Origin of the sequence: Alcanivorax sp. S6407, from assembly GCF_023016115.1 — a bacterium.
Taxonomy (GTDB): domain Bacteria; phylum Pseudomonadota; class Gammaproteobacteria; order Pseudomonadales; family Alcanivoracaceae; genus Alcanivorax.
Genome location: NZ_JALKBH010000001.1, coordinates 517,790 through 575,460, shown reverse-complemented (window position 1 = coordinate 575,460; position 57,671 = coordinate 517,790). Strand labels below are relative to the sequence as shown.

The window sequence follows — 57,671 nt, the reverse complement described above, 5'->3', positions numbered from 1 at the left end:
TACAAGTACGATACCGAGAAAGATGTCTCCCAGGCAGCGCTGGGGGATGTGTCCTTTGGTTTGCGTTTTCAGCCGTTCCCGGTGAAGCCAGGGGCCATGAATACCACTCTCTACACCACCCTGAGCACCCCCACCGGTGACAGCCCCTATGAGCTGAACGTGCGTGAAGAAGTGTCCAGTGGTTCCGGGTATTACTCTCTGGGCGCCGGTCTGAGCGTGAGCAAGGTGATCGACCCGGTGGTGCTGTTCGGTTCCATGGGGTACACCATGGCGTTTGATGTGACTGGCCTGAACCAGGTCCGTGGCGGCCAGATTCTTGAAGAAGTCCATCCCGGTGACAGCCTGAATTTCTCCATGGGGCTGGCGTACTCCCTGTCTTATGAAGTCTCACTGAGTGCCAGCTACCAGCAGTCCTATAACTTCGCCACCGACTTCTTCTTTGAGGATTATGTGGCGTCTTCCGAGGACTCCACATCCAGCGTGGTCAACACCTCGCTGGGCTTGCGTACTGCGAGCAACCGTATCGTTAACCTCAGCTTCGGTTTTGGTCTGACCGAAGATTCTCCTGACGTGCTGCTTGGCATTTCCATGCCGATCGACTTCTCCGGCCTGAAGCCCGGTGCCTGAGCCGCGAATGCAGTTGGATGGGGTGAGCCATGAAGAACAATAATAAACAGCTCGGGCTGCGGTCACTTGCTGCTGCGTTGGGTATGATGGCCGGCGTTGCCAGTGCCCAGCTTGCCAACAACATCGCCATCGATGTGAAGGCCATGAGTATGGGGCATGCGGTGGTAGCAGATCCTCCCGGGATCTCAGCGATCCACTTTAACCCGGCGGGTCTGGCCAAGCTGGATGGCCGACGTATGGACCTGCAGTTCCTTGGCGCTGACTTTGCGCTGGAGTCCGAATTCAGTGCGCCTCCAGGCTATAACGTTTTCGGCTTTTCCGACGATCCCGTAGTCTGTAATGACGCCCCGAACGATGGCGTGGATTACTGCCGGGATTTCAAGACTGCCACCAGTACCGTAGAGGGCATCTCCCTCTATCTGCCTTTTGTGAATGACACCGTGGATCTGCCGCCAGGTCCGTTGATTGCCGGCCCGTTACCTGCGTTTTCCATTCGCCCGGCGGGCTCCAAATTCACCTTTGCCACAGCGACTTACTTGCCCCTGGCGGCGGGTTTTTACCGTGACGAAGATGATGTCGGTAACTACATGGGTGAGAGGGTAGCGCTGGAGCGTATCACCTACCTGTCTCCGTCCATTGGCTATCGGGTGAATGACGAATTGTTTATCGGTGCGTCCATTGGCATGAGCTACCAGGCCATCGCCCTGGAGCAGGATTTCCGCGCGCCCAACGAGTTGCTCGGCTTTGCCCGGGTGATCGATGAAAGCATCTGTGCGCCTTTTGAGGGCGAGTCCAACATCGCGCTCGATCTGATCCTGTTCGGTATCTGTCGCCCGGAAGAAGGGCTGGGACCGTTCAAGAACATGGCCTCCCTAGATGTGTCCATGGAGCAACGTTTCAGCCCGTCCTACAACCTGGGGATTCTCTGGGAACCCAATGAGCGTTTTGCCTGGGGGGCTACCTGGCGCTCAGCGGCTAAAACCCACATGAAAGGTGACTATAAGATCACCTATTCCAACGCAGCGCGTGAAACCATCAACGGTATTGGTGGCTCGGCTACTGGTGCGCTGGCATTGGCGGTACTGGGCATTCCGTCCTACGTGGGTGAAGAGGAAGTAGGGCGGGTGAGCATGGATTTGACCATGCCCGCCACCTTCCAGACCGGTATCAAGATCAAGCCCACCGAGCGTCTTCAGTTCAATGTGGATGCGGTCTGGGCGGACTACAAGGAATGGGATGCGTTCAATATCGTATTTGACCGCAGCTCAGCGGTGTTGAGCCTGGCGCGCTTGTTCTCCCCGGGTTCCACACCTACGCGGCTCAGCTACCCGCTGAATTTCCAGTCCACCTGGAACCTGGCGTTTGGTGCAGCCTATGACCTGACTGGCCGTATCCAGTTGCGTGCAGGTTATGAGCCCCGCGCCTCTGCCATCCCGGAAGATCGTCGCAGCCCTATGGTGCCGATCAATGAGGCGCGCTATTACAGCCTGGGTCTGGGCTACAAATGGGACAAGGATACCGATATCGATCTTGGCTTCGGCATGCTGCACAGCAAGGATGAGATTCCCGCCAATACCAGTTGTGCAGCAAACTGCACCGGTATCGATAATGTGGTCTACAACCCGTATGCTGGCCTCGATATCAAGACAGAAGCCAAGATCACACTGATTGGTCTGGCCTTCAGAACCAAATTTTAATGCGACATTTTCTCGTTTTGTCTCTGCTCGCTCTGGCTGGCTGCCAGAGCGCTGTCCCTGCCGGCGATGCCTCCAGTGGTCTGTACGTCTATACCGACGCCCAGGGAAACCTGGTGACCATGGAGCGGCCGGCAGAGCGCAAATCGGCTCCACCGGCCAAACTGCCTGAATCTACCTCCAGTCCGGAAGCGGATGCCTCCAGCCCTCAAGCCATGGACAATATTGAGGATTACCGGCCCAGCGGCGAGGTGGATCAGGAGCTGGAAGATCGTGAAAACCAGCGCTTTGTTACCTATGTCGATGAAACCGGGCAATTGGTGAGCCGGCCCATTGATATGGGGGCGGAGAGGGCGGCTGCAGCTTCCGCGCCACCAGCCTATGAAGCCGTACCCAGTGGCGGTTTCATGGAAACCTACCGAGCCTTACGGGCGGATTGCTGCCTGCATATGCTGGAATCTGCGCAACAACTGGAGCCGGGCAGCGAAAAGCTGGTGACATTTGATGAAGACAGCCTGCAAATGGCGGGCGAAAACGGGTATCGTGCCAGCGTCTTCAGGCTGGATCAGGGGCTGTCATCGGTCACCCTGAATGCCTTCCTGAAAAAGGCGGGCTACCTGGCGGTGGAATTGCTTTGGCTGGATGCCGAGGGCTCACCGGTCATGCTGGTAGATCAGCCTTTCAGCCGCAAGTACCCGGAAACCTGGTACCGATACGGCTATCTGCAGGGAACCCTCGAGCGGGAAGCAGGTCAACAGTATCTGGTTGTTTTTCTTCCTTATTCTGAAGAGCAGCCTGGTACCGACGGATTACTAAAAGTGACGCAGGGTGAGCTTGTCCTGATGGGCAAGTGATAAGGCCTGCAGATTCACAGGAACTGAATATGCGTGTTTTGTTTGCTTTGATCGCTTTGCCTCTGGCCCTGGTGGGCTGTAATGGGGGAGAGGACTTCTCTGATGCGACTGTGCCTGGCTGTCCGGCAGGGGCGCCTTGTGATACCTCCGTTCGCGGTGAAGTCTTTGTCGAGTTGACTGGCCCGAAGATAAGCAATGTTGGCTACAAGTGTTCCGGTAGTGAAGTGGTGTTCTTTACCTCTGATCAGGAGCGCACCACTACGGATACAGATGGTGAGGTAGTCGTTATCCCGCCTTATACGGCGTTATGTCCAGCCGCCAGCCAGGAAATTGAATTCTTCCTGGGCAATGGTCTTTTTGAGGGGAACAAGATTACGCTGGGCTCATTTCTGTTTCCCCAGCAGATTCGCAAAGATAGCTTCCAGGTGACCGTTGCTGATTTGATCCTGCCGCCAAGCCGAAGCTCTCTGGATAATTCCGTGCTGTTCCGCTCGGCCTTGCTGCAGGCGTTGGATAATGACGGCGATCCAGATAATGAAGTCAGTATTCAAGGTCGCACCCCAAATGAGGAAGAGTTGGGAACAGGTGTTGATATTAATGAGGTGATTGATAACAACGCAGGATTGATCCCCAGTCAGCCGTTTGATGGTTACCCGGATTTTGCTGCATTCAAGTTGGCTTGGGAGGACTTGCTGGCTGCTGTTGATACAGCCCTGATAGGCGCATCAAAGCCTGTTGTTGAGAATTTCGATCCTGACACTTCGGCTTACGAGGTCCGCATTTTGCAGGCCGCAGATCGAAGCCGGGCGGGTCTTTATATTTTAGAAAGCGCTGGTGAATGTCTGGTGGCGGAAGAGTGTGATTTCACTGCGCAAGATGGTTCCCGCTTTACCATGGCCATGAGAGGTCTGGTTCTGCCTTCAGGCAAAGTGCTTGCAGGCGGTCAGCTGTTTCGTTCAATTGATTCCACTACGGAAGAGCTGGATTTTGTCGGTTTACAAAGCACGGCCTCTGTTTCAGACACGCTATTTCTGGTGAACAGTGATTTCATGTCCGAGAGCGTTCAGCTGACAGGGGCGGGAATCGGTGAGGCCACGCCAAGTGTCACAGATGCGCAGCTGCAAGGCCGGATACTGGGGCAGACATTTTATACCGGTGTCACCATTGGTGCCGGTAGTGACTTCGATCTCGATTATCCGACCACCAACTACACCATTAAGTCTAATGAGAAAGGGGAGCTTGCGGGAACCTTGCTGGGTAGAGCTGTGCCGCGCCCAGACGACGATGATCCTGAAACCATAGAAAGTCCCATGCCGGTTCGCGGCACCAAGACAGGCGAGGTGGAGGTCTCCCTTGATCTGACATTGCTGGCTGCGGCCGAGGGTGATTATCGCATTTCACTTATGCGCGCCTGTGTGGGAGAGGGCGATGATGGTAATGGCGAGTGTAGTGCAATCCCCAACCCGACTCTGGAGGTAGGAGAGAACTACCCTGACTCCATCACTCGTGGGGACACTACTGTTGAAATAGAGACCGAGCGTGTCAGGGAAGATGAGCATGACACTCCGATTCGTGATTTTTGCTTGTCTATCGATGGCGCTGGATTGATCACCACAGGGGATAATGGTGCCTGTGGTACAGCTCATCAAGTCGGGATGGTGACGCGGACATTGCCTGACTCCAACAGCGTGAACGTATTCTTGCGTCTGGCTCCAGGGCTGGACGTTCGAGGAGTTGCTCCGCACTATAATGTCGAAATCCAGGGTCGCATCGATTTTGATGATGCCTGTGCTCCCATGTATCGCCTTGGTGATGCCAATTTCGATGACAAAATCCGGGCAGGTTGGGTAGATCTGCAGTTCTTGCCTGCGATTCAGCGGTCCAACTGGTCCAGCCAGGACAACCCAACAGATCTTGAGCGTCTGGTATTTGCTTCGCTGCAGTCCGGTGCGGTGCAGTTTGCTCAGGATGGTTGTCCGCCCTGATTAGCTGCATTCGCTTGCAGGCAAGCTCCTACGGTTAACGCCGTACAGCTTGCCTGTTAGCACAGCGAGGGCTGGGATATCCTGCGCAACCACCCCAATTGCCCCTATCGGTCATTCCTTAGTATCCATTGTCAACAATCGCTCTTGAAACATTCTGTTTAGGGGCGTAAAGTCCAGCCCGGTTGTTCAGATTGTCAACAATCGGGCTGTTTTATGTCTGTTGCCTCACCTGAAAGTGCGCGAACCCTTGCTGACCGAGTATTTGCCCGGTTACAGGATGATATTGTGCGTGGTGAGATCCCCCCCGGTTCCAAGGTCAGCGAAACCGAGCTGGCCGCCCGCTACGGTGTCAGCCGTGGTCCTCTCCGTGAAGCTATCCGTCGTCTTGAATCCCGCAAGCTACTGCAGCGCGAAGTGCACGTGGGTACCCGCGTGGCCTCGCTCAGCTTTGATGATCTGATCGAGATCTATCACGTGCGTGAAGCGCTGGAAGGCATGGCGGCCCGGCTGGCGGCGGAGTGCATGACCCCGGCTGAGGTGCGTGGCCTCTACGATGTGCTCGATCAGCACGAGCAACAACAGGACCTGCGCGAAGATACCGCCTATTTCCAACGCGAAGGGGACCTGGACTTTCACTACCGCATTATTCAGGGCAGCCACAACGCCACCCTCAGCCAGATGCTGATTGGCGAGCTCTATCACCTGGTGCGCATGTACCGTTACCAGTTCAGCTCCGTGGCCAATCGCCCGCAAAAAGCCCTTAACGAACATCGTCGTATTCTCGAGGCCATCGAGTCCCGGGATGGCGAAATGGCGGAGCTGCTAATGCGCCGCCATATCAGCAGTGCCCGCAAGAATATCGAAACCCAATATGCCGCCCACAAGGCGGAAAACCTGAAAATGGAACAATAGGAGAACGCCATGTCAGCAAACCTGACCGCCGGCGGCCGCTTCCGTAAAGCTCTCGCGGAAGAAAAGCCCCTTCAAATCATGGGTACCATCAATGCCTACGCGGCAATGATGGCCGAGCAGACCGGCTACCGTGCTATCTACCTGTCCGGTGGCGGTGTGGCCAACGCCAGCTACGGCATGCCTGACCTGGGTATGACCAGCATGAATGATGTGCTGGAAGACGTGCGTCGTATCTCCAGCGCTGTGGAAACTCCGCTGCTGGTGGACATCGATACCGGCTGGGGTGGGGCGTTCAACATCTCCCGCACCGTGAAGGAAATGATTAAGGCTGGCGCTGGCGCCGTGCACCTGGAAGACCAGGTTGCCCAGAAGCGTTGTGGCCACCGTCCCAACAAGGAAATCGTTTCCCAGGGTGAAATGGTTGACCGTGTGAAGGCAGCTGTTGATGGCAAGACCGACGACGACTTCTTCATCATCGCCCGTACCGATGCGTTCCAGATGGAAGGTCTGGAGTCTGCGGTAGATCGCGCCAAGGCGTGTATCGAAGCCGGTGCTGACGGCATCTTCGCTGAAGCCGTACACACCCTGGAAGACTACAAGGCGTTCAAGGAAGGTCTGGGCGACGTACCGCTGCTGGCCAACATCACCGAGTTCGGCGCTACTCCGCTGTTCACCCGTGAAGAGCTGGCTGAAGCTGGTGCGGACATGATCCTGTACCCGCTGAGCGCCTTCCGCGCCATGAACAAGGCTGCCCTGGCCGTGTACCAGAGCATCCGTGAAAACGGGCACCAGAAAGACGTGGTGGACATCATGCAGACACGTATGGAGCTGTACGATTTCCTTAACTACCACGACTACGAGCAGAAACTGGACGCGCTGTTCGCCCAGAACAAGGGCTAAGAAGCTCAAGGTCTAACCGTAGGAGCCTGCCTGCAGGCGATTTTCTTGAAAGATCGCCTGCAGGCAGGCTCCTACGGCGGACAAACAGATTCAACATCGTAGGGCGGAAATGGGCGTAAGCCCATCTCCGCCAGAAACACAGCGGCAGAATTTCCGCCCTACGGTGATCGGACATTGTTGTAAACAGATTAACCAGGAGATGAACAATGGCAGAAGGCAAGAAACTCTCAGGCGCTGGTCTGCGTGGCCAGGTGGCAGGTAAAACCGCTCTTTCTACTGTAGGTGTTTCCGGCTCTGGCCTGACCTACCGCGGTTACGACGTCAAAGACCTGGCAGAAAACTGTGAATTCGAAGAAGTGGCACACCTGATCCTGAAGGGCGCTCTGCCCACTCAGGCAGAACTGGATGCCTACAAGACCAAGCTGAAAGGTCTGCGTGGTCTGCCCCAGGCGCTGAAGGAAGTGCTGGAGCGCATCCCGGCTGACGCTCACCCCATGGACGTGATCCGTACCGGTTGTTCCATGCTGGGTAACCTGGAGCAGGAAGACACCACCGTCATGGGCGTATTCCCGACCCAGGAAGAAGCCATTGATCGCATGCTGGCCTGCTTCCCGTCCATCATCTGCTACTGGTACCGTTTCAGCCACGATGGCGTGCGTGTTGACGAAAACACCGACGACGACTCCATCGGCGCCCACTTCCTGCACATGCTGCGTGGCGAAAAGCCCAACGAGCTGCATGAGCGCGTAATGAACGTGTCCCTGATCCTGTACGCAGAGCACGAGTTCAACGCCTCTACCTTCACCGCTCGCGTGTGTGCTTCCACGCTGTCCGACATCCACAGCTGCATCACCGGTGCCATCGGCACCCTGCGTGGTCCGCTGCACGGTGGCGCCAACGAAGCTGCCATGGACATGATCGAGAAGTTCACTTCTGCCGATCACGCCGAGCAGGAAATGATGGGCATGTTGGAGCGCAAGGAAAAGATCATGGGCTTCGGTCACGCGATCTACAGCGAATCCGATCCGCGTAACGCCATCATCAAGGAATGGTCCGAGAAGCTGGCCGCCGACGTGGGCGACACCGTGCTGTACCCGGTATCCGTACGTTGTGAAGAAGTAATGTGGCGCGAGAAGAAGCTGTTCTGTAACGCTGACTTCTTCCACGCTTCTGCGTACCACTTCATGGGTATCCCGACCAAGCTGTTCACCCCGATCTTCGTGATGAGCCGTCTGACCGGTTGGGCTGGCCACGTGATGGAGCAGCGTGCGGACAACCGCATCATCCGTCCGAGCGCCGAGTACACCGGTGAAGATCTGCGCAAGGTAAACCCGATCGCAGAGCGAGGCTAATTAAGCCAGATGCCTGACGCCGGATGCCTGACGCTGTGTTACACGGCCTCAGGCGTTTGGCGTCCAGCGTCAAGCGTATCATTACATCCCAGGCTCATCCTGAAAGCACACTCACAAAGAGTCCCAGGCTATGAACACTGAATATCGCAAGCAGCTTCCCGGCACCCAGCTGGACTATTTCGACACCCGTGCGGCTGTCGACGCCATCCAGCCTGGGGCCTATGACAAACTCCCGTTCACCTCGCGCATCCTGGCTGAGCAGCTGGTGCGTCGCTGCAACCCGGCGGATCTCACCGATTCCCTGAAGCAGCTGATCGACCGTCAGCGCACCATGGATTTTCCGTGGTACCCGGCGCGGGTGGTGTGTCACGACATTCTGGGCCAGACCGCACTGGTCGATCTGGCCGGTCTGCGTGACGCCATCGCCGAGAAGGGCGGTGACCCCTCCAAAGTGAACCCGGTGGTACCGACCCAGCTGATCGTGGATCACTCCCTGGCGGTAGAACACCCGGGTTTTGAAAAAGACGCGTTCCAGAAAAACCGTGACGTGGAAGAGCGCCGCAACGCGGACCGTTTCCACTTCATCAACTGGACCAAGACCGCGTTCGACAACGTGGACGTAATCCCGCCGGGTAACGGTATCATGCACCAGATCAACCTGGAGAAGATGTCTCCGGTAGTGCAGGTACGTGACGGCGTCGCCTTCCCGGACACCTGTGTGGGCACCGACAGCCACACTCCCATGGTCGATGCGCTGGGCGTGATCTCCGTGGGTGTAGGTGGTCTGGAAGCCGAGAACGTGATGCTGGGCAACCCGTCCATGATGCGTCTGCCCGACATCGTCGGTGTGGAAATGACCGGCAAGCTGAAGCCGGGCATCACCGGTACCGACCTGGTGCTGGCCCTGACCGAGTTCCTGCGTAAGGAGCGTGTGGTTGGCGCCTACCTTGAATTCTACGGTGAAGGCGCAGACAGCCTGTCCGTGGGTGACCGTGCCACCATCGCCAACATGACTCCGGAATACGGCGCTACCGCAGGCATGTTCTTCATCGATGGCCAGACCATCGACTACCTGAAGCTCACCGGCCGTGAAGACGAGCAGGTCGCCCTGGTAGAGAAGTTCGCCAAGGAAACCGGTCTGTGGGCAGACAGCCTGAAGACTGCTGAGTATGAGCGCGTACTGCACTTCGATCTGTCCAAGGTAGAGCGTAACCTGGCTGGCCCGTCCAACCCGCACGCACTGCTGCCGGTCTCCGAACTCCATAACCGTGGCATCGCCAAGGAATGGAAAGAGGAAGAAGGTCTGATGCCGGATGGCGCGGTGATCATCGCGGCCATTACCAGCTGTACCAACACCTCCAACCCGCGCAACATCATCGGCGCCGGTCTGCTGGCCCGTAATGCCAACAAGCTGGGTCTGGTGCGCAAGCCGTGGGTGAAGAGCTCCCTGGCACCGGGTTCCAAGACCGTAAAGATGTACCTGGAAGAATCCGGTCTGCTGCCTGAGCTGCAGCAACTGGGCTTCGACGTGGTGGCCTTCGCCTGTACTACCTGTAACGGTATGTCCGGCGCCCTGGATCCCAAGATCCAGAAAGAAGTGATCGACCGTGACCTGTACGCTACGGCGGTACTGTCCGGTAACCGTAACTTCGACGGCCGTATCCACCCCTACGCCAAGCAGGCGTTCCTGGCGTCTCCGCCGCTGGTCGTGGCCTACGCCATCGCCGGCACCATGCGCTTCGATATTGAAAAAGATGCGCTGGGCAAGGACCAGGACGGCAACCCGATCTACCTGAAGGACATCTGGCCTTCCGATGAAGAGATCGATGCCATCGTGAAGTCTGCGGTGAAGCCGGAACAGTTCCGCAAGACCTACATCCCGATGTTCGAGAAGAAGGGTGACGGTGAGCGCGCAGCCAGCCCGCTGTACGACTGGCGTCCGCAGTCCACCTACATCCGTCGTCCTCCTTACTGGGAAGGCAACATGGCCGGTCAGCGTGAAATGAAAGGTATGCGCCCGCTGGCGATCCTGCCTGACAACATCACCACCGACCACCTGTCTCCGTCCAACGCCATCCTGCTGGACAGCGCGGCCGGTGCCTACCTGGACAAGATGGGCCTGCCGCAGGAAGACTTCAATTCCTACGCGACCCACCGTGGTGACCACCTGACGGCCCAGCGTGCCACTCTCGCGAACCCGAAACTGTTCAACGAGATGTGCCGTGACGAGAACGGTGAAGTGATCCAGGGTTCCCTGGCGCGAGTTGAGCCGGAAGGCCAGCAGATGCGTATGTGGGAAGCCATCGAGACCTACATGGAGCGCAAGCAGCCGCTGATCATCGTGGCAGGTGCCGACTATGGTCAGGGTTCTTCCCGTGACTGGGCTGCCAAGGGCGTTGCCCTTGCCGGCGTGGAAGTGATTGCCGCTGAAGGTTTCGAGCGCATTCACCGTACCAACCTGATCGGCATGGGGGTAATGCCCCTGCAGTTCGAAGAAGGCACCACCCGCAAGACCCTCAAGCTGGATGGTACCGAGATCTACGACGTGGAAGGTGAACTGGCGCCGCGTGGCACCATGACCCTGGTGATCACTCGCCAGAACGGCGACGTGGAGCGCGTACCGATGATCTGTCGTCTGGATACCGCGGAAGAAGTGTCCGTGTACACCAACGGCGGCATCCTGCAGAAATTCGCCAAAGAGTTCATGGCGGAAGCGGGCTAAGGGGAAGTCCTTGTGGGACTGGCTTAAAACACCGGTCCTTGTGGGAGTTTGCTTGCAAACGAATATTCGCGTGCAAGCACGCTCCCACAAACGACGGCCTCTCCCTGCAATGACTTCCGTAGGAGCCTGCCTGCAGGCGAAAAGATCGTCTGCAGGCAGACTCCTACAGCTAGATTTCTGTAGGAGCGTGCTTGCACGCGAAAATCCAACCCCGCCGGTACCACCGCCGGGGTTTTTTTAAAGGAGCAATACCATGGCTCATGCACCACAGATTAAAATCGCCGCCACCTACATGCGTGGCGGCACGAGCAAGGGCGTATTCTTCAGCCTGAAAGACCTGCCCGAAGTGGCCCAGGTCCCAGGCGCAGCCCGTGACAAGATCCTGCTGCGCGTCATCGGCAGCCCGGATCCGTACGGCAAGCAAACCGACGGCATGGGCGGCGCAACGTCAAGCACCAGCAAGACCGTGATCCTGGCCAAGAGCGAAAAGGCTGACCACGACGTGGATTACCTGTTCGGCCAGGTCTCCATCGACAAGCCGTTCGTGGACTGGAGTGGCAACTGCGGCAACCTGACCGCGGCCGTCGGCTCCTTCGCCATCAGCAACGGCCTGGTCGCCGCTGATCGCATCCCGGAAAACGGCATCGCCGTAGTCCGTATCTGGCAGGTCAACATCGAAAAAACCATCGTTGCCCATGTCCCCATCACCAATGGTGAAGTACAGGAAACCGGCGACTTCGAGTTGGACGGCGTGACCTTCCCGGCGGCAGAAGTGCAGGTGGACTTCATGGATCCGGCAGACGGGGAGGGCGCCATGTTCCCCACCGGCAATGTGGTGGATGAGCTGGAAGTCCCCGGCGTGGGCACCTTCCCGGCCACCATGATCAATGCCGGCATTCCTACCGTTTTCGTCAACGCAGAAGATATCGGTTACACCGGTACCGAGCTGCAGGGCGACATCAACGAAAACAAGGAAGCCCTGGCCATGTTCGAGACCATCCGGGCCTACGGCGCCAAGCGCATGGGCCTGATCGAGAACATCGAAGAAGCGGAAGCCCGCCAGCACACCCCGAAAGTGGCGTTCGTCTCCAAGCCGAAAGCCTACGCGGCCTCCAGCGGCAAGCAGATCGACGAGGGTGATATCGACCTGCTGGTGCGCGCTCTGTCCATGGGCAAGCTGCACCACGCCATGATGGGCACCGCGGCCGTAGCCATCGCCAGCGCCTCAGCGGTTCCGGGCACCCTGGTGAATCTGGCAGCCGGCGGCGGCGAGCGTGACAGCGTCACCTTCGGCCACCCCTCCGGCACCCTGCGCGTCGGCGCCGGCGCCAAGGAAGAGAACGGTCAGTGGACAGCCACCAAGGCCAGCATGAGCCGCAGCGCTCGTGTCCTGATGGAAGGCAACGTCCGCATCCCCGGCGACTGTTTCTAAGTAGCGTCAAAAGAACGGGTAGGGCGGAAATCGGCGCCAGCCGATTTCCGCCATTCCTGCCAAATCCCCGGTTTGCAGGAGCGGTGGTTCCACCGCGAAAAAACCCACTCAACCCCTTCGCTTGCAAGCAGCCTCCCACAAGTAACCAGAATCACGACGAAAGTGAACAGCATTAGCCGCTCGTGGTCCTTCTCCTCATGGATACACAAGATTTGCTGCTAGCGAACCGCTGCTGATAAAATGACCACATCAAACGCATCTCAGGGGCTGCCATATGGCTGGCACGATGATCGACAGAAAGCACTATCCTGAGCTTGATCTCATCATGTGGGATCATGCCGGTCGCTTTATTGCCCCGGAGAAAGCGTTTGCCCTCTACGAGACCCGCTGGCGGTTTGTAGACCAGACGCGGCTCGACACGGCTGAAAAGCAGCTGATTGCCCAGCTCAAGCATAAGCATGGCCATGGAGTAATGCTGGCCGCATGCTGACGCCAACCCGGCCCCATCATCAGGTCATCTGGGAGATCCTGAAAGGGTTTGATTCGGGTTTTCTGGCCCAGAACAATATTCTGTTTGGTGGTGGCACCCGAATCGCTCTGGAGTTGGGAGAATACCGGGAATCCGTCGACATCGATTTGTTCTGTGTGGGAAAAGACGCTTACCGGGCCGCCCGTTCCTCCATAACCCAGAACAGCTTCGGGGCATTATTCCGTCCCGATTGTGAGCCGGCCTTGTTCAAAGGGCGTGAGATACGTGCAGACAGAGATGCCATACGCAGCATCCTGGACGGTGCGGGACGGCCCATAAAGCTGGAAATCATTCATTTCGACAGTGACGACATCACTGGAGACGCCGATAATTCGCTGTTCCCTCTGTCTGTCGTCTCCCGGGAGAGTTGCTTTACCACAAAGCTGCTAGCCAATGCGGATCGTTACCGTGACGGCCTGAAAGACATTGTCGATCTCTTGATGATGAGGGAGTGTTGGGGCGACGTTGGCGAGCAAGCTTGGCAATCTGCGTATCAACAGTACGGTGAGCAGGTGGTTTTGCAAAGCCTCGCCAGCGCCTTACAAAAGCTAATGGAAGATCCTCCCGCCACCCAGGCTCGGATGGCAGAAGAAATGAAAATTCAGCAACCGTTAGCGAAAAGGCTAACCACGAATATGCCTCGATCCTGGCTTGATTCACGGCGACTTGCTCCCTGACAGTAAGGTCTCAATTGCGCTCCCGACGTCACTGGTAATGCAAATTAATGCCCTTATCAGGTGTAGATTGTGACAGCCACCAAGTCCAGGATGAGCCGCAGCGCTCGTGTCCTGATGGAAGGCAATGTCCGCATCCCCGGCGACTGTTTCTAGGTAACGCCAAAAGAACGGGTAGGGCGGAAATCGGCGCCAGCCGATCTCCGCCATTCCTGCCCTCAAAAGGCCCACCCTGTGGGAGCGTGCTTGCACGCGAAAATACAGCCTGCTCAACCAGGAGGGATTCAAAACTGGCACCATGGCTCTAACCCAGGGTGTTCTGGCCCTCTGGCACCCTCGGAACCTCAAATAAGCTTCATCCATCCCCCCCAGAAGCCCGCCCAGCCCCTGATTCTGCAACAGGCCTGCTTTCTATAGGAAAATTAGGCTAAAGGTTGGTGGTGACTAATCCCTGTGGCCAATAAACGCTCAATGAGCTTGAATTTCGCCCCTTCCAGACTTCTGGATAGACGCTAAATCGACAAATGTGCACTTTGGTAACGGAAGTATTGCCTTGCTATTGAGCACAAATGTGCACTTTTCGTTGGTGGGAGGGTGTCCCTGTGCTAACGCACTGAAATTCTTGAAATTATCATCCTGCCATTCTGTATTGTTTCTGTTAACAAGTGTTGCGATAGGTGGTTGCCGTGTGTAGTCTTGCGATTAAAGATGACCAAAACTGCCAGGCAGGGAATGTTTGCTGCCAGCAAATAACAAAAAACACCGAGGTCAACGTGCGTCGCAACTTCCTACCTTCCAACTTGTTGTTGGCAGCGACCCTTACACTTGGGGCTATCCAGTCTCAGGCGCTCACGCCAATGACGGACGACTCTATGTCTGAAGTGTCGGGGCGTGATGGACTCACTGTGATCATTCAAACCCCCAACGATGGTTGGTCTGCTGATAGTATCAATTGGAAAAATGATGTCAGGGTTCAGGGTTATGATGCGCAGCTGGATCCTGTACTCACTACCGTTGAAGATTACGATCCGCTAGTGAATGCACCTTATGAAGCACACCTCCAGTTCGATACCGTAAAAGCCCGTAGCGTTAACCAAACCGGCTCCACCGTTGGTGGCAGTCCTGTAACTCTGACCCAAACACTGAATGTTGGTAAAGAGCTGATAAGCTCAGACCCGAATGTGTACGGTCCTCCGATAATGCAGTATTACATTGGAGTTGATCGTGTTCGTCTGGAGGCTGCTGCATTAGGCATTCCCACATCTCAATCCGCTACCGCTCAATCCCGCTCTTTTGGTGCTTTTGCGCTGGATGCAGCAATGGAAATGACCATCCGTAACCGTGGTTTGTTTGATGCAGAATATGGCAAGGCTTATTTGAAAGGTGAGGTGGGCCTTAATGGTCAATATGCCAACCTTTTCTATAACCAGATCTCCGGCGGCCCAGAAATGGTCATGCACGATTTGCATGCCATGTGGGAGATGAGCGAAGGCACCTTGGGTATTGATGAGAAAGGGGTGATCTGGCGTACGGGCTACGGTGGCGCTTGGGATACAATTCCTGAGACTGGTCGCACCCTCACAGAAGCCGATATCATTAAGTTGGCTCTGGACTTCGAATATCTCTACAAAGATCCAGGTCCAGGTGCTCATGATGAATCAGAGGATTTTGTCATCACGGATAATAGCCGTGGTGTCATGCATTTCGGCTGGCTTGGCAGCGCGAAAGATGTCGAGCTATATTGGCGCCCAGGTGGTACTTGGTATGGCACAGAAACGCTCGCGTCCGACTATGGGGAACATATTATTTACGACGTTGCCAACAAGTCCGGTGGCTTGCATTTTGGCGGGGGTTGGGAATTTGTAGACCGTGCCGAAGCCGCGCAAATAGGTGATGCAGATCTGGAATTCCGCTGGCGTTTGGGGGAGGCCTCTGATGTTTGCCCAGGCGGTGTTTGTGCATCTGGCAAAGACAAATCACGCATCAACTTCGAGCTTGGTAACTGGACTTTCTGGGGTGAGCGCACCTACGGTAATGAGGCGGATTACCCCTATGCCAACAACCTGCATATCAAACCCTCCTCATTCCATTTCCCGTTAATCGCGCTAGACGCTATCAATGGCGATCAAGGGCCAGGGGGCTTTTGCTGGGGCTTTGCCTATAACGGCCCGGCTGCGACCTGTACAGGCAATAGCAGTCAGTTTATCAATCTGACGCCAGGCCATATTGGCAATGCTTATGCTGCAAATTTGCGACATAGTGGCACAGATTCAACGGGCGGCCTGGCCATCTACATGCGCGATGCGCAGCTGCAGGCATTTTCCCGTAATGTACGCCTTCTGGTTCGAGATGGTGCCGGCGACCTGATTCCCGCAAAAGAACGCAACGTAGATTGGGGCTTGATCTACGCCCTCGCTAACGTAGATGCCAATATTTACCTCTATCCCGGCGGCAATACCGCTAACGAGAATAACGGTATCATCGCTGATCTCATGGTCATGTCTCAGACCTTTGATGAAACTGACTTCCTGCACCAAGGTTCTAATTGGGACCACGGCACCCACCTGATGATTGCGGACACCAATATCGACGGTGACGGAAACTATGGCGAAACCCGCGATGCCATGGGAATTGGCTTTCTCAATAGCAGCTTCCTATTGGCAGCCAACGACACCCGAATCCTGTTGAAAGAGCAGGATGGCACTGGTGATATGGATTACTACAGTGGCGGAATAGACATGACCTCGCCCGCGACTCGCTTTCACTACAAGGCAACCTTTGGCGGCGGGATACTGCCGGATAATAACGGTGGTTATGGCACTGGCCCAAGAATTGTTCAGGGTGCCCTGATCAATTTCAATCTGGAAGGGGCGGCCAATGTGCGTTTCTCGCCCTCCAACCCCAACGACACCTGGGACACCGCAGTGGCAAGTCAGTATGAAGGCCCCTGGAACGATGCCAAAAACTACCTCGGCTATAGCGCAGCCTTGCGCCTGGGAGGGCTGAATAGCACTCCCAATGGCAATCAAGGAACAGATGGCATCGGTAACACCAATGGCTATGGTGCCTACCTTAGTCTTGGCGAACCAGGGCGGCCTGACGTGGTATGGCGCTTTGCCAATGTGGAAGGCGATATCGCCTTTGATAACGGCATGATTGATATCCGTGGCGACGAGGAAGATGACGATGACAAGCCTAAACTGGTTATTGCGAATAATATGCTCATAGGACGAGCCGCATCAGCCAGGGTTACTGAAGGATTCGCAGGAGTGAATGTAACAGACTACAACCACAACGGTACCTACACAGGCCAGGAACTCAGGGCCAATATGATGTTGGGTGATCAAACACTGGGAACTGCGGTGATTCCGTCTGCGACTGTTTATTCCTCCATTACCCTGACAACGCAAACTCCGTGTTCAGGCTTGGCCGTGTGCCCATAGGAGCGAAGCCATATGAAATTCAAAATGACAAAACCCATGGCGTACACCAAACAGCTGCCGAGTTCTGAAAGCTCTCACACATTCTCTATAGCTGCTTCGTCGCTCTTCTGTCTGCTGATCGCCCCATTAGCCAATGCGATGGTAGAACTCGAAGAGGAGCAAATGGCCGGTGTGACCGGTGCCGGCCTGGCGTTTGTACTTGATGACTTCAGCTTCCGAATGGCCCCCACAAGCTATGCCGAGTTGACCGGCTCGGCTCCTTCGGCGGCGGCGGCGGCGGCTGGCTGGACGCGTGGGGATGCCCGCTATTATGGTATTTCCATGACAAGTGGTTATGGTCCATTGGGGGCGAGTAATGGTCCCCAAGGCGTTGCAGGGCGTGGCACTACCTGGTGGAACAGTAGTGCAACTGGCGGTGGGTGTGGGACCTTTGCCGATGCTGTTGGGGGGCAGCCTAACTTGCAGTGCCCTCTGGGTATTGGTGATGGTGATTTTGGTGTTCCCGGTTTTGCTACGCCGTATGACCCTTACATGCTCCGTGTGTTTGAATATGAGGGCTTTGACTACCAAGGCGTATGGCGTGGTGATAGTGCCCCCATAGGTTATTCCGGGCCGGTTGAATCCATGCCAACGATGCTGGAATTTCGTGGCCCTATCCACACTGATCCTTGGCGCTGGGCATTTTGGGGCGAATTTGAGATTGATCGCGGCACTTGGAATGGAACGACAGTAACGGGCAATGATCCCCGCATTGGTGCCTGCAATAATTCTGACCCAGCCTGCAGCGGCGGAGCAGACTTCCTGCAAAGCCAGACCATTATTTTTGGTAACCCCTACGCAATAGGTCATGTTTGGAATGGGACATCTGATGATGATGATAACCCCAATACGGCCCGTACAGATCAGGGGTACACCAAATCTCCGGGCCCCTTGCGCACTGTTCAGCGCTGGGCGAAAACATTGAACGATAATGATCCAACCTTTGGCGTTAGTTATACAAGTGCACTCTCTGGCGATTTCCGGTTCTCAGTCCGCCAAATCGGTAACGTAAATGACCCAGAATTGGATAGCGATGATCAGCTTCATCATGTGCCACGTTTCCACCGGACCGAAGGCATGTACTTCCGTAATGTGGACGCCTACATCCCTGGTACCTGGCATTACCAGGCTATTACGTTTAGTGGTACCTCCGATTACAGCATCGCCGCGGATGGCTCCATCAACAAACTGGCCACTCCCATCCAAAACGGTAATTTCACAATTGAAATGACCCGGATCCCGAATAACGCCAATGTGTATTCTTACCAATACTGCGGCAGCACTAGTGGTAGTTGCGAGCTTAATGATAACGGTGATGGTTTCCTGAAACAGATTAACCGCAATACCCACGGTTATGTTCGATGGGGTAATTGGTGTGCCGATGCCGATTGCACCGCCACTATTGATCCTTATGACTCGGCTTATCTTGGAACGGGTGAGTATGATTTGCCCACAAGCACGATCAGCACCGATTGGTCTCCCTCTAATCCAGGAAACACCGGCAACGGCATCTACTTTATTGGTTCCAACCCTGTCGGAGGGCAAAACAATAATGCCGTTGTCAATCTGGGGATTTCTCGCCTGGAAGGCATGCAGATCCAGCACATGAAAATCACCTCACTGGGGGCGGGCTCATGAACAAAGGCATCATGATCGTGCTGGGCAGTATCGTCGCTCTACAGACCCACGCCCTGCAGCCCCTGGCAGATGAAGAAATGGGGAACGTGGCGGGCCAGGAAGGCGTCATGGTCTCTCTTGAGTACTACTACAACTCGGTTAGGACAACTAACGCTGCAACCACGGGTGCGGGGCTAGCTAGTTGCTCAAATGATCCCAATGGCGCGCTTGCGGATATGGATTGCCGCCTTTCCTGGCAGCTTGCGAACCGTGGCAATGCCTCCATCGATTCCAATGTTCCCGGCACCTGGACAGATGCGGACGGCAACAACTTCGCAGGTGAGTGGCTGGTGTGGAAAGCCGGTTGGGCCTCACTGGCAGTGAATGATCTGTCTCTTGATGGTGCCTTTCTGGGCACCGGGAACCGCGCAGCATCATCCTCTACAGGGACCGCGATCATGATTGATGGTTCCGGGGCTGCTCTCTCAACGCCAGTGGAGGGCCTGACCGAATCAAGCTACGAAAGCTGGTTTGCTGACAATATTATCTTCCCCTCTGAGCCAGGCAAGGACAAAGGTAGCTTCCTGGATTCTTCCGGAAACTGTTTGCTGGGCAACGGCGGTTCTGATTGCACAGCTGCGTATCTCAGGCAAATGCCAGCGTTGCGCACCTTCTATCCAAATACTGGCGGCTCCTATGATGACACATCCAAATCCAGCGTTGGCTATAACGATGCCCGCTTCGGGTTACACGTCACAGGACTATCTGCTGAATATGACGACGCGCTTCAAGGTGTGGGCTGGAAATTGAATAATCACGATTCGTTCACCAGCCTCACCATTGCCGATAATAATGGCCACCAGGCGGGCATTGCGTTTGGCGGCAACTTTTACCTGTATGGGTTTTAAGTTATGAAGAAGAATAATCGTAGCCCGAGAACACCTTTACCCAACCTGTTCAGAAGAGGGTTGCTGGTGTCTCTTGCTGGCTTGGTCCTTTTTGTTTCGGGCATCTGTCACGCCATGGTCGAGCTGAAAGATGATCAGCTCTCCAATGTGACTGGTCAGGCATTAATGCAGATGAACAAGATTGTGGGGGATGTCGCCAATGGCAATGACGGCTTTACTTTTTACACGGCTGGTCTTGATGTCATGCTCGACCTTAACCTGAACATTGAAAAGTTGCAGCTGGGCTGTGGCGGTGTGAATGGTGTAGGTTGCGATCTGGATATTGATCACTTTTCGTTGGGGTGTATTGCCAATGCTGCGGGGAATTGTATTAGCCTCAATCCCCAAGCGGGGAGTAATCAAATATCTGGCGCTGTGGCTGACAATATTGCCAACCAGAACCAGATGAAAGACTTTTCTATCCAGCGTCCTTTCTTTCAGTTCGCCATCAAGAACGATCAAAGCAAGACCCTGCGTGAAGTGGTTGGCATCCGTATGGGTGGTGAAAAGGTCAGTGGTCCTTTGAGCTTCGGTTCCTTGAACTCTTTTAGCGGCCGTATGAGCGGGCAATTAAATCTTGCGATGCGCGGTGCAAACAATGTTGCGGTGACCTGCGCCTATGGAGACCGGCCCTGTATTGCGCCTGGTGCGGATCCAAGTGGCATGATCCACCAAGGAGCAAGCAGTTGGGGGTCGCCTGGATATCCTAGTGGATGTGGTGCTTGGTATGATCCCTGTGATCGTGGAGGAATGGGGACACCCTCGGGCGGTTATCTGAATCTGGGTGATGATATGATCCTTGATATAGGCATTGCTGATATTCGTTTTCAGGAAGCATTGGTCAATTATCAGGATGTGATTCGCAACGGCAACGCCGTTGAACTTTCCGGCAACCGGGAAAGTCAGGCACAGGTTAGCGGCGTTAACTTAGCAGGTGTAATTAACTCGATTGTTTATGGAAATAATGATGGAACAACGGCAGTAGGTAGTAATCCGTTGACATTGGCGGATACTGATGCAGGCGCTCTGGTAAGCGTATTCGGTCCAACATTGCTGCCTTTACTCCGCGGTGGTATTGCCGATCAGATCAAACGCCAACTTGCTCAGGGCTTGCGTATTTACAATGCTGATGCGGCCACTAATCAGTCCTTAATCAATAGCAAAGAACCTGAGGAAATTCACACTGACCTGAATAACTACCAATTGCCATACAATGTGACAAATGTGCATCAGGTTGATGTAACTTCAGACGATTTCGGCTTATCTTTCCAGAAGGAAGCAGTGCGTTATCCTGGTTATACAACAGCCATGTTAACTGGTTGGAGCATGTACTCCCCGGATGCTTTTACACTAAATATCGACCAAGCTACGACCACGTTGATGGCCAACATCCTTGGTAGTTCTGCTGCGAGAGACGGCAATATTATAGGTCTTGAGCCAGCATACCGTAATTGCTGGGGCTCGGCACGGTTCTGTTGATAGTGGTGCCCCACAAGCCCTCAGATCTCCCATTTTGCTATGGGAGATTACTTCCGGGGCCAGATAGCCCCTCGGGACCAGGCTCCCATTTCCCATTTTCGAGTGGAGGGGGCTGGCCTGCCACCGGGTTTGTGTGGGCGATGGTCGCACTGTGAAAAACCCAGTCAAAGCCCTTCGCCTGCAAGCAGCCTCCCACTGAAATTTCCATTCTCTGTAGTACAGAGCACGAGGCACGGGGCTCCCATTTTTCCAATGGTGTTGATCTGCTGTGGGAGGTTGCTTGCAAGCGAAGCTTTTCCCAGCCTCGCCAAAAAACTTCGCGTGCAAGCACGCTCCCACAAAAAATCACCCATTCTTCTCATCCTGAGCGTTGGTTCCACTACAAATACCCAAGGGAAGTGTCTGGATCCGCCATTCCACGGAGATCTAAACGGCCGGAGCTATCGAAATACCCCCATACGCAACCCAAACGGCTTTAATAACTTCTCGGCTGTGGCGAGGGTCGGGTTGGCCTGCTGGTTTTCGATGCTATGGATCACCCGCACGGATACGCCGGTCAGTCTGCTCATTTCTTCCAGTGTGAGCAGCAGCTCTTTTCTGATTCGGGCTATAACTTCTGCCAGAGGCAGGCCGGGGTGTTCGGTAATGGATTGGTAGAGAGACTCTCTGCGAGCCATTTGCTCTTGGGGGGAGAGCTCTGTGTGGCGTTTATCCATGATTTATAGCTCTTTGAATGTATTCAGGACGCCTTGCGTCAGCCGGTCGGTGCGAGCGATCAGGTCGGTCGGCAGGCCTGAATTGTGCATTTCTTCAACCAGTGTGGTGAGCGGTAGCGCCATTTCCTTGATGCTTTGTGCAAGGCTGGAAGCGGGGAGGCCGCTGGCCTGGGCTGCCTGAGCGATGACGCTGCCCCATTCTGGTTGGCCATTGTCATCCCGCTCCCAGCGGGTAGTGCGGGCTATTCCCTCTGGGTGAAGGTACATGGGCGCGAAGTCGAACAATGGTGTGAGGGCAATGCGGTTTTCCGCTGTGCGGGTGATCGCCGTGTTTCGAGCGTGGTTGTCCTTGTTGCCAAGGATAATATTGGCGATGTCTCGCTTGAGATATTCAGCAATTTCCTTTTCTGGCTCGGTGCAGACGGCTGCCAGTGCCTTGCAGACTTCGTTGTGTGTCATACGTAGCCCAAAGCCGGCCTTCTGGCAGAGTGATGCCACGCTTTCCTGGGCCTGGCGGATAACCTTGCCACCGCTGCAGAGACGATCAAAGCGTGGGATGAACAGTGCTCCATTGTGCGTTTCCAACTGACCATGAACGCGCAGGCCAAGATGTTTTGCCAGCGTCATGTAGTGGTTCTCACATTCCAGAATCAGTTTCAGGTCGCTTTGGTTGTGACGCTGGAATTTGACTAGCCAGTGTTTACGAGCGCGCTCATCCGGCAGGGTGTGGTCCAGATACAGCAAGCCATCATCCGCTTCCGTCAGCAGGACCTTGGGCCATTCCCCCTGAACACCGGAGGAGCCGGCGACGAACAGGCCGTGTCCGGCCAGGTATTCAATAAAGTCTTCGTGGCGATTGGCCACATCTTGATAACGAAAGCCGGTTGCTGGCGTGTTGATGTTGTCCAGGTATTCCGCCGCTTCCTTGATTCTGAGGTTGCCGATGGGGTTGCCGGCTCCGGCTAACAGTAGTGGCCAGTCTGCAGAAAAGGTGGCAGTTTCTGGCAAGCCCAGTTGGCGGAGCAATTCCTGCCTTCCGAAACCCTGAGGCAGCAGGTCCAGCAAGAACGGCGGCCAGCTATCGTGCATGAGGAGGTCCATGCTGACCGGCCAGCGGACTGTGCAGGCGTGAGCGTCCTGACGCCCTTGAAAACCAAGGACATGGTCGAGTGTATAACCCGAGTGGGTGGCAGCCTTCCAGCCCAGCTGTTCATCGTCGGTCAGTGTGACTGTCGCGGCGTCGTGCCATTGATTGGCGATGAATAGCTGAATGGTACAATAATTGCTCATTTATGCACCATAATACAAAAGTGGTGCCCCTGGTAGCTATTATTTTTGCTTTATAGGTAAAAAGTGCGCTGTTGGTGTGGACGAAAAGCAAATTTGACGATGATGCGCCAGCCACATGATTTGCCGTGCAAGTTTGCTTGTGAACGAATGGGCCGCAAGGGAGGGGCGGTGATGTTCGATTACGCCGTGGTAATTTTTTTGTGGGAGCGTGCTTGCACGCGAAGCCTTTGTACCGATGTGCTTCATTCGCGTGCAAGCACGCTCCCACAGAGATCTTGGGCTGAAGTATGGATGCCCTCGGGGCCAGGTCTCCCATTTCCCATTTGAAGATGGAGCGAGCAGGCCTGACACCCGGTTTGCAGGGGCGATGATTGCAATGCGAAAAGGGGTATGCCCTATGCAATCCCTGTGAACCATCGCTTCGCAGAAGCCGGTTTATTGAAGTCGTCTTTGCAACCCCTTCATCGCCAACACCCGCGTACTGATCTCCTCAATCGACAGCTCCGTCGCATCTAGGTACGGAATATTGTGCTTGTTGTACATGGCTTCCAGTGCCCGTAGTTCCATATCGCACTGACGCAATGAGGCGTACTTGCTGTTGGCTTTGCGTTCGCTGCGGATGGCGCTGAGGCGTTCGGCGTTGATGGTGAGGCCGAACAGCTTGCTCTTGTGCTCCTGCAGGGCTTTGGGCAGGCGCAGGTCGTCGAAGTCGTCTTCGGTGAGCGGATAGTTGGCGGTGAACAGGCCGAACTGGAGTGCAAGGTAGAGGCTGGTGGGGGTTTTGCCGGAGCGGGACACGCCGATGAGGATGATGTCCGCCTGATCGTAGTGGCGGGTACGGGCGCCGTCGTCGTTGTCCAGGGCGAAGTGCACGGCGTTGATGCGGATCCGGTAGGAGTCTGCATCACGGATGGCGTGGCTCTGGTTGATCTTGTGGCTCGAGCGCATCCCCAGCTCTGCTTCCAGCGGGTTGAGGAAGGCGCCAAACAGGTCCAGCACCATTCCCTTGCAGCCATGCAGGATCTCCCGGTGTTCACTGTTGACCAGGGTCGAGAACACGATCGGCTTGGCGCCATCCTGGTCGAAGGCCTTGTTGATCTTTTCTACGGCTTCCCGGGTTTGCTCGTCCGATTGTACGAAGGGCAGGGTGACTTGCATGAACTGGATGTCACCAAACTGGCTGAGCATGCTGTGGCCCAGGGTTTCTGCGGTGATACCTGTACCGTCGGAGAGGTAGAAGGCTGTTCGGGTCATGATGGGTTCGCCGTGGTCTGTCTTTTTTGGCGACTCGGCCCGGGGGTGGCGTGACATTGACTCACGAGTTTGTGCCTGTATTCAGGCGAATCGCTTGCAGGCTAGCTCCCTCAGGAGCATTTGTCAGGCCAGGTGCGAGGCTAAGTCGTTGTTTTGTCATGGCAGTCTAGTGTCTCAGCACGGTGCTTGCCACCGAAATGATGGTCATTTTGAGGAAAATGGCCGTTGTCGTAGCGGGATGTTGCCTTTACACTCCGCGACCTTCCGTAACGCGACCATTAACCCTGCAATTTCAAGGGGATACGGCGCCTGGCTCGTTGCCCCCTTCTTTACAGGCCCCGGATGGCCGAAAGTCGGGTGCATTTTCGCGTGAAGGGCAGGCAAAGCGTGACGGTTTTGAGTAGAATGTCGGCTCGATTTGATCCGGCAACGCCGGGGAGCACCGTGCAGCAAGCTCGTTATGGGGGTCCAGGGCCCTTGGGCAGTGCGGATTCGGGCGCTTCCACATCACCAGGATTTACCCGGTATAAACGTATTTAAGGAGACGACCTTGGCGGAATATGTAGTCTGGTTTCAGGATCTGGGGAAGGACGACGTAGAGCACGTTGGCGGCAAGAATGCCTCCCTGGGCGAAATGATCAGCAATCTGTCGGCAGCGGGTGTCTCCGTTCCCGGCGGCTTCGCGACCACTGCTGAAGCCTTCCGTGAGTTCCTCGAGCACAACAACCTGACCCAGCGCATCAACGATGCGTTGAGCGCGCTGGATGTGGAAGACGTGAATGCGCTGGCCAAGACCGGCCAGGAAATCCGTCAGTGGGTGATCGATGCGCCGTTCCAGCCTGCACTGGAAGACGCCATTCGTGACGCCTACGAGCAAATCGGTGAAGGTAATGCCGATCTGCCGGTGGCGGTGCGTTCTTCTGCTACCGCTGAAGATCTGCCGGATGCCTCCTTTGCCGGTCAGCAGGAAACCTTCCTGAATATCCGCGGCATCGACAGCGTCATGGTGGCCGTGAAGGAAGTGTTCGCCTCCCTGTTTAATGACCGCGCCATCAGCTACCGCGTCCACCAGGGCTTTGATCACAAGCTGGTCGCCCTTTCCGCGGGCATCCAGCGCATGGTGCGCTCTGAAACCGGCGCCGCCGGTGTGATGTTCTCCATGGACACCGAGTCTGGCTTCAAGGATGTGGTCTTCATTACCGCGTCTTTCGGCCTGGGTGAAATGGTAGTGCAGGGCGCAGTTAACCCTGACGAATTCTACGTTCACAAGAACACCTTGCTGAACAACAAGCCTGCCGTGCTGCGTCGCAACCTGGGCAGCAAGATGCAGAAGATGATCTACGGCGCCGAAGCCTCTGCCGGCAAATCCGTACAGATCGTCGATGTGGATCGCGAAGAGCGCATGGGCTTCTGTCTGACCGATGAGCAGGTCGAGAACCTGGCCCATCAGGCCATCGAGATCGAGAAGCACTACGGCATGCCCATGGACATCGAATGGGCGCTGGATGGTGACGACGGCAAGCTGTATATCGTGCAGGCCCGTCCGGAAACCGTGAAGAGCCGTTCCGATGCCAACGTGATGGAGCGTTACCTGCTCAAGCAGACCGGCAAGGTACTGGTAGAAGGCCGTTCCATTGGCCAGCGTATTGGTGCTGGTGTGGTTCGTGTGGTGCACAGCATCAAGGAAATGGACAAGGTCCAGCCCGGTGATGTCCTTGTCACCGACATGACCGACCCGGATTGGGAGCCGGTGATGAAGCGTGCCGCTGCCATCGTGACCAACCGTGGTGGTCGTACCTGTCACGCGGCCATTATTGCCCGTGAGCTGGGTGTACCGGCTATCGTGGGTTGTGGCGACGCCACCGACATCCTCAAGGATGGCATGGAAGTGACTGCCTCCTGTGCGGAAGGCGACACCGGTAACATCTACGAAGGCAAGCTGGAGTTCGATATTCAGCGCAACTCCATCGATTCCATGCCCAAGCTGCCGTTCAAGATCATGATGAACGTGGGCAACCCGGATCGTGCGTTCGATTTCGCCGGCCTGCCGAACCAGGGTGTGGGTCTTGCGCGTCTCGAGTTCATCATCAACCGCATGATCGGTGTGCACCCGAAGGCATTGTTGAACTACGACACCATGCCCCAGGACATCAAGCAGAACATCGACAAGCGTGTCGCCGGTTACGGTGACCCGGTGGACTTCTACGTGGAGAAGCTGGTTGAGGGTGTGTCCACCCTGGCTGCTGCTTTCTACCCGGAGAAGGTCATTGTTCGTCTGTCTGACTTCAAGTCCAACGAATATGCCAACCTGATCGGCGGCAAGCACTTCGAACCGGAAGAAGAAAACCCGATGCTGGGCTTCCGTGGTGCCAGCCGTTACATCAGCGAGAACTTCCGCGATTGCTTCGAGCTGGAATGCCGCGCCATGAAGAAGGTGCGCGACGTGATGGGCTTCACCAACGTGGAACTGATGGTGCCCTTCGTGCGTACCGTGGGTGAAGCAGAGCAGGTGATTGATCTGTTGGGCAAGAACGGCCTGAAGCGTGGCGAGAACGAGCTGCGTGTGATCATGATGTGCGAGCTGCCCACCAATGCGTTGCTGGCTGAAGAGTTCCTGGCGAACTTTGATGGCTTCTCTATCGGCTCCAACGACCTGACCCAGCTGACCCTGGGCCTGGACCGTGACTCCGGTATCGTTAGCCACCTGTTCGATGAGCGTGACCCGGCGGTGAAGAAGCTGCTGAAGATGGCTATCGACGCCTGTAACGCCCAGGGCAAGTACATCGGTATCTGTGGTCAGGGCCCGTCTGATCATCCTGACCTGGCCAAGTGGCTCATGGAGCAGGGGATTTCTTCTGTGTCCCTGAACCCGGATTCAGTACTGGATACCTGGTTCTACCTGGCGGAAAAGCACGGCGAATAAGTCTTGCTTGACCCGTCTCGTGCTTAACCGCACAGTAAAAAGCCCGCTTATGCGGGCTTTTTACGTTATGGCCTCTACTGTAGGAGCTCTCTGTGACCTTCAGGTTATGCCTGCAAGCGATCTTTCAGGGCAATGGGATAGTGGCGAGTCACGAGAAGCGAGTTTCGAAATGCAAGCTCTTGAAGACCATCAGGGTTTAGCCTTTGATTTTCGAAACTCGACACCTGCGGATCTTGAATGTACCGGCTCTGACTTTCTACCTACGGTCGCCTCGCTTCGCGAGGTTCGCCCCCTGGAAGGGAGCTTGTATGTTTGAATGCCTCTCCTGCAACGATGCAGGACTTGCCGGGGTGGAGGGACCAAAGGTGCATCTGACCTAAGGGTACAGACGGTAGGAGATTTGGCCCCACCCCGCACCTATTCATACGCCGATAAAGAATCCATCGGCTGAGTCGCACCTCAGACCGACGATACTAGCAAGCCAGCGTTCAGGTGCGCCCCGACAAGCATGTGTAACCTAGCTCAAGGGGCAGTTCAGTGGCAATGCAAGTAGCAAGATCCATCGTCGGCATCGACGTCGCCAAGGCCGAGTTGGTCATCCATTTCCAGGGCCAGACGCTCACCATTGAGAACACCCCCAAAGCCATTAAGCACTGGCTCAAGAGCCTGCCATGCCCCTGTGAGATCGCCATTGAGGCCACAGGGACTTACCACATGGCAGTCATCGAGTTGGCCCATGCCAAAGGGCACCACATTTACGTCATTGATGCTTCACGGCTCAGCAGCTACCGCAAGGGAACAGGGGGTCGAGCCAAAACGGACGCCTCTGACGCCCAGCTGCTCGCCCGCCATTTGCAGAGAGAAAAAGAGGATCTACGCCGCTGGAGCCCGCCACCCAAGGCGTATCGAACACTGCAGACACTGCTGCGCCGTCGCGCCGCGCTCATCAAGGCACGCACCATGATCCAGCAGAGCCTGGGTGGCGAAAAGGTCCTTAAGGCGAGTCTGAAAAGGCTGATCTCACAGATCAACAGTCTGGATACACTAATCCAGAAGCATCTTCGCAACACCGTAAGAGAGGCCGGGCTCTGCGATCAGGTACAACGCTGCAAATCTCTGGAAGGGGTGGGCGATCTGACGGCTTACGCCTTGGTCATGACCTTCCTGCGAGGAGACTTCCGCAACAGCGACGCCTTCGTCGCCTTCCTGGGGATGGATGTCCACGTAAAGGACTCCGGCACCAGAACGGGAAAACGAAAGCTGACCAAGAAAGGCGACTCAGAGACCCGTAGACTGCTTTACTGTGCAGCTATGGCTGCCCGCAAAAGCGCCCGCTGGGCGGGTGTCTACCAAGGGTATCTCGACCGTGGCCTGGCGAAAACACAGGCCCTGGTCATCCTCGCACGTAAGCTGGTCCGTATCGCCTTCGCGTTGATGAAGAACCGTACCGACTACATGCCTTCACCCGCCGCATAAAAGGGGTGGACAACATAGAATCTCCTACAGGTGGTGGGTCAGCCTTTGAGGTTGTTGTATCTTTGAAGCGTAGGGCGGAAATCGGCGTGAGCCGATCTCCGCCTTTGGGTTGGTGCTGATGGCGGAGATTGGCCTTCGCCAATTTCCGCCCTACGAATCAGGTTGGTTCAAGACAGCAGGCAGTAGGATCTTTCTGTACTCTTCAGGGTATACCAGCAAGTCAATGGTGCTGGTTGGCGTGTGGCAGTGATGGTGGCGATCGGCTCTCGCAGCTATTTCCATTCTACGGGAGGGTGTGCATGTTTCATCGTCTGGTAAGAACCATGGACCTTTATGACGGCCTGCGCATGCCGGTGCGGGTAGGGCGTGAGGAGCTGTTGCTGATTCACGAACACGGTCAGACCTGGCTGGTCCAACGCCGCTGCCCCCATGCAGACTTTCCCCTTGATCGCTGTACGGTCTCAGGCAACCAGCTGCGTTGTCCTGGCCACGGGATGGAATTCTCCCTGCGCACCGGGCAATGCCTCACAGCGAATTACCGGCTTGAGCAGTATCGGATTGATTTCGATGGGCCGTGGTTGGGGGTGGAGGCCTAGGGACGAGTTAAAAGTTGAAAGTTCAAAGTTTAAACGCGATGAAAGGCTTATAGTGTTTCATGTTTCGGTGTCTCGCGATTGAAAGCCAAAAATCGCGGGCACGGCACAATAGAGCACGAATAGTTTGGCCGCGCTTTTCAACTTTGAACTTTCAACTTTAAACTGGATTCACCGCGCCGCGACGACTTCCTCTTCGCCCATGCCTTTCGAGAAGTGGCCGGCGTAGCGTTGTTTGAGCTGCTTCACCTTGCGCACATAGGCCTGGGTTTCCTTGAACGGCGGGATGCCGCCGTAGCGACGGACATTGCCTTCGCCGGCGTTGTAGGCAGCCAGTATGTCGTCGAGGCTACTGAACTTGCCTTTCAGGTAGGCCAGGAACTGGGTGCCACCGAAAATGTTCTGGCGTGCATCGAAGGGGTTGGAGACCTTGAGGTAGGTGGCGGTCTCGGGCATCAGCTGCATCAGGCCCTGGGCGCCGACCCGGGAAATGGCTTTGGGGTCAAACAGGGATTCTGCATGGATCACTGCCTTGACCAGTGCCGGTTCCACATCGAATCGGGAGGCAGCAAGGGAAATCATGCTGTCGTAGCGGTCACGTTCGGTGGCTGTCAGGGCTCGCGGGGTGTAACTCCAGCCCTTGCGCACGGAAAGCAGGGTATGGTCCCGGCCAACCCGTTCCTGGGGCTGATCGGTGAACAGGATGGTGCCGTCCGCCGCACGATATTTGTAGATATCGCTTGCGCAGACCGTGCCTGTCACGCCGAGAGTGCCGCTGACCATCAGCGCCAGCAGAGTGCGCTTGTTCATCTTGCCTGTACCCGATTATTGGTGGCCGAAGCCTTTGATTATTTTGCGCCCGTAGAAAAAGGCGTTATCCCCGATTCTGGTCTTTGCCCCATTGATGGCCCAGTTTTGCCCGATAGAATGGCAATATGGCAGTGCCAACGTTCACAAAGACGGTCTACCATCATACAACCTGAGCCCTTAGGGCCCAATACCGGTGGTCATTTTTTCGCCGTTCGTATTCTCACAAGGAGCGTGTATGTTTCCGGAACAACTGCAACCCTGGCTTACCGGGATCATTGCCTGGCTGGCGCTGGGGTTTCTGGTGCTGGTGCTGTTACTGACGCTGGTGGCTCTGGGCTTATGGGTACAGGACCGGTTTTTCCAGAAAAAGCACGCCATCCGGCGAAACTTTCCTCTGGTGGGCCGGTTTCGTTATTTCTTCGAACATATGGGCGAATTCTTCCGCCAGTACTTCTTTGCCATGGATCGCGAAGAGTTGCCTTTCAACCGCGCCCAGCGCAGCTGGGTCTACCGTGCCGCCAAGAACCTCAGTAACACCTCGGCGTTTGGTTCCACCAAGCAGATCGGGGCAGGGCGGGTCATTTTCATGAATTGCCCCTATCCCACTCTGGAGCGCAACGCTGCCGAGACCCTGCCGATCATGGTTGGCCCGCACTGTGAGCAGCCCTATGTGGCGCGCAGTATTTTCAATATATCCGGCATGAGTTTCGGAGCGCTCTCCAGGCCGGCGGTAAAGGCGCTATCCCGCGGTGCCGCCGCGGCCAATTGTTGGATGAATACCGGTGAGGGTGGGCTGTCACCGTACCACCTGGAGGGTGGTTGTGACATCGTGATGCAGATCGGGACCGCCCGCTACGGGGTACGGGACAACGACGGCAACCTGGATGATGAAAAGCTCCGTGCGATTGCAGCCCATCAGCAGGTGAAGATGTTCGAAATCAAGCTGAGCCAGGGCGCGAAGCCGGGCAAGGGCGGTATCTTGCCTGCGGACAAGGTCACGGAAGAAATCGCCGCCATTCGTGGCATTACCGCCGGGGAAGCCTCCATCAGCCCAAATGGCCAGCCGGATGTCCATGATGCGGAATCGCTACTGGATCTGATAGATCGTGTCCGCCGTGTCACCGGTAAACCCACCGGGATCAAGTTTGTACTGGGCGCTTCTGACTGGCTGGAAGAGTTGTTTCTGGCGGTGCATCAGCGCGGCCCGGAGTCCGCTCCCGATTTCATCACCATTGATAGCGGCGATGGCGGTACCGGCGCGGCGCCCATGTCACTGATGGATGACGTGGGTTTGTATCTGGCGGAATCGCTGCCACAGGTGGTCGATCTTCGCGATGGTTATGGGCTCTCCGACCGCATTCGTATCATTGCCTCCGGGAAACTGATCAATCCCAGCATGGTGGCCTGGGCCATCGCCGTGGGGGCAGATTTCTGTGTGTCTGCTCGGGGGTATATGTTTGCACTGGGCTGTATTCAGGCGCTGCAATGCAACAAGAATACCTGCCCAACCGGTGTCACTACCCATAATCCCCGGTTACAGCGTGGGCTGATACCGGAAGACAAGGCAGAGCGGGTGGCGCATTTTCATGACAATCTGGTCAAGGAAGTGGAAACCATCGCTCATTCATGCGGCGTGACAGAGCCTCGCCAACTTAAACGGCATCATGCGCGTATGCTGAGCAGCAATGGTGAATCCATTCCGCTGGATTATCTGTGGCCGGGAGTGACGCCGGGCTACCATCTGGAGCATGGCCGGCCCAGCGAGCAGCCGGTCACCGTGCGCTGGCAGGCAGGAATCCGTAACGTTTCTGCTACTACTGCATCCAATGGCAATCATCCGGGGCAGTGACAGGCTGTCCCAACGAATTCATTGCAAGTTTCAGGAGTCGCGTGTGACAAGCGAATTTGATCTGGTCGTCATCGGAGCAGGATCTGGTGGTGTGAGAGCGGCACGTATGGCAGCCGGACATGGCGCCAGAGTGGCCATTGTAGAAGAGCGATTCTTTGGCGGCACCTGTGTGAATGTAGGCTGTGTTCCGAAAAAGCTGTTCTCCTACGGCTCCCACTTTCCGGATGAATTTGCCCTGGCTGAGGATTATGGCTATTCCGTCTCGGGCTGGGATTTTGACTGGGCAACCCTGCGTGATAACAAGAGCCGTGAAATCGAACGTCTCAACGGCATTTATCGACGCATTCTTGATCAGGCCGGGGTGACCATTATCGAAGGTCATGGCCGTGTGGAAGGCCCCGGAAAGGTATCGGTAGGCGAGCGTATCGTTACCACAGACAAGATTCTGGTAGCGGTGGGTGGCAAACCCTTTGTGCCGGAGTTTCCCGGCAATGACCTGATCAGGATTTCTGACGATCTGTTCTATCTGGAAAAGTTGCCGAAACGGGTCGCCGTCGTCGGTGGTGGCTATATTGCTACTGAATTCGCGGGCATCCTCAAAGGGCTAGGCTGTGAGGTGACCCAGTTTTATCGCCGTGAACTGTTCCTTCGAGGTTTTGATCGGGACATCCGGGAATTTGTCGCCGAACAGATGGCCGAGCATGGCACCACATTGCGGTTCAATACCGATGTGATCCGTATCGAGCAAGGCGAGGGCGGCAAGCAGCTGTTTACTGATACCTGGGATCAGTTTGAATTCGATGAGGTGTTCTACGCCACCGGCAGGGTGCCGCTACTGGATAACCTGTTTGCGGAAGATGCTATGCCTGCGCTGAACGATGGTGGTGCCATTGTCGTCGACGAACACTACGAAACCAGTATCAAGGGCTTGTTTGCCCTGGGGGATGTCATTGATCGTCTACAGCTGACGCCGGTGGCCCTGGCGGAAGGCATGTGGCTGGCAGCCTATCTGTATGGCAAGGACAAGCCTCTGGCGCCGCTGGATTATCGCAATGTTGCTACCGCGGTGTTCAGCCATCCGAACATTGGTACCGTGGGTATGACCCAGGAAGAAGCTCTGGCCCATTGCGGCACCATCCGGGTGTACAAGAGCAGCTTCCGTCCCATGCGCTATACGCTGGGCAACCGGCAGGTGCGCTCCATGATCAAGCTGATTGTGGACGATGCCAGTGACAGGGTGGTTGGCCTGCATATAGCCGGTGAAGATGCCGCAGAAATCACCCAGGGCTTTGCCGTGGCCATCAAGATGGGCGCCACCAAGGCAGATTTCGACGCCACCGTCGGTATTCATCCCACAGCAGCAGAAGAACTGGTGACCCTGCGTCAGGGGGAATTGGTTACCGCCTGATCAGAGGCGATTTCACTACAGAGGTCACGGTGAGCACAGAGGGTAAACCGTCCACACTAATGATGTAATGTGTTGTTGTGGGAGCTTGCCTGCAAGCGAAAGGTTGTTGATTCGCTTGCAGGCAAGCTCCCACAGCGTTAAGGGTCGTCATGGGTAGGAGCGGTGGTTCCGGCGCGAAGGGCTTTCGTGGTCGCACCCGGAGGCATAGCAAACCACCACTCCTACAGGGCATTGGAGGTAAAGTCTAAGGTAGTTGTGCCTTCCAAACGTAGGGCGGAAATCGGCGTGGCCGATCTCCGCCTTTTTCGTGGGTGCTGATGGCGGAGATTGGCCTTCGCCAATTTCCGCCCTACGAGTCAGGTTTATGAACGGGCCGGCCAAGACCGCAAGTGATCTTTAGGTGTAAGGGAGTAGTGACGAGTTGCAAGCTGCAAGTTTAGAAAGCAAACCCTTGAAGTCCATCAGGGTTTGGCCTTTGATCTTTTCAACTTTCAACTCGTAGCTCGTACTGCTCTCAGAGCTTTTCCAGTTTCACCGGCAGCCCATCCCCGGGCACCGGCAGACTGGTCAGATCCACAGGCATCTCATATCCAGCTGGAACGCTCCATCGGTATTTGAGCAGCACCTGATGGAGAATAGCCTTGACCTGCATTTCGGCAAAGTGGAGCCCGATGCATTTGTGTGCGCCACCACCGAAGGGTACCCAGGCGTAGGGATGAACCTTGTCTTCGCGGCGCTCTTCGCTGAAACGTCCCGGGTCGAACTTGTTCGGTTCCGGCCAGTATTCTTCCATGAAGTGAGTGAAGTAGGGGCTAATGGTGATAAAGCTCCCCTTCGGAATCAGGTAGCCATTGAACTCCACATCTTTCACCGTTCGCCTGGGCATCGACGGAACCGGTGCGCAGAGTCGCAGAGCCTCCTTCATGGCCATGCCGATACCTTCAAGCCTGGCCAGATCTTCATATTCAATACAGGTCTTGTTCCGCGCCTGACTTTCCTTTCGCAGGCGTTCCTGCCATTCCGGGTTTTTGGCCAGGTAATAGAACAGGGTGGAAAGCGTAATGGTGGAGGTGTCGTGTGCTGCCATCATCAGGAAGATCATGTGGTTGACCACATCATTGTCGGAAAACTGATGGCCATCTTCTGTGCTGGCATGGCACAGCACACTGAACAGATCGGAATCCTTGCTGGCGCGCTTGGCCGGAAGTTCCTTGCGGAAGAATTTCTCCAGTACCTTGCGGCCCTTCAGGCCTTTGGCCCAACGGCCACCGGGCACATTGGCCCTCACCAATGCGGTGCCGGCACGGACGGTATCAATAAATGCGGTGTTGATGGAATCCGCTTCCGGGCCCAGTTCATAGCCCATGAACACATCCGTCGCCAGGTCCAGGGTGAGCTGTTTCACCGCATTCAGCACATGAAAGTCCGGCACCTTGTGCCAATCCTCGATACCCGTTTCGATGTGCGGCCCCATGCGATGCAGATAGCCTTTCAACACATCCCGGTTGAACGCCTGCTGCATGATCTTGCGATGCCATTTATGTTCATCGAAATCCAGCAACATGATGCCGCGGTGGAAGAACTTGCCGATGAAATAGTCCCAGCCATCATGATTGGAAAACAGATCGCCACGGTTGAGCATGACAAACTGGTTGGCTTCCGCGCCCATCATGTAGACCATCCGCAGCCCGAAAGCACTTGTCCAGGAGATTGGGCCATAGCGCTCGTAGCGTTTACGCATGATGTTAACCGGGTCTTTCATCAGCGCCAGTGTCATACCAACCACGGGCAGCCCACGATTGCCGGGAATGGCCTTCAGGTGGCTGTTGGCAGGAACGGTGCTGTAGGGCTGTGCCATTGTTATTCTCCGGGTTAACACTGCGTTTACTTTTAGCGCTGTATTCCTGGTTCAGGCAATAGTATTGAGATGAAATTTGCTGCCGTGTTTACTTCTGATGCCAAAACGGCCTGATATGATTCTCGTGAACGGGGGGTGACCAAAAAATCGGCAGCAGTGGAACGATTTTTGAACAGTTTTGCCCGGCGTCAGTCCTTACCGGCCTTTGGCGACTCTTCAATAGGTTATCAAGCGGGTTATCCACAGGTTCTGTGAGTAACTGAGGTAATCGCGGGCACTGTGAGTTGGCTGGGGAGCTGTGTATGATTCAGCATCTATTTGCTGTCCGGGGGACAGCATGTGCCTGCGGTCTGTTGCGGCCGGATCCAGGCCATCATCCGAGCTGTTTAAGGAGAACAAGGAATGCGTCGTGTGGTGTTTAACCAGAAAGGGGGCGTGGGCAAATCCAGTATCACCGTCAATCTGGCGGCCATCAGCGCAGCTGAAGGCAACCGGACCCTGGTGGTGGACCTGGATCCGCAGTGCAACGCCAGTCAGTACCTGTTGGGAATGGATGCCTATAGTCATGGTGAAGGGCCCAAGCCCAATATCGGCACTTTCTTTGCGCAGACCTTGTCATTCCGGCTCAAGGAAAAGGAGCCGCGCGAATACGTCCACGCGACGCCCTTCGAAAACCTTTATGTGCTGCCCTCCGATGGCGAGCTGGGTGAAATCGAGCACATGCTCGAGTCCAAGCACAAGATCTACAAGCTGCGTGGACTGTTGAAAACCCTGGCCCGTGATTTCGATACCATCTTTGTGGATACGCCGCCGGCTTATAACTTCTACACCCTGTCTGCGCTGATTGCAGTGGACCGGGTGCTGATCCCGTTTGATTGCGATGCATTTTCCCGCAAGGCGTTATACACGCTACTGGAGAACATCCAGGAAGCCCGGGAAGATCACAATGATGAGCTGAAAGTGGAAGGCATTATCGTCAACCAGTTCCAGCCTCGTGCCCGTCTTCCCCAGGAGCTTGTTGCCTCCCTTCAGGAAGAAGGCCTGCCGATTCTCGAAAGCAAGCTCTCCTCCAGTGTGGTGATGCGCGAGTCCCACGAGCGAGCCACCCCGCTGGTGAACCTGCAGCCCAAGCACAAGCTCACCGACGAATATCGGGCTCTGTTTCAGGAGCTGACAGATTAATCCTTTCCGGCGCCAGTCACTCAACAGGGCAGGGCGGATCCTCAAATCCGCGTCTGCTACCCGCTGGTTGGCGAATCTTGCTGGCCAGCGAAGTGACAAACTCTCTGCACGGCTGGGTGAGGGGGGCAAGCAGTTCAAACTGCTTGCCCGCATGCTTTATGACTGGGCCACTGGCCGTTACCCGGATCTGCCTCGCTCAACATTGCTGTCCATAGCCGGCGCTCTGGTCTATTTCATGATGCCCCTCGATGCCATACCGGATCCAATCCTGGCGCTGGGCCTGCTCGATGATCTCGGCGTACTGGCTACTGTCTGGCAACAATGCCGCAGGGATATCAGCCAGTACGAAGACTGGTTGGCGAACAGGGAGGCGGCTGCTGATGAATAGTGAGCTCTACGAGCCGCCTTTGAGGCCCGGGTATCAGGGCAAAGGCACCATTGTTTATGAGCCGCTTTCCGCCCTGAGCCTTACGCAACGGCTGGGGCGGCTGCGGTTTGCCTGTTATCAGCTGTGTGCCTCGCTGATAGCCGGGCTGTTGGTTGCCCTTACCATGCTGTTCTCACAGCAGATGATCCCCGGCATTGTGGGGCAGGGAATCAGCCTGATATTCATTATTATGCTTGCCATTTATCTGACTGGATTAATGGTTCGTCGGCTGCATGATGTCGGCAACAGTGGCTGGTGGGCGCTACTCGGCCTGCTGCCGGTGGCCAACCTGGGGCTGATGCTTTACCTGTTTATCGCCGCGGGGAGCAATACCGTTAACCGTTATGGCACCCCCAATCCGCCTCCCGGGCCACTGGTCATGCTGGCTGGCGGCCTTTATTGGCTGTTGAATGTGCTGGGGCTGGTGCTGAGCGGCACGATGCTGATCATGGCCTGGCAAGCGCCAGAACAGCTGGCCGAGTATCTGAAGGTAATTCAGGTTCAGCCGGCTGCAACCCCTTGGAATTAGGCATCAAATTCATTGCTGTGCCGTATTCCTCATTTCGGCATTTTTTGTGATAGTGTTTACTGATAAACACCGCCGGTGGAAAGTACGGCAACCACTAACAATAAATGAAAGAACAATACTACGGAAAAGGGAGAAGCTGATGGCAATGCGTCTGCTGGGGTGCCTCGTTGCACTAGCCATCTTGCCACTGAACGGCATGGCTGCCATTACCAATGCCGATCTGGAAGAGTTTGAGCTGGGACTGTGGCGGGTCCGTTCTGATTTTCACATGTTGACCATCATGACCGGCGGTGAGCGGTACGCCGCAGATCTGGATCGTTCCATCAGCAAGGCACGCAGTGCGCTATCCAAGCTGGATTCCAACGCTGAAGGCAATGAAGAGCGCCAGCTTGTTTCTGCACTCAACAACGAGTGGAAGCGATTCCAGGATGCGGCCAGTTCCAACACCGTTGCCGAGCAAGGCTATACCGACACCTACACTACCCAGGACGTCAATTTGCTTCCTGTCGTGATGCTGGAAAAGATAGAGGCCTTCAAGGGTGGCGTTGACGGTAAGTATGATGATGTTCTCGAGCTGTCTGCCTACTTGCAGCGCATGACCTCGGAGTATTTGAACCTGTCCGCGGATCCCAGTGGCGGGATGGCCGCCGGGACAGATGAGGGGCGCATCGAGTTCAAGGACGCTGTTCCGCGATTTGAAACCATGCTGGATAAAGCAAAAAAGAACCATGCCGGTGATGAGGCCATGAGTCGCGCGCTTAACCAGGTGGGCCTCAAGTGGACCTTTATTCGTGAGTCCATGGTGAAGTTTTATGAAAATGCGGTGCCGTTCCTGGTGTACCGCTACACCAAGCAGATGGTGGATACCCTGGATCAGTCCATCAATCTAGCCTCCACTGAAGTGGAAATGCCCACCTTCGGACCAGTGGAATAACCTTTACTTAACAAGCCAATGTCGATGCCCCCGCCAAGGCGGGGGTTTTTTATTAGCGATACAAAACAGGGGAATCGGGTGAAAAAGACGTTATGGATGACGGCGGGTCTGGGAATGCTGATGTTGGTATCCAGTGCGCATGCCGCAATCAAGGCCACGGATCTGGCGGTAGTGGAAGCGAATGCCTGGCGAGCCAGGATGGGTTTCCATCTGTTGGCCATTCGTGGAGACAACCCGGAAGACCGGGAAGCGCTACGCGTGCTGCTGGAAGAAGGCAAGCAGGATACTGAAACACTCAAGCTCGATGCCGAGCCAGCCAGAGAACAGGCCGCCGCGGCCCTGGCCGATGCCTGGAAAACCCTTTCGGTGAGAGCCCTGGATAACCCCCTGGCATCACTTGGCTACGCTGATTATGCCGCCATGAGCGAGATGAACACGACTACTCTGGCTGTTGTCGAGCAGGCGGAAAAAGCCCAGAACGGTGATTCTGATTACCTGAATATTGCCGACCTTTCTGTCGCCATGCAGCGGGTAGCCAGTGAATACGTTGCGCTTGCGGCGTTCCCGTCAGCGGGCCTGCCCACTGGAACCGGGCTGGAGCCGATGGATTTCGCCATCGAAGCTAAACAGATTGATGACGCACTGGCTTCCCTCAAGCAGCAATACCAAAGTGATCCGCAAGCCAGCGATGCGCTCAACTTTATCAGCCAGCGCTGGGCTTTTGTCCGTGGTTCGGTACCAAAGATGAGTGATGCGGAAAGCAACAAGGTGCCATACCTGTTTTATCGTTATGCGACCCAGGTGGCCGAGCGGGTAGAGCAGCTGGTTACAGGCCAGTAGAGGTTCCTGCAGGAGCGGAGATGCCACCGCGTAGGGCACTTCGTGGTAGCACCCGGAGGGCATAGCAACCGACCATTCCTACAGACGGCAAGCCTCAACACCGTAGGGCGGAAATCGGCGCGAGCCGATCTCCGCCTTTTTTGTTGGTGCCGATGACGGAGATTGGCCATCGCCAATTTCCGCTCTACGAGTTGGGGTGAGGCAAGGCGCTGTTTTGAACACAGCGATCATCTGACTGGCTTGAGATACGTTAATCCGACCGCGTCGACAGCCAGTCTGCACTGATTCGCCAGGCATGCTCGGGGGCTTTGGAACCCGAGAACACGCCGGCATGGCCGCCGGGCACTTCTTCGAAGCGTTTGTTCTGGCTGCCAACCAGTGTCATGATGTCCCGTGCTGCACGCAGGCTGACGATGTTGTCAGTGGTGCCGGCAAAGGCAAGCAGGTCTTGCTTGATGGAAGAGAAGTCCACCTCGCGTCCACCAATTCGAATTCTCCCGCGCGCCAGGCTGTTGGCGAAGATCATCTTCTCAATCACTTCACGAACCACAGCACCGGGGTAGTCGACCATATCGTTAAACCATTGTCCCATGGTCATATAGCCGGTCACGTATTCCCGGTCGGCCAGATTACGGATCAGATCCATATAGGCCTGCACCACTCCTGGCGGGTTAGTCATTTTGAAGCCAAGGGTGAGCAGATTGGCGGGTATGTGGAACAGCTTGTCATCAAGCGGGGTGAGGCGCACCTTGAACCAGTCATGAACTTTCATGGCTGGAATGGACGCCAGGCCGGCGACTTTGCCAAAGGGGCCACTCTTGTGGAAATTCACCGGACTGGCAATGGTGATCAGATTGCCCACCGGGGCATCAGGGTGTCCGCCCAGATACATCAGACACAACAGTCCGCCCATGCAGTACCCCATCAGGTTGACCTGCTCGGATCCTGCGTGCTCCCTGACGGCCTCCACAGCTTCTGGTAGCCAACGATTCACATAGGTGTCCAATCCCAGGCTGCGATCGGCCTGGGAGGGTTTACCCCAGTCCACCAGGTAAACATCGTAACCGCGGGCCATGAGGTACAGGGCCATGGAGCGGTTGGGCATCAGGTCATAGGTCCAGCAGTGAATTCCCAATGCGGGAATTAGTAGCAGAGGTGTGCGATGTTTTTCCCGCGAGACGGGCATGGTCTCGTCATTCAGTGGGATGGTGTCACCAGGTGGCAGGCTGTAACGGCGTACGGCCATGATGCCGTCGCGATAAATTTCGTCCCAGGGGGCCTTGTCCACCTGGATAAAGCGCTGCGGGTGACGGCGACGCTCTACAATATGCCCTACAGCCCGAAGGCCGGTCTGCAATCTGGATTGGGTTGCCAACTCGTTTCTCCCGGTTGCCTGTGTGGCCAGAGTAGGCCATGACCAGCGAGTTTCCACGGTAAAAAAGTAACGGTCAGCCGGCCAATGTCACTTCGATGCCGGTATAATTACGCATCGTGAAGCGCGGCACGGTAACTGTAGCCTGTGGGCATCGGCTGACCTTCACCATCAAATTTAGCGTGTTTACCCTAAAGGAGGCATTGGCCGCCGTGACAGACAGCTCCCCCCCGTTTACCCGTCTGGATATCTGCAACCGCTTTCTGGATTCCGTGCGCCATTCCAAGGTGTTGGGCATGCAGGTGCTCAGTGCAGAAGAGTTCTCTGTTCGCACGGTGTTGCCCTGGCGCGAAGATCTGGTCGGCAACCCGGAAAACGGCATGATGCATGGTGGCGCGATCTTCGCCATGATGGACCAGGCTGGCGGTATGGCCGTGACCTGCCGCACCTTTCCCAACTTTGAAATCACGCCAACCATCGACTTTCGCCTCGATCATCTGCGCGGTCCGGCAAAGGGCGCCTCGGTGATTTGTGAAGCCAGCTGTTACCGGCTGACTAACCATGTGGCGTTCGTGAAACTGACCAGCTGGGAAGAGGGCAATGAGGAGGAGCCGATTGCCACAGGTCTGGCGACGTATACGCGATTGAAGATTGATAAAGCCGGCAAGGTGGTGGGCCAATGAAAGCGCTGAAAACCCTGATCGAAGAATGCCGAAGTGGCGAGACCGACTACCAGGAGCTGGTGGATCGGGTACCCTATGCCCGTTTTCTTGGCATCAAGGTAGTGGCGCAGGGCGATGAATTGACCTTTGTGCTGCCCAAGAATGACAACGTGATTGGTAACCCGACCCTGCCAGCCCTGCATGGCGGCGCCGTTGCCGGTTTCATGGAGCAGGCGGCAATTATCTTCATCCTGCTACAGATGGGCGAGCCGAGGGTGCCGAAGACCATCGATTTCACCATCGATTATCTGCGTGCCGGTCACTTCCGCGAGACCTACGCGGAATGCAGCGTCACCCGCCTTGGGCGCCGTATCGCCAATGTCCATATCAGCGCCTGGCAAAAGAACCGCCAGGAACCCATCACCATCGCCCGTGCCCATTTCCTGCTTTCAGAAGATAACGCCTGATGCACGGCGCCTGACGCCTGACGCCATCGTTTCATGGTGCTGTTTCGGCGTCAGGCGTCCAGCCTCGAGCATCCGGCGTCCCATTGTGCTTTCGCGCCATCAATCCGACCGAATGTCACCCAAACCCATTCCCCAGATCCTGTGTCAGCGTTAGCGTGGAGAGATACCCATAACAACGCGAGCAGGTGTCTGCATGAAAATCACCAGACTGAACACCCCGCCTACCCACATCAGTGTCTACGAGAACTGGGATGGCCCTGGCGCCGAAGACATTGAGGACAAGCTTTCGCTGCAACATGTCGAGGATGTGGTGGAGATTTTTCAGACACCGCTTACCGGGCATTACAACTGGGACTATGCCTCCGCGGACGGCCGGATCCGCAAGTTGTATCGCCTGGGCAAGGAACTCAACTGGAACGCGGACCTGGATCTTGACTGGAGCCAGAGCTTCCCGCGCAGTGAAAGTCCTATGGATGAGTCTTTCAATCCCTTTAACGGATGGGAGCCATTCGAATCTCTGAGTGATGATGAAAAGCTACGTTTCGGCTGGCACAACCTGGCCTGGATGCTCGCCCAGTTCATGCACGGCGAGCAGGGTGCCTTGCTGGTGGCATCGCAGCTAGCCAGTTGTGCGCCTACCTATGATGCAAAACTGTATGCTGCCAGCCAGACGTTTGATGAGGCCCGCCATGTGGAGGCCTTTACCCGTTACTTGCAAGAAAAAGTGGGGATCGTTTATCCGGTCAACCCGAACCTGAAATCCCTGCTCGACAAGATCCTTTCGGACCCGCGCTGGGATCTTAAATTCATCGGCATGCAGATCATCATCGAGGGGCTGGCACTGGCAGCCTTCAACACCCTGAAAATGACAGCAAAAGATCCCTTGCTTAAGCAACTGGTGCATCTCGTGATACGTGATGAGGCAAGGCACGTGACCTTTGGCGTGAATTACCTGGAAGACTTCGTGAAATCACTCTCACAAGACGAGCTGGAGGAGAGAGCCCATTTTGCCTACGAGGCTTGCGTGGTAATGCGCGAGCGTCTTATCAGCACCGAGGTGTTCGAGCATTTTGGCTGGGATGTGGATGCGGCACGGGAGCAGGTGTTGTCCTCCGCCATCATGGGACAGTTCCGTAACCTGCTGTTCACCCGGATCATGCCAAACCTGAAGCGTATTGGTTTGCTTACCGAATCTGTCCGGCCCCGTTTCGAGGAATTGGGTCTGCTTCAGTTCGAGAATCTGGTGGACGACGGTGAAGTAGACTGGGCAGAGTTGTCACGGCCGCTCTATGAGTAAGTCGATGAAACGCCCGACGCCCGACGCCCGACGCCTGACGCTTGACGCTTGAAAGTACGCACGCTGCAAGGCAAATCCTGGCCTGAAAGACTTCAGTGGTGAACGAATCAAAGGTCAAGCCTGACGAAGACTGAAACGATGGCGGAAACACAAGCGCCATGCGTAGTCGATTTATCCTCAAGCGTCAGGCGCCTGGCATCCAGCACCCAACATGTCATTGGCAAACACATGCACTCGGCCCAGAGTAACGGGTTGGTGTAGTGCCTGTAAGGTGGCGCGATAGGCATGTTCAAGCGCCACATAGCCTTGATCCAGCTTGTTGGGACCACTTCGGGGAAGTCCGTCGAGCGTCAGGGTGACCAGATTGGGGCGCAATGGCGGGATCAATGCTGCACTTTGGCGTGATCGCCACGGGGAGCGGGACTGCAAGTGATGGTAGAGTACCCGCTCGCCAGGCCAACAGCTGGCCAGACCGTGGCGGTCTGCGATGCCTCCATCCCAATACTTCTGCCCGTCGATGCTGGCCGGTTGAAACAGGCCGGGAACGGCGCAAGAGGCATAGATCGCTTCAACGGCATTGCCACTTTGCAGCACCCGGGTGCGGCGGCTGCGTCCATGCCAGGCGGACACGGCGACAGGAACCGGGGTATCAGCAAGTCCTTCTACGGGCAGGAGATCTGACAGCAGGCTACGAAACTGACGGCCCTGAAGCAGACCCAGACCAGGGGCCGGATCCCAGAAATCACTTTTACTGAGTGACAGCAGGCGTTGTTCCAGCGTATCGAGGGGACAGCCGGCGGCGACACAGGCACCCACCAGAGCACCGGCACTGGAGCCGGTGTAACGGTCTGGGCTGATACCACTTTCACGCAGGGCTTTGACCACACCAAAATGGGCAAAGAAACCAAAAAAACCGGAAGACATCCCCAGAGTGAATGGGTGGCTGGAAAGCCAGTCAGCCAGCGAAGGGGCGGGCAGTGACACAGGATAGCTCCTCAATGATGAATGGCGGCAAGCCTAACGCGACAGCCCTGCAACACTCAATCCTGCTGATGGCCGTAGCAGCAACCGCATTGGGGCAGACCCTGGTCTTTACCTTGCTGCCGTCACTGGGCCGGGCTACCGGCATGGCGGAGATGGAGGTCGGGCTGATCATCAGCTGTTCAGCGCTGGTCTTTGCTCTGGCCAGTCCAGTGTGGGGGACGGTGAGTGAATCGCTGGGTCGCAAGACGGTACTGGTCATAGGCCTGACTGGCTACTCCCTTGGCACCCTGATGTTTGCTCTGGTTTTTCATGCCGGCCTGAAGGGCTGGCTGACCGGAGTGTTGCTGGTCGCAGGGTTGGTGCTCAGCCGTATGTTGCAGGCAGCCATCATGGCGGCCACGCCCGCCGCGGCAGCGGCCTATACAGCGGATATTACCACCCCGGAGCAAAGGACCCAGGGCATGGGCAGGATCGGGGCGGCAAACAATCTCGGAACGGTCATCGGCCCGGTTTCAGGCGGCATCCTTGCTGCCGTTACGCTGGTGTTTCCGCTTTATGTCGTCTCAGTAATAACCGGGTTGATGGCCATCGGCACGGCCATTTTCCTGCCCCAGTCACCACAGGTGCGGACCAAAAACACACTCAGCCTGGTGCAGACACTCAAGAAGGGGCTGGGCGCCTACGGCGACCCTCGACTCCGGGATCTGCTAATGACGGGAGTCATGCTGTTCATGAGCTTTGCGTTGATTCAGCAGACCCTCGGCTTTCTGTTTCAGGATCACTTTCACATGTCCCCCCAGGCCGCGGCACGCACCCTGGGCATGACCATGATGGCGGCGGCGATCACCTCTCTTTCAGGCCAGATCATTGTGGTGCAATGGCTACGCGCCCCGGCCACATTGTTGATCGGCATGGCTGTGCCCGCGATTGGAGGCGGAGCCTTGTTGCTGTGGATGGCCCAGTCACAGCTGCTGATGAGTAGTGCGGTGTTGCTGGTCGGCCTGGGACTGGGCTTTGGCATGCCGGCTATCATGGCGCTGGCCAGCCTGAGGGTCAGCCATGAGGAACAGGGCAGGGTGGCCGGACTTGCCAGTGCCTGTCCCGCACTGGGTTTCATTCTCGGCCCTCTGGTGGGTACCGGGTTGTACACCCTTGATCACCGCTGGCCCTATTTGCTGGTGTTGGTGTTGTTGGCCCCACTGACCTTGCTCGCCTGGCGCCTTGTACGTCGCTCAGAGGTGCCGGCTGGCGGATAATCCGCTGATCAGCGTGAGCGCTTTTCCCGCTTCAACAGTGCGGCTTTACGCTCAACCCCCCAGCGATAACCTGAAAGACTGCCATCCCGACGGATGATCCGGTGGCAGGGAACGGCAAGCGCGAGCACATTGGTCGCACAGGCTCTGGCTACGGCACGGGCGCCGCCGGGTTTGCCGATTCGATCTGCCAGTTGCTGATAATCCAGCGTGCTTCCCACCGGAATCTGCCGTAACGCTTCCCAGACCTGACATTGAAACACTGTCCCTCTGATATCGAGAGGCAGATCCAGGGAGCGGGCGGGATCTTCTACCAGGCCTGCCACCTGGCTGATCCAGTGATTGAAACCCTCGTCGGGTGGACAGAAGCAGGCATTGGCAAAGTGGCGTTGAAGATCATCCACCTGCTTTTCAACATCCTCACCGAGAGAGATCCAGCACAACCCTTTCGCACTGGCGGCGATCACCAGGGAGCCCAGCGAGGTATCTGCCGCGGCAAATGTGATTACCTCACCCTTACCCGCCTGGCGGTGGCTGCCTGGGGGCAGGCTACTGAATTGTCTGAATTCATCATAGAACTGGCTGCTGGAGCGATAACCTGCTTTCTCCATGACTTCTGTGCTGGTCTGACTGGATCCAAGGCTGGCGTATACGCGCTGCTGGCGCAGCACTTTCGCGTATTTGAAGGGAGAGAGTCCTGTCACCTTGCTAAACACCTTGTGTAAATGTGCAGATGTGTAATTCATGGCCGCAGCAAGGGATTTCAGATCTGAGTCCTCGGGATGAGCAGCGATCCATTCGGCGATACGGGAAGCCAGGACGTTATCGGGATGGTTGTCATCAAGTGGATGGCATCGCTTGCAGGGGCGATATCCGGCCTCAAGTCCGTCCTGGTAATGATCAAAGAAGCGCACATTTTCCTGTCTGGGCCGGCGTGAAGGGCATCCGGGGCGGCACAGGATTCCAGTGGTGATGACCCCGTAAAAAAACGGTGTATCCGGGCAGGGGGCCCGTGAAGACAGAATTTCCCAGCGGCGAAGGTCGAGTTGTTGATCATTATTCATGGCAATCACTACGGCTGGTGTTGTCATCAGCCGGATAAAGGACGACATGAGTCAATGATGCCTGTGTGTCGGCCATCCCGCATCCGGGATCTTGTTACGGCATTGAAAAGAGCGGCAGCGGAGTGGCCAAAAAAAAACGGCAGACCAGGTCTGCCGTTTTTTTGATCATCGCACCGGATTATTCGGTGTAGGGAACCAGGGTCAATTCCACACGACGGTTCTGCTCACGGCCGCTGGCAGTGCCGTTGCTGGCGATGGGCTGAGTTTCGCCAAAGCCGACCACGTCCAGACGCACTTGCTCGACACCAAAACCGCCCAGTTTGTTGGCGACGGCCTGTGCACGCTGCTGGGACAGCAGCAGGTTGTAGCGATCACCGCCGGTGCTGTCAGTATGGCCCGCCACCTGAATCATGGTGGATTTGTATTCTTTCAGGACCTCAGCAACGGCATCCAGCACAGGTGTGAAAGTGGGCTTCACAGTGCTGCTGTCAGTATCGAAAGTCAGGTTGCCCGGCATGTTCAGGATAATGTTGTCGCCGTCACGGGTAACGGAAACGCCAGCGCCTTCCATTTTCTCGCGCAGCTTGGCTTCCTGAACATCCATGTAGTAACCAACGCCGCCACCGGCAACAGCACCGATGCCGGCACCTTTCAGGGCGCGTTCTTTACGTTCCTTGGCGCTATCGGAAGTCGCGATACCGATCAGGGCACCGGCGACGGCACCAATGGCGGCGCCGGAAGTGGCTTTGGAAGTCTGCTTTTCCCCGGTATAAGGATTGATTGTGCTACAGCCGGTAATAGCCACGGCACTGGCAAGCACCAGAGAACCCGCAAAACGTTTCATGGAAACTCCTTGGACGGTAAATATGTATAAGATTTTTTTAATGGTTTAGGCTCGTTTTAACCATAGCGGCGATGTAAAAGCTGGTAAAGTCCCGCCTCCTGAATTTGCCAACCGCACCTACAAAGGACCGTTTTGACAGTGAATAGTTCGACGTTTACCCCTCCATCTCTCAAGGCGCTGGATAAGCGCTTGCGTATGCAGCGCTGGTATTTTGCGCCGAAATTACGTGGAGCGGAGAACGTGGATCCGCAACGGCCATCTCTGTTCGTTGGTAATCACGGTTTGTATGGTCTGATTGACTCGCCCCTGTTCGTGGCAGAGCTCTATCGCGAAACCGGCGTATACCCACGGGCTCTGGGAGATCATTTCCACTTTTCTGTCCCGGGCTGGGGGCCCTTGCTTACCCGCTTTGGTGCTGTGGATGGTACGCCGGAAAACTGTCGTGAACTAATGGAAAGTGGCCAGCACGTGCTGGTGTTTCCTGGTGGCGCCCGTGAAGTCGCCATGCGCAAGGATGAAGCACACAAGCTGGTCTGGAAACAGCGCACAGGTTTTGCCCGCATGGCTATCGCCCATGGCTATGACATTGTGCCCTTCGCCTCAGCCGGTTGTGACTTCACTTACGATATCCTGTTTGATGGTGAAGGGTTCAAGCATTCCCGGCTGGGCAAGCGTATTCTGAAGAATCAGAAGGTAAACAGATTTTTGCGAGATGGAGATCTGTTCATGCCGGTGAGCAAGGGGGTAGGGCCGACTTTGCTGCCCAGGCCAGAGCCATTGTGGTTCCAGATCGGAAAACCCATTTCCACGGAGTGTTGGGCCGGACGCTCTGATGACAAGGATGCGTGTTGGGAGCTGCGCGAACAGGTGGCAGATTCCATTGAGAGCATGTTGAGTGAGTTGGAGCAGGACCGCTCCGAGGCAAGACACAAGGGCTGGCGAAAGTGGCTTTTGAAGGGCGGATAACCTTTTTATCCGTGTCCGAAAAAGTTCATTAGCTGTCCCGCGACGCCAGTGAAACGGTCCTGATTCGGCGCTAACATGCCAAAAAATCAGGAGAATTTTCCATGCGACGCTGGAATGGCTGGGGCGATAGCGCCAACGAATACCCACTCAAACCTTCCGGGCTGACATTTCTGCAGTCCCGGCTAGGTTCAGCCACTCCATTACAGGATGTGGAGCTGGCCTCTGTGGTCGCCCAGGTTCCCGATTCCCGCCTTGCCGCGCACCCACTGATCCAGACCGGGGCAGAAATTCGTGTTCGCCACGCGCGCGGACAAAGCCTACCTGACTGGCTGGCCATGCGTTCCGGCGTTTTTGGCCACTTCCCTGATGGTGTCGCCGAGCCAGAAAACTCTGACCAGGTGAGAGAGCTGCTGGACTGGGCTGCGGGTCAGGATATTATCGTGATCCCCTATGGTGGCGGCACCTCCGTGGCCGGCCACATCAACCCGCAGGCCAGCGAAAAGCCCATTCTGACACTGTCATTGGCGCGCATGAACACCTTGCTGGATCTGGACCATGAGAGTCAGATTGCCACCTTCGGGGCGGGCACTCCCGGGCCGCAGGTCGAGCAGCAGCTCAAGGAAAAGGGCTATACCCTTGGCCATTTTCCCCAGTCCTGGGAGCTGTCCACGGTGGGGGGCTGGGTAGCCAGCCGCTCCAGTGGGCAGCAATCCATGCGTTATGGCCGTATCGAGCAGATGTTTGCCGGCGGCCGGGTCGAAACACCCCGTGGCACCCTCGAGATTCCTGCTATTCCAGCGTCGTCCGCGGGCCCGGATGTTAGAGAGATGGTGCTGGGTTCAGAGGGGCGACTGGGGGTGATTACCGAGGTCAAGGTGCGGGTCACGCCCTTGCCGGAGACCGAGACCTTTCAGGTAGCGTTTGCACCAAGCTGGGATCAGGCCGTTGATCTGGTTCGCTCCCTGACCCAGTCACGCCTGCCGCTTTCCATGTTGCGGGTCTCCAATGCCGAAGAAACCCGTACCCACCTGATGCTGGCCGGCCATGAGAAACTGGTATCCCTGTTGCATCGCTATCTGTCAGTACGTGGCTGCGGTTCCCAGAAGTGCATGATCACCTTCGGTGTCACCGGCGACAGAACCCAGACCCGGCAGACGCTGGCCACCTGCAAGCAGCGAATCAAGGCCGCCGGCGGTGTCATGGTGGGCGAGCTGTTGGGCCGCAAGTGGGAAGAATCCCGCTTTCGGTCTCCGTATTTGCGACATGGGCTGTGGGAACATGGCTATGTGGTGGATACCTTTGAAACGGCAGTGAACTGGAAACAGGTCACCTCCGCCATGACCGCCATGGAACAGGCGGTACGCGACAGTGCCGGCGACGGTGAACAGGTGCATGTCTTTACCCATCTGTCACACCTGTATCCGCAGGGTTCCAGTATCTACACCACTTACGTGTTCCGTTGTTCGGACAGCTACGAAAAAACCCTGCAGCGCTGGCAGGTCATGAAGACGGCAGCCAGCGAGGCCATCGTGGCCCATGGCGGCACCATTAGTCATCAGCATGGCGTAGGAAGGGATCATGCTCCCTGGCTGCATCATGAGAAGGGCGAGCAGGGCATGCAGCTGATCAGGGATCTGGTACACATCATGGATCCCCACAAGCAACTGAATCCGGGTTGTCTGATTCAGGACGAACAGGACCTCACAGGGAAATAGACATGCTTGGCAAACGCAAGAATATCGACCAACTGGCCAGTAACGACTGGGATCTGCTGGTGATTGGCGGCGGGATTACCGGCGCAGGAGTCATGCTGGAAGCTGCCCGGCGTGGCCTGAAGGTTTTGTTGGTGGAACAGCGTGATTACGCCTGGGGGACATCCAGCCGTTCATCGAAAATGGTCCATGGCGGGCTTCGCTATATCGCCCAGGGCGATGTGAAGCTGACTCGCCATTCCCTGCTCGAGCGTGAGCGTCTGCTCAAGGAATTACCCGGGCTGGTGGAGCGCGCCACCTATCTGTTTCCGCTCCGCAAGGGCGTCTTTCCCGGACGTTGGCCCATGAAAGCGGTGCTGTGGCTGTATGATTTCCTCGCCGGTATTCGAGATCATCGCTACCTTTCCCTGCAACAGGTCAAGGAGCGTGCTCCCGCCCTTAATGCTGAAGGTCTCACCGGGGCCATGTGCTACACGGATGCGCTCACCGATGACTGCCGACTGGTCATGCGCACCTTGCTGGAGGCCTGTGGTCGTGGCGGTGAGGCGGGCAATTATCTACAAGTCACCAGGGTTGAGCGTGAAAACGGCGGTTTTACCATCGCATTACATGATCTGGCGAATGACCAGACTGGCAAGGTGCGCGCTCGTCAGGTAGTGAATGCCACGGGCGCCTGGGCAGACCGCTTCTCCGGTAGTGAGGCAAGGGTAAGGCCGCTGCGTGGCAGTCACCTGTTTGTGGATCCCCAGCGGTTGCCGGTGAACGATTGCCTCACTGTCATGCACCCTGATGATGGCCGTCCGGTCTTCGTGTTCCCCTGGGAAGGTGTCACCTGTGTCGGCACTACCGATCTGGACCACCCCCAGGATATGGATATCGAAGCCAGTGCATCCAGCCAGGAAGTGGATTATCTGCTCAAGCTGATCAACAGTCAGTTTCCCGGGCGTGATATCAGCCGTGATGATGTCTTCGCCACCATTGCCGGTGTGCGGCCGGTGATCGCGTCAGGCAAGGGCGTGGATCCTTCCAAGGAGCGCCGCGATCATGCTGTATGGGGCGATAACGGCGTGGTCACCGTCAGTGGAGGCAAGCTGACCACATTCCGATTGATCGCACTGGATGCCTTGCTGGCCACCGGCCTTATTGATGAGGCCACCCACCGCCGCGGTCAGAAAAGCAAAGCGCCCATGTACAGTCCGGTCCCTGCGGCGCCTGCAGCGGTAGATGATTTTCTGCATGCCAATCAGGATGACGACGACTTCTTCGCCTGGATACTGTCGCAGGAGTCTGTTCAGCATCTTGATGATCTGATGTTGCGTCGCACCCGTTTGGGGCTGACTCAGCCCCGTGCAGGTGAAGCGATTCTTCAGCGCCGCCGCGAGCAGATCCAGGCAGCCCTGGGCTGGGACGATACCCTCTGGGATACGGAGTTGAACCGTTATTTGCAAATCCATGAACAGTTCTATGGTGTGCCGGCGGTTACCATGGAAAACCGCAAGGCGGGCTGATGGAGCCCTTGTTCCTGGCACTGGATCAGGGTACCCAGAGTGCCCGGGCCATGTTGTTCGATGCCGCTGGAAATCTGGTCGCCAAGTCCCAGCGTCACATAGAGCCCTATGTGTCCCCTCAGCCGGGTTGGGCCGAGCAGGACGCAGATTACTTCTGGGAACAGTTGGGGCAAGCCTGCCAGGCTCTCTGGCTGGATCACCCGGAATTGAAATCACGGGTAGCCGGGGTATCACTGACCACCCAGCGAGCCTCAGTGGTATGCCTTGATGCGAACAGAAAACCGTTGCGGCCGGCAATTATCTGGCTGGACCAGCGCAGGACCACGACGCCACCGGTATTACCCTTATGGCTTTCTGCACCGGTAAAGGTGCTGGGGCAGGGGGAAACCCTGCGCCAGTTTCAGGCCAAGGCTGAATGCAACTGGCTGGCAGATGATGAGCCGGAAATCTGGTCGAAAACCCGATTTTTTGTATTGCTCTCAGGCTATCTCAATTATCGCCTCTGCGGAGAACTGAAAGATTGCACGGCCGCCCAGGTGGGTTATATCCCTTATGACTTCAAGCGTCAGCAATGGGCTGCCGGGCATGACCTCAAGTGGAAAGCCCTCCGCCTGACACGAGAGCAATTGCCGACGCTGGTTGCCCCCGGCAAACCGCTTGGTGCCATCTCCGCTTCTGCCAGCCGTCATACCGGCATTCCGGAAGGTCTGCCCTTGATTGCCAGTGGCGCAGACAAGGCCTGCGAAGTGCTTGGGGCAGGGGCCTTTGATCCGCAAGTGGGTAACCTGAGTTACGGTACAACGGCCACCTTCAATACCTGCAATGCTCGATATGTTGTACCCATCCCCTTCGTGCCAGCCTACGGGGCGGCAGCGCCAAATCGTTATAACTCGGAAATCATCGTCCAGCGCGGTTACTGGATGGTGAACTGGTTCAAGCGTGAGTTTGCCAGAGAGGAAGTCCACCGGGCTGAACAGCTTGGGGTGTCTCCGGAATCCTTGTTTGAAGCGTTTCTCGATGAAACGCCCCCCGGAGCCATGGGGCTGACCCTTCAGCCATTCTGGAACCCCGGTGTGCGCATCCCGGGCCCGGAAGCCAAAGGCGCCATTGTCGGGTTCGGCGATGTCCACACGCGGGCGCACCTGTATCGCGCTATCATCGAGGGTATCGCCTATGCCCTGCGCGAAGGTAAGGAACGACTGGAAAAACGCAATGGCGTCCCCGTTTCTCATCTGAAAGTCTCGGGCGGGGGCTCTCAGAGCGATGCCATCATGCAGATTACGGCTGACATCTTCGGGCTGCCTGCGGAGCGTCCGCATACCTCGGAAACCTCCGGGCTGGGAGCCGCCATCAATGTTGCCGTGGCGTTGGGGGTTCATCCTGATCACCACAGGGCGGTGGCCGCCATGACCCGACCCGGCGCCCGGTTCGAGCCACGGCGGGAGCATGTGCGTACCTACGACAGACTCTACCGACAGGTATACCAGCGTCTGTATCCACGCCTGGCACCACTGTATCGCTCTATTCGAAAGATCACCGGCTATCCCGCCCGCTAGGTTGTGCTACGCTCGATGCTTTGCAACGAGGTGGGAGATGACAACGCTGTTCCGGTTATGGCTCTGCCTGCTGCTGTTGTGCCCGCTTGCTGCGCTTCATGCACAGGGCAGCGATACCCTCTCCGCACTGAAATCGGATCTCGCCACAGGCTCATTGAAACCCTTGCTGGCCAGGCAATCCCTGCTCGGGCTCCCGGAAGGCATCCTCAACCGCTGGTTGGCCGATAGCCATTTTCAACAATTCGCCATCACCGGATTTAATGAAAACGGGCAGCGTTTTGCCGCTCGTTTGCGTCTAATTTTCAGTAATGCCGCAGAATCCGGAGGTGCATCCGGAGTAACTTTCATACGCCTTGGCGGCACGTCTGGAGCCGATTACCGGATTGACCAGTTTCATGACTATGTCAGTGGTCTTGATCTTGGTGAGCTGGTTGAAGAAAGGGAATGGTTACTCTCCACCGGTGGCAAGCGCTTTCTGAAAACCCTTTCCCGGGAGCCGGGTTCGGATGCCTTGGCAGACATGGCAGGAGGGCGAGCCGTGGCACTTTCACTGTGGCTGGCCCAGTGTGGTGCCCGGCCCTGTGAGTCGACTGCGTTGCAGGCACAGCAAGCGACGGACACGCCAGCCCTGTGGGAGTTGCAGCGTGCATTCATTGAATCCGATCGGGATGCACAGGAGGCGGCCCTTGCCAGTCTGCGCCGGGTGCTGGGGGAGGATTCCTGGTTGTGGCACCTCACCGGATTGTATGCACGCCAGTATGGGCATTGTGCCTGGGTGGCCGGCAGGATGCAGTCCGTGTGGCTTACGCAAACTGCACAACAGGGCAACCGCCAACTGGCAGACAGCACACTGCAATGTACCCTTGCTATCATCACAGATAACACGGCTGAACTGGACCATCAGGGAACCGCATTTCTTGATCAGTTGTCACAAGTGACGGGGCAGAAAGCCCTTTCCCGGGCCATTATCAGCTACTTCAAGCAACAGGGGCGGGTCTGTCCCGATGCCCTTGGGGCGTGGATTGTCGGCAGTTAAGGAGAGTGAAGCATGCGCGTTTCCGATTTGGCTCGACAGGCGGACACTACCAGCGAGACGGTACGTCACTACACCGATATCGGCTTGCTCAAGCCTCATCGTGATCCGGGTAACGGGTATCGCCATTACGGTGTGTCAGATCTGCGTTTGCTGCGCTTTGCCCTCAAGGCCCGCTCACTGGGGTTCACCCTGGCGGACATTCAATCCCTGGCGACAGCCTCTGAAGAAGGGGAGACTCCCTGTGGTCAGGTGCGCAGCCTGATTGAATCGCGTCTGGCGGAAGTGGAGGCGCGTATCCAGGAGTTACAGGCATTGAGTAACAGAATGCGCTCGGCAATGGCGGACTGGCAGGACAAGCCAGACTGCCATCTGGACGATGGCAGGGTATGTGGCCTGATTGATGCGGTTGTCGGGGATGAAGAACCGGGTCCCTGATAGCTGAATACGCCTTCGCGGCAGAATCAGTTACTGTCCTTTTTGCCTTTATCCTTGTTCTTGTCCTTTTCCTTACCTTTGTCAGAAGCCGCTTTTTCAGCAGCCGCTTCAGCCCGCGCTTCGGCTTTTGCTTCTTCCTTTGCCACATCCGCCTTCACCAGTCCCAGCACATGCCAGCCGGCCTTGGGTTCCGGTTGTGCTTCTGCGGTGAATACCTGAATGCGGTCACGGGGATCTATGACAAACAATGGCCAGACCTGGCGCCCCGGTGCATTACGGTAGGCCTCGAAATCGAACTCTTCGGTGAGGCGGGTCTTGCGGATTTCAGCGCCCTGGCTGAGCAGGCTGGCGAGTCGGGCATAGGTCATGTCAGGCCCGAACAGGGTGGCGCCACGATGCTCGGGGGCGACTTCATGCTTGACCTCTTTTTCGCTCTTCTGGGTAGGAAGGCTGAAGATGTTCTGCTCACCGAATTCAATCCGGTAACGCATGGTGGACATGGTGTTCAATTCCCGCCGGGGGCTTAGCCCCAGCAGCTTGCCGAGGCCGATGAGATCGAGGTACTGGTCAGCATGCTGGGAAACCGGGTTGCCGTAAAACGTGCCCAGCCCCTCCATACGGGCGGCACGGATGGATTCCCAGCTGGAATCGGTGACAGTCACCGGGAACTGGTTCTGCTGCAGGGCAGAACCGATGGCGCGGGCCACCGGGTTGGCACCGATGATCAGGAATCCGCGGGGCGCGGGTTCGGCTACCTTGAGCAACTTGGCCAACGGCCTGGCGGTGAGGCTCTGCAGTGCCACGGTGCCGATAATCACCATGAAGGTCAGCGGCACCAGCATCTCGGCGCCATCAACACCATTCTGCTGAAGCCGCTCCGCAAACAGGGCAGAGATGGCTGCAGCAACAATCCCCCTTGGCGCAATCCAGGCCAGCAGGGATTTTTCGCGCCAGTTCAGGGAAGAACCCATGGTAGAAATCAGCACCGAGAGCGGACGGGCGACCAGCTGGATAATGATCAGAACCGCCAGAGCCGTGGCACTCAGCTGACTGAGTTCTTCCATTTCGAGTCGGGCTGCCAATACGATGAACAGCACCGAAATCAGCATTACCGACAGATTTTCCTTGAAGTGAAGAATGTCATCGGTACGCACACCTTTTCGGTTGGCCAGTACGATGCCAGTGGCGGTCACTGCCACGAGCCCGGATTCTTCACTGAGACCATTGGCGAGAACGAATTCGCCAATCACCATGGAAAGCACCAGGAAGCTGCGCAGGTACTCAGGAATCAGGTGTCGACGGAGCAATTCTCCCAGTCCCAAGGCCACCAGGGTACCAATGGTGCCGCCCACAAGAATGGCCTGGAAGAACAACCACAGGGAATGCAGGATGGCGCCGTCCTGACCCGTTGCCACGACCAGCTCGTAGGCCAGTACCGCCAGAATGGCGCCGATGGGATCAATCACGATGCCTTCCCAGCGCAACAGCCGCGAGACACTGCTCACCGGCCTTACGCTGCGCAGCAGAGGCACGATAACGGTAGGACCGGTCACAACAACCAGAGCACCAAACAACAAGGCCAGGCCCAGTGGTAACTCCAGTAGCCACCAGGCAGACAGGGTCACGACGGACCAGGTCACCAGCGCCCCCCAGGTGACCAGGCGTTGTACGGTTTTCTCCAGCCCGCGAATCTCATCGAATCGCAGGGTCATGGCACCTTCAAAAAGAATGATTGATACCGCCAGTGATACTCCGGGCAACAGCAGGTCACCAAAGAGATCTTGTGGTGAGACAACACCAAACAAGGGACCAAGGGCCAGGCCGGTGAGCAGCAACGGCAGAATCGCAGGCAGTTTGATCCGCCAGGCCAACCACTGGCAGCCGAAGGCAACGACGGTGATGATGGCCAATTGATATGCGATATCTAGTTCCATGTGGCCCCCGGATAGTGTGAGAAATTCAGGGCGGCAGGCTGGGTGGAAATCACGGAAAAGGAGCCGGACGCCAGCACAACCCGGTTGGCGCGACTGTCAGTTGACGCAAAAAGCATGCAGTACACTCATAATGGTTCGCGCTAATAGTCACAGCCTGTCCAGTCAGTGGCAACCGCTTTCTGGGCCCTTTTACGATTCAGCTACGCCAAGCAGGTGCTTGGTCATAGTGCCGTGAATCAGGTTCATAATGTCGTGAAGCTGCGTGCCAGCTGGGATAGACTTGCCCCTCGCTGACTCAATGGATGCTGTTTTTATGCCAACTATCAGTCCCGGACGTCTGGCCGTCATTCTTGGTTCCCTGATTGCACTGGGGCCGCTGGCCATTGATACCTATTTGCCGGCACTTATGACCATGGCGGGGCATTTTCAGGTGCCGATTCACGACGTGGAAATATCCGTCAGTGTCTATGTGCTCGGAGTAGCAGCAGGGCAATGGTTGGGTGGGCCGCTTTCTGACCAGTTTGGCCGCAAGCCGGTGGCCTATGGGGGGCTTTTATTGTTCATCAGCGCCAGCCTGCTTATCCCATTTTCAGCGGATGTAAATGAACTCTATCTGCTTCGTTTTCTGCAGGCTCTGGGTGGTGGAGCCACGGCGGTGATATCGGCTGCATCGGTTCGCGATCATTTTTCCGGCAAGGAGGCGGCCCGGGTGCTCACCTCCATCGGTCTGGTAATGTTGCTGGCGCCGTTACTGGCACCTGCCATCGGTTCCTTGCTGTTAAGTGTGGCCGGCTGGCAGAGCATCTTCTTTATGCTTGCCCTGTACGGCGTAGTGCTGTGCCTGGTGGTTGCCTTTCTGCTGCCCCGGGTGCAGCCACAGGGGGGCAGTGAACCGCTCAGAAAACGGCTGTTTACTGCCTACGGCCGGGTGATCCGTCAGCGTCAGGCCATGGGCTTCATTCTTGCCAACGCTCTGTCCTTCAGCGCCATGTTCACTTTCATTACCGATGCGGCCTTCCTGTACATGGACTATTTCAAGCTCAGTGCAGCCCTGTTTCCTGTGGCGTTCGGTGCCAATGTGGTCACCATGCTGACCATGAATCGACTGAATGTGGTGTTGTTACGCTATTACGAAACAGCCTCAATCATGCGCACCGGCCTGATGATTCAGAGCACGGCGGCAGTACTGTTACTGGTGCTGACGCTGGCCGGTCTGTTGTCCCTGTGGGTGGTCATCCCGCTGATCATGCTGGTATGCGGTATGATGGCACTGGTGATACCCAATG

At 56.4% G+C, this 57,671-nt stretch carries 46 protein-coding genes (2 of these 46 running past the window's edge); 36 read left to right on the top strand and 10 right to left on the bottom strand.

What is annotated here, in order from left to right:
* The 15 genes from MWU49_RS02545 to MWU49_RS02475 all read left to right on the top strand — a co-directional run.
* On the top strand, window positions 1–627 hold the 3' portion of the coding sequence (locus MWU49_RS02545) for a transporter (protein WP_246967679.1). It extends 387 nt beyond the left edge of the window; 627 of the gene's 1,014 nt are visible here — the last part of the coding sequence; its start codon lies off the left edge, out of view; its stop codon occupies window positions 625–627.
* Window positions 628–656: 29 nt separating this feature from the next.
* Window positions 657–2,324 (top strand): outer membrane protein transport protein, encoded by a 1,668-nt coding sequence (locus tag MWU49_RS02540; RefSeq protein ID WP_246967678.1) that lies wholly within the window; start codon window positions 657–659, stop codon window positions 2,322–2,324.
* Entirely contained in the window at window positions 2,324–3,175 is an 852-nt protein-coding gene (locus tag MWU49_RS02535; protein WP_246967676.1) for a YgdI/YgdR family lipoprotein, read from the top strand. The genes MWU49_RS02540 and MWU49_RS02535 overlap by 1 nt, the downstream gene beginning before the upstream one ends.
* Before the next feature lie 29 nt (window positions 3,176–3,204).
* Window positions 3,205–5,160, top strand: coding sequence for a hypothetical protein (locus tag MWU49_RS02530; protein ID WP_246967673.1), 1,956 nt, complete (start codon window positions 3,205–3,207; stop codon window positions 5,158–5,160).
* Between the two features lie 213 nt (window positions 5,161–5,373).
* Complete coding sequence (locus tag MWU49_RS02525) at window positions 5,374–6,072, top strand: GntR family transcriptional regulator (protein ID WP_246967671.1); 699 nt, start codon at window positions 5,374–5,376, stop codon at window positions 6,070–6,072.
* A 9-nt stretch (window positions 6,073–6,081) separates the two neighbouring features.
* Complete coding sequence (prpB, locus tag MWU49_RS02520; protein ID WP_246967669.1) at window positions 6,082–6,972, top strand: methylisocitrate lyase; 891 nt, start codon at window positions 6,082–6,084, stop codon at window positions 6,970–6,972.
* 206 nt (window positions 6,973–7,178) lie between these two features.
* Window positions 7,179–8,324, top strand: coding sequence for a 2-methylcitrate synthase (gene prpC, locus MWU49_RS02515; RefSeq protein ID WP_246967666.1), 1,146 nt, complete (start codon window positions 7,179–7,181; stop codon window positions 8,322–8,324).
* Window positions 8,325–8,454: 130 nt separating this feature from the next.
* Window positions 8,455–11,046, top strand: a complete 2,592-nt coding sequence (gene acnD, locus MWU49_RS02510; RefSeq protein WP_246967664.1) for a Fe/S-dependent 2-methylisocitrate dehydratase AcnD — start codon at window positions 8,455–8,457, stop codon at window positions 11,044–11,046.
* Window positions 11,047–11,299: 253 nt separating this feature from the next.
* The gene (gene prpF / locus MWU49_RS02505; RefSeq protein ID WP_246967662.1) at window positions 11,300–12,478 is read left to right on the top strand and encodes a 2-methylaconitate cis-trans isomerase PrpF; all 1,179 of its coding nucleotides are present in this window, start codon (window positions 11,300–11,302) and stop codon (window positions 12,476–12,478) included.
* A gap of 274 nt (window positions 12,479–12,752) precedes the next feature.
* Window positions 12,753–12,968 carry a hypothetical protein gene (locus MWU49_RS02500; RefSeq protein ID WP_246967659.1) on the top strand — a complete coding sequence of 72 codons (216 nt, stop codon included), beginning with the start codon at window positions 12,753–12,755 and terminating at the stop codon, window positions 12,966–12,968.
* Window positions 12,962–13,684, top strand: coding sequence for a nucleotidyl transferase AbiEii/AbiGii toxin family protein (locus MWU49_RS02495; RefSeq protein WP_246967656.1), 723 nt, complete (start codon window positions 12,962–12,964; stop codon window positions 13,682–13,684). Before MWU49_RS02500 ends, MWU49_RS02495 begins: the two co-directional genes overlap by 7 nt.
* An 869-nt stretch (window positions 13,685–14,553) precedes the next feature.
* Window positions 14,554–17,124, top strand: a complete 2,571-nt coding sequence (locus MWU49_RS02490; RefSeq protein WP_246967653.1) for a hypothetical protein — start codon at window positions 14,554–14,556, stop codon at window positions 17,122–17,124.
* A 12-nt stretch (window positions 17,125–17,136) separates the two neighbouring features.
* Complete coding sequence (locus tag MWU49_RS02485; protein ID WP_246967650.1) at window positions 17,137–18,801, top strand: hypothetical protein; 1,665 nt, start codon at window positions 17,137–17,139, stop codon at window positions 18,799–18,801.
* Window positions 18,798–19,688 carry a hypothetical protein gene (locus MWU49_RS02480; RefSeq protein WP_246967647.1) on the top strand — a complete coding sequence of 297 codons (891 nt, stop codon included), beginning with the start codon at window positions 18,798–18,800 and terminating at the stop codon, window positions 19,686–19,688. Before MWU49_RS02485 ends, MWU49_RS02480 begins: the two co-directional genes overlap by 4 nt.
* A gap of 3 nt (window positions 19,689–19,691) precedes the next feature.
* Window positions 19,692–21,206: a hypothetical protein gene (locus MWU49_RS02475; protein WP_246967644.1), complete on the top strand. Its 1,515-nt coding sequence runs from the start codon at window positions 19,692–19,694 to the stop codon at window positions 21,204–21,206.
* 440 nt (window positions 21,207–21,646) lie between these two features.
* On the opposite strand, the gene MWU49_RS02470 is transcribed toward MWU49_RS02475, so the two are convergent.
* From MWU49_RS02470 to MWU49_RS02460, 3 genes are all read right to left on the bottom strand, one after another.
* A complete protein-coding gene (locus MWU49_RS02470; protein WP_246967641.1) occupies window positions 21,647–21,922 on the bottom strand; it encodes a helix-turn-helix transcriptional regulator in 276 nt (91 codons plus the stop codon).
* 3 nt (window positions 21,923–21,925) lie between these two features.
* Entirely contained in the window at window positions 21,926–23,212 is a 1,287-nt protein-coding gene (locus tag MWU49_RS02465) for a HipA domain-containing protein (RefSeq protein WP_246967639.1), read from the bottom strand.
* A gap of 435 nt (window positions 23,213–23,647) precedes the next feature.
* Window positions 23,648–24,466 (bottom strand): pyruvate, water dikinase regulatory protein, encoded by an 819-nt coding sequence (locus tag MWU49_RS02460; protein ID WP_246967636.1) that lies wholly within the window; start codon window positions 24,464–24,466, stop codon window positions 23,648–23,650.
* 550 nt (window positions 24,467–25,016) lie between these two features.
* On the opposite strand from MWU49_RS02460, the gene ppsA reads away from it, so the two are divergent.
* The 3 genes from ppsA (at window position 25,017) to MWU49_RS02445 (ending at window position 29,461) form a co-directional block, all read left to right on the top strand.
* A complete protein-coding gene (gene ppsA, locus MWU49_RS02455) occupies window positions 25,017–27,389 on the top strand; it encodes a phosphoenolpyruvate synthase (RefSeq protein WP_246967633.1) in 2,373 nt (790 codons plus the stop codon).
* 543 nt (window positions 27,390–27,932) lie between these two features.
* On the top strand, window positions 27,933–28,865 hold the full coding sequence (locus MWU49_RS02450) for a transposase (protein ID WP_246968070.1): 933 nt from the start codon (window positions 27,933–27,935) through the stop codon (window positions 28,863–28,865).
* A gap of 299 nt (window positions 28,866–29,164) precedes the next feature.
* Entirely contained in the window at window positions 29,165–29,461 is a 297-nt protein-coding gene (locus tag MWU49_RS02445) for a Rieske 2Fe-2S domain-containing protein (protein ID WP_246967630.1), read from the top strand.
* 168 nt (window positions 29,462–29,629) lie between these two features.
* On the opposite strand, the gene MWU49_RS02440 is transcribed toward MWU49_RS02445, so the two are convergent.
* Window positions 29,630–30,268, bottom strand: a complete 639-nt coding sequence (locus MWU49_RS02440) for a lytic transglycosylase domain-containing protein (protein WP_246967627.1) — start codon at window positions 30,266–30,268, stop codon at window positions 29,630–29,632.
* A gap of 235 nt (window positions 30,269–30,503) precedes the next feature.
* Between MWU49_RS02440 and MWU49_RS02435 the strand changes: the two genes are divergently transcribed.
* Window positions 30,504–32,117 carry an FMN-binding glutamate synthase family protein gene (locus tag MWU49_RS02435; protein WP_246967625.1) on the top strand — a complete coding sequence of 538 codons (1,614 nt, stop codon included), beginning with the start codon at window positions 30,504–30,506 and terminating at the stop codon, window positions 32,115–32,117.
* 43 nt (window positions 32,118–32,160) lie between these two features.
* Complete coding sequence (gene gorA, locus MWU49_RS02430; RefSeq protein ID WP_246967623.1) at window positions 32,161–33,525, top strand: glutathione-disulfide reductase; 1,365 nt, start codon at window positions 32,161–32,163, stop codon at window positions 33,523–33,525.
* A gap of 514 nt (window positions 33,526–34,039) precedes the next feature.
* On the opposite strand, the gene MWU49_RS02425 is transcribed toward gorA, so the two are convergent.
* A complete protein-coding gene (locus MWU49_RS02425; protein ID WP_246967622.1) occupies window positions 34,040–35,383 on the bottom strand; it encodes a cytochrome P450 in 1,344 nt (447 codons plus the stop codon).
* Window positions 35,384–35,785: 402 nt separating this feature from the next.
* Between MWU49_RS02425 and MWU49_RS02420 the strand changes: the two genes are divergently transcribed.
* From MWU49_RS02420 to MWU49_RS02400, 5 genes are all read left to right on the top strand, one after another.
* Window positions 35,786–36,565, top strand: a complete 780-nt coding sequence (locus MWU49_RS02420; RefSeq protein WP_246967620.1) for a ParA family protein — start codon at window positions 35,786–35,788, stop codon at window positions 36,563–36,565.
* Between the two features lie 67 nt (window positions 36,566–36,632).
* Window positions 36,633–36,953, top strand: coding sequence for a DUF1232 domain-containing protein (locus MWU49_RS02415; RefSeq protein ID WP_246967618.1), 321 nt, complete (start codon window positions 36,633–36,635; stop codon window positions 36,951–36,953).
* The gene (locus MWU49_RS02410) at window positions 36,946–37,521 is read left to right on the top strand and encodes a DUF805 domain-containing protein (RefSeq protein WP_246967616.1); all 576 of its coding nucleotides are present in this window, start codon (window positions 36,946–36,948) and stop codon (window positions 37,519–37,521) included. The genes MWU49_RS02415 and MWU49_RS02410 overlap by 8 nt, the downstream gene beginning before the upstream one ends.
* Before the next feature lie 139 nt (window positions 37,522–37,660).
* Window positions 37,661–38,455, top strand: coding sequence for a hypothetical protein (locus MWU49_RS02405; RefSeq protein ID WP_246967614.1), 795 nt, complete (start codon window positions 37,661–37,663; stop codon window positions 38,453–38,455).
* 78 nt (window positions 38,456–38,533) lie between these two features.
* Window positions 38,534–39,295 (top strand): hypothetical protein, encoded by a 762-nt coding sequence (locus MWU49_RS02400; RefSeq protein ID WP_246967611.1) that lies wholly within the window; start codon window positions 38,534–38,536, stop codon window positions 39,293–39,295.
* A gap of 250 nt (window positions 39,296–39,545) precedes the next feature.
* Here MWU49_RS02400 and MWU49_RS02395 read toward each other — a convergent pair whose 3' ends face one another.
* Complete coding sequence (locus MWU49_RS02395) at window positions 39,546–40,670, bottom strand: alpha/beta fold hydrolase (protein WP_246967609.1); 1,125 nt, start codon at window positions 40,668–40,670, stop codon at window positions 39,546–39,548.
* Window positions 40,671–40,879: 209 nt separating this feature from the next.
* Between MWU49_RS02395 and MWU49_RS02390 the strand changes: the two genes are divergently transcribed.
* From MWU49_RS02390 to MWU49_RS02380, 3 genes are all read left to right on the top strand, one after another.
* On the top strand, window positions 40,880–41,350 hold the full coding sequence (locus MWU49_RS02390) for a PaaI family thioesterase (protein ID WP_246967607.1): 471 nt from the start codon (window positions 40,880–40,882) through the stop codon (window positions 41,348–41,350).
* Window positions 41,347–41,796, top strand: coding sequence for a PaaI family thioesterase (locus MWU49_RS02385; protein ID WP_246967605.1), 450 nt, complete (start codon window positions 41,347–41,349; stop codon window positions 41,794–41,796). Before MWU49_RS02390 ends, MWU49_RS02385 begins: the two co-directional genes overlap by 4 nt.
* Window positions 41,797–41,989: 193 nt before the next feature.
* Window positions 41,990–43,093, top strand: a complete 1,104-nt coding sequence (locus MWU49_RS02380) for a ferritin-like domain-containing protein (RefSeq protein ID WP_246967603.1) — start codon at window positions 41,990–41,992, stop codon at window positions 43,091–43,093.
* Window positions 43,094–43,270: 177 nt separating this feature from the next.
* Here the strand turns inward: MWU49_RS02380 and MWU49_RS02375 are convergent, their stop codons facing one another.
* Window positions 43,271–44,077: a patatin-like phospholipase family protein gene (locus MWU49_RS02375; protein WP_246967601.1), complete on the bottom strand. Its 807-nt coding sequence runs from the start codon at window positions 44,075–44,077 to the stop codon at window positions 43,271–43,273.
* Between MWU49_RS02375 and MWU49_RS02370 the strand changes: the two genes are divergently transcribed.
* Window positions 44,071–45,333 carry an MFS transporter gene (locus tag MWU49_RS02370; protein ID WP_246967599.1) on the top strand — a complete coding sequence of 421 codons (1,263 nt, stop codon included), beginning with the start codon at window positions 44,071–44,073 and terminating at the stop codon, window positions 45,331–45,333. The two genes, MWU49_RS02375 and MWU49_RS02370, sit on opposite strands and share 7 nt — an antisense overlap.
* 8 nt (window positions 45,334–45,341) lie before the next feature.
* Here MWU49_RS02370 and MWU49_RS02365 read toward each other — a convergent pair whose 3' ends face one another.
* Together MWU49_RS02365 and MWU49_RS02360 are read right to left on the bottom strand one after the other, a co-directional pair.
* Window positions 45,342–46,442 (bottom strand): methylated-DNA--[protein]-cysteine S-methyltransferase, encoded by a 1,101-nt coding sequence (locus MWU49_RS02365; protein ID WP_246967596.1) that lies wholly within the window; start codon window positions 46,440–46,442, stop codon window positions 45,342–45,344.
* A gap of 130 nt (window positions 46,443–46,572) precedes the next feature.
* Window positions 46,573–47,238, bottom strand: coding sequence for an OmpA family protein (locus MWU49_RS02360; RefSeq protein ID WP_246967593.1), 666 nt, complete (start codon window positions 47,236–47,238; stop codon window positions 46,573–46,575).
* 138 nt (window positions 47,239–47,376) lie between these two features.
* Between MWU49_RS02360 and MWU49_RS02355 the strand changes: the two genes are divergently transcribed.
* From MWU49_RS02355 to MWU49_RS02330, 6 genes are all read left to right on the top strand, one after another.
* A complete protein-coding gene (locus MWU49_RS02355) occupies window positions 47,377–48,204 on the top strand; it encodes a lysophospholipid acyltransferase family protein (RefSeq protein WP_246967590.1) in 828 nt (275 codons plus the stop codon).
* A 101-nt stretch (window positions 48,205–48,305) separates the two neighbouring features.
* Window positions 48,306–49,919 carry an FAD-binding oxidoreductase gene (locus MWU49_RS02350; RefSeq protein WP_246967587.1) on the top strand — a complete coding sequence of 538 codons (1,614 nt, stop codon included), beginning with the start codon at window positions 48,306–48,308 and terminating at the stop codon, window positions 49,917–49,919.
* A 2-nt stretch (window positions 49,920–49,921) separates the two neighbouring features.
* Window positions 49,922–51,424, top strand: a complete 1,503-nt coding sequence (locus MWU49_RS02345) for a glycerol-3-phosphate dehydrogenase/oxidase (protein WP_246967585.1) — start codon at window positions 49,922–49,924, stop codon at window positions 51,422–51,424.
* A complete protein-coding gene (locus MWU49_RS02340; RefSeq protein WP_246967583.1) occupies window positions 51,424–52,980 on the top strand; it encodes an FGGY-family carbohydrate kinase in 1,557 nt (518 codons plus the stop codon). Before MWU49_RS02345 ends, MWU49_RS02340 begins: the two co-directional genes overlap by 1 nt.
* Before the next feature lie 37 nt (window positions 52,981–53,017).
* A complete protein-coding gene (locus tag MWU49_RS02335) occupies window positions 53,018–54,016 on the top strand; it encodes a hypothetical protein (protein WP_246967581.1) in 999 nt (332 codons plus the stop codon).
* Window positions 54,017–54,028: 12 nt separating this feature from the next.
* Window positions 54,029–54,451 (top strand): MerR family transcriptional regulator, encoded by a 423-nt coding sequence (locus MWU49_RS02330; RefSeq protein WP_246967580.1) that lies wholly within the window; start codon window positions 54,029–54,031, stop codon window positions 54,449–54,451.
* 26 nt (window positions 54,452–54,477) lie between these two features.
* Here the strand turns inward: MWU49_RS02330 and MWU49_RS02325 are convergent, their stop codons facing one another.
* Complete coding sequence (locus MWU49_RS02325; RefSeq protein ID WP_246967577.1) at window positions 54,478–56,385, bottom strand: sodium:proton antiporter; 1,908 nt, start codon at window positions 56,383–56,385, stop codon at window positions 54,478–54,480.
* Between the two features lie 313 nt (window positions 56,386–56,698).
* Here MWU49_RS02325 and MWU49_RS02320 point away from each other — a divergent pair, with 313 nt between their 5' ends.
* A protein-coding gene (locus MWU49_RS02320; RefSeq protein ID WP_246967574.1) for a multidrug effflux MFS transporter crosses the window boundary here: on the top strand, window positions 56,699–57,671 show its 5' portion. Its footprint extends 215 nt past the window's final position; only the first 973 of its 1,188 coding nucleotides appear in the window; its start codon is at window positions 56,699–56,701; its stop codon lies off the right edge, out of view.

Coding starts and splice junctions, on each gene's coding strand:
- MWU49_RS02365 (WP_246967596.1), bottom strand. CDS start 46,442: ATGTCGTCCTTTATCCGGCTGATGACAACACCAGCCGTAGTGATTGCC.
- MWU49_RS02465 (WP_246967639.1), bottom strand. CDS start 23,212: ATGAGCAATTATTGTACCATTCAGCTATTCATCGCCAATCAATGGCAC.
- MWU49_RS02340 (WP_246967583.1), top strand. CDS start 51,424: ATGGAGCCCTTGTTCCTGGCACTGGATCAGGGTACCCAGAGTGCCCGG.
- prpF (WP_246967662.1), top strand. CDS start 11,300: ATGGCTCATGCACCACAGATTAAAATCGCCGCCACCTACATGCGTGGC.
- MWU49_RS02530 (WP_246967673.1), top strand. CDS start 3,205: ATGCGTGTTTTGTTTGCTTTGATCGCTTTGCCTCTGGCCCTGGTGGGC.
- MWU49_RS02450 (WP_246968070.1), top strand. CDS start 27,933: ATGCAAGTAGCAAGATCCATCGTCGGCATCGACGTCGCCAAGGCCGAG.
- MWU49_RS02325 (WP_246967577.1), bottom strand. CDS start 56,385: ATGGAACTAGATATCGCATATCAATTGGCCATCATCACCGTCGTTGCC.
- MWU49_RS02405 (WP_246967614.1), top strand. CDS start 37,661: ATGGCAATGCGTCTGCTGGGGTGCCTCGTTGCACTAGCCATCTTGCCA.
- MWU49_RS02435 (WP_246967625.1), top strand. CDS start 30,504: ATGTTTCCGGAACAACTGCAACCCTGGCTTACCGGGATCATTGCCTGG.
- MWU49_RS02335 (WP_246967581.1), top strand. CDS start 53,018: ATGACAACGCTGTTCCGGTTATGGCTCTGCCTGCTGCTGTTGTGCCCG.
- MWU49_RS02490 (WP_246967653.1), top strand. CDS start 14,554: ATGTCTGAAGTGTCGGGGCGTGATGGACTCACTGTGATCATTCAAACC.
- MWU49_RS02385 (WP_246967605.1), top strand. CDS start 41,347: ATGAAAGCGCTGAAAACCCTGATCGAAGAATGCCGAAGTGGCGAGACC.
- MWU49_RS02345 (WP_246967585.1), top strand. CDS start 49,922: ATGCTTGGCAAACGCAAGAATATCGACCAACTGGCCAGTAACGACTGG.
- MWU49_RS02410 (WP_246967616.1), top strand. CDS start 36,946: ATGAATAGTGAGCTCTACGAGCCGCCTTTGAGGCCCGGGTATCAGGGC.
- MWU49_RS02460 (WP_246967636.1), bottom strand. CDS start 24,466: ATGACCCGAACAGCCTTCTACCTCTCCGACGGTACAGGTATCACCGCA.
- MWU49_RS02350 (WP_246967587.1), top strand. CDS start 48,306: ATGCGACGCTGGAATGGCTGGGGCGATAGCGCCAACGAATACCCACTC.
- prpC (WP_246967666.1), top strand. CDS start 7,179: ATGGCAGAAGGCAAGAAACTCTCAGGCGCTGGTCTGCGTGGCCAGGTG.
- acnD (WP_246967664.1), top strand. CDS start 8,455: ATGAACACTGAATATCGCAAGCAGCTTCCCGGCACCCAGCTGGACTAT.
- MWU49_RS02420 (WP_246967620.1), top strand. CDS start 35,786: ATGCGTCGTGTGGTGTTTAACCAGAAAGGGGGCGTGGGCAAATCCAGT.
- MWU49_RS02470 (WP_246967641.1), bottom strand. CDS start 21,922: ATGGATAAACGCCACACAGAGCTCTCCCCCCAAGAGCAAATGGCTCGC.
- MWU49_RS02495 (WP_246967656.1), top strand. CDS start 12,962: ATGCTGACGCCAACCCGGCCCCATCATCAGGTCATCTGGGAGATCCTG.
- prpB (WP_246967669.1), top strand. CDS start 6,082: ATGTCAGCAAACCTGACCGCCGGCGGCCGCTTCCGTAAAGCTCTCGCG.
- MWU49_RS02540 (WP_246967678.1), top strand. CDS start 657: ATGAAGAACAATAATAAACAGCTCGGGCTGCGGTCACTTGCTGCTGCG.
- MWU49_RS02480 (WP_246967647.1), top strand. CDS start 18,798: ATGAACAAAGGCATCATGATCGTGCTGGGCAGTATCGTCGCTCTACAG.
- MWU49_RS02445 (WP_246967630.1), top strand. CDS start 29,165: ATGTTTCATCGTCTGGTAAGAACCATGGACCTTTATGACGGCCTGCGC.
- MWU49_RS02485 (WP_246967650.1), top strand. CDS start 17,137: ATGAAATTCAAAATGACAAAACCCATGGCGTACACCAAACAGCTGCCG.
- MWU49_RS02475 (WP_246967644.1), top strand. CDS start 19,692: ATGAAGAAGAATAATCGTAGCCCGAGAACACCTTTACCCAACCTGTTC.
- MWU49_RS02330 (WP_246967580.1), top strand. CDS start 54,029: ATGCGCGTTTCCGATTTGGCTCGACAGGCGGACACTACCAGCGAGACG.
- MWU49_RS02360 (WP_246967593.1), bottom strand. CDS start 47,238: ATGAAACGTTTTGCGGGTTCTCTGGTGCTTGCCAGTGCCGTGGCTATT.
- MWU49_RS02500 (WP_246967659.1), top strand. CDS start 12,753: ATGGCTGGCACGATGATCGACAGAAAGCACTATCCTGAGCTTGATCTC.
- MWU49_RS02535 (WP_246967676.1), top strand. CDS start 2,324: ATGCGACATTTTCTCGTTTTGTCTCTGCTCGCTCTGGCTGGCTGCCAG.
- MWU49_RS02380 (WP_246967603.1), top strand. CDS start 41,990: ATGAAAATCACCAGACTGAACACCCCGCCTACCCACATCAGTGTCTAC.
- MWU49_RS02440 (WP_246967627.1), bottom strand. CDS start 30,268: ATGAACAAGCGCACTCTGCTGGCGCTGATGGTCAGCGGCACTCTCGGC.
- MWU49_RS02425 (WP_246967622.1), bottom strand. CDS start 35,383: ATGGCACAGCCCTACAGCACCGTTCCTGCCAACAGCCACCTGAAGGCC.
- MWU49_RS02525 (WP_246967671.1), top strand. CDS start 5,374: ATGTCTGTTGCCTCACCTGAAAGTGCGCGAACCCTTGCTGACCGAGTA.